Source organism: Chryseobacterium sp. Leaf201 (genome assembly GCF_001421435.1).
GTDB lineage: Bacteria > Bacteroidota > Bacteroidia > Flavobacteriales > Weeksellaceae > Chryseobacterium.
Genome location: NZ_LMKA01000024.1, coordinates 1 through 57,671, shown reverse-complemented (window position 1 = coordinate 57,671; position 57,671 = coordinate 1). Strand labels below are relative to the sequence as shown.

Here is a 57,671-nt window from a genome sequence, read left to right as displayed (position 1 = left end):
AAAAGCCAACTTGGGTTCCTGGATCTTATTCACCTGAATACCATTATCAGCGGAAACGCAGATAAAGATATTATAACGGATAACCAGAAGCTTAAATCTTATAATAAACAGGCTGTCTTACAGATTCTGGACTACCAAAAAAAGCACAAGCTGAATAATGCCCAGCTGGGGAGACATTTTAATCTCAGCCGAAATACCGTAGCTAAATGGAAGAAATTTTTCATCTAATACCCATAAATTTTCATCTGTAGGCTTAACAGATATTTTATGGCTTGTCAATACTTTCGGCACAAGTAAATATTAAGATTAAGTAACTCTTAAGTATTGGATATTTACTTATGCCGATTGTATTAAGAAAAGTATTAAAACGGGCACAACAGCCCGTTTGCATTTTAATTCCTACTCTATATCTTCCATTTTCAGGTATACATCTGTGAACTGAATCAGCGGCCTTTTTTCATCAGCCATATTTGAAAAAAACGTCAGGCTGAAGTTCAGCAGGGCATCTGTTGTGTCCGGAGCCTTTTCATTAAGCCAATTTTTGATACGAGAAATCCAGTCTGAAAGTATGCTGTCTGATGCTTTGTCAGGATTATTGCCAAAACACATTTCTTCCGGTGGTACCAGTATTACCGGCAACCGGATCCTTAAATCATCAGAAGTACCGGGACAATCGTAGGTTACTTCTAATGCATATTTCAGTACAGGCTGTTTATTATTTTGTAAGAGCAGGGCAAATAAACTATTAAGGTGCCTCAGCATGGTGCCTTTAACCGTTTTACCTGAAGCTAAAGAAGCAATATCAACGGCATCATTATTTGAGAATCCGGGATAATAATCCGGGACTGTAACGTTGTCGGTTGTATAGATTATAGCCGGATTTACAGGCCGGCCGGGGATAAGTTCTGCATTCCTTTCCAAAAATATGGACACTGATACCTCCTGCTGAGCCAGAATACTCAGTTCGTTTAATACCACGGTTCTTTTAGCCATCGTTTGTCCGGTATTGGCTGACAGCGGCTCCCCGTCTTTTGTAAAATAACAGCAGAAATCTCCGTCTTTACCATCTTTAACGGTGTAAGGTTCTGTCTGGTACCCGTCAATCAGCATTTCCGGAATCCCGATTGCTTCTCTTGATTCTTCTGAAATACTGATGGTAATGATCAGTACATCTTCGGTACCTTCTACAGCCGCACTGCTTTCTTTCACGGTAAATCGGTGGGAAGAATCTGTGCCGGTGTACATATTTCCGGGCACAAAACAGGCATCAGGTTCCCGGCCTGCGAAGCTGTTGGTGATATTTTCTGTCATATCCGTATAGGCTGTCAAAGCAGTTTTTGCAGCCGCAATGGCCTCATCGCCACTTTGAGCATCAATACGGGAAAGCGCTTCCAATTCCCCGGTCATACCCGGCATTACAGTGATGAATTGGGCAATACTGGTGAAAGCATCAGCTGTTTCTCCACTGAGCATGTTTTTTTCACCTGCATTAAGATTAAAGTCAACAGTAAAAGAAAGGGTATCCTGAGGATAATGAGGCGTTTGGCTGTACGTAAACCCATAGTTCCAGGCCATCAGATCCGGAGGAAATCTGCCTTTTTCAGATTTGATAAGCTGTCCAGATTGCCCTAAAAGCAATGGAGCAGCAGGAACTTCGTTGACGGGCAACGGGACCATAACTGCCTGGTCAGACAGTTTCTTCACAGATAATATGGGATTGTCCTTACTGATAAATTCAAACCTTGAAAAATCATTCAGGTCTTCTGTATCGGGCATTGCAACGGAAGACGCTGCGTAAGAAAGTTCTGCTGGCATTACCGGCACTACCCTGCCATTTTTATCTTTTATCAGGTCCGAAGAAGACATAAAAATATTAAAAGCAGCGTTCTCATCCGTTTTTAATGACAGTCCGCCTGCAGTAAATCCAATATTGGATATTTCAGTTCCTGCATCCGGTATGGCATTCCGGAGTATGTTTCCGTAGAGATAAGCGGGAGCCTGTGTATTGTTCCCGAAAACCTGCGCGCGAAACTGCAATGTTGATTTAACATCATAAGCATTTGAAAGTTTTACAGATAATGCCTGCCTGAAATCTTCCTGTACGTTCTGTAAATCTACTTCCATCTGGTCTTTAAAAACCGGGACCAATAATGTTTTAAATACATCGGCAAGACGTTCTTTCTGGCTGTCCAGTTTTTTCAGGAAACTGGTATTATCTGTATTTTTATCATCCAGTACCTTAATGGCGGAGGAGTAATCCGGGCCGAGCAGGTTGTCAAAATGATCAAAAAATTGCCGGTACCAGACATTTACATCAATACCGCTAAAGCTGATAAAAGAAGGATTGCTGCTGTCAATTCCTTTAACGGCATCAAAAGGATATACCGGTACACCGGTTTTGCTGATCAGACGGCTGGATAGTAATTTCGGAGTAAACGGTATCGGTACCTGCGTGGTATTGATCGAGTAACCGATCCCGGGAACTGAGGCTCCTTCTGTATTGGGCCGTAACACACATACTTCCGGATATCCGGCTTTTTGGGATTTATGCGGGCTTGTGTTTAAGGCAATTTTTAAATTATCCGGTAAAAAAGCCTTCTCAAATTCATTTACAAATGTCGAATAACTGCCATCCTCATCTGAAATGCAGGACACAGGCATAATGGCTGTTTGTGACGTGCTGGCTTCTGACGTTTCGGTATCTTTCAGGCTTTCTTTATCGCAGTTAACCGACAGACTGACCGTAAGCATGAAGACCGTATCTTTCCGGAGGGCAGCCGGATCAACAGAGAAGCTCACTTCCTGGGTAAGCACAGAGGGTACCATTCCGATATCCCCTTTTGAACGTTCCTCTATGAACTTATAAATCCCGTTCAGCCATGTATTTATCACCTGATCGGTCTGTTCTTTGCTCCATGTGAAACCTGTACCGGGAACCAGGCTTGTATTGACGGTTACCTGTATATCTTTCTTTCCGTTAAAGCAGAAAATGTTTTCATACCATTTTTTATCTTCCAATGCTTTCGTCATTAATGAAGAGGTACCTTCAATTTTAGGGTCTGCTGATACCGTTGCAGATCCGGAATAGGTTTCTTTACAATCGGCACGTGCAATATGATTTACTTCCAATACAATCGGAACAGCAGGAATGGCATCTACCGTAATATCCACTGATTTTTTATTCTCATGAAGGGTAATGCCTGTTATATTAACCCCGTCATTGATGGTATAATTAGCGGTATCAACAGCTGACTTATCATCCAGTTCATTGCTGTAGAAAGCAGTGAGTACTTTATTATCCGGGTTGGTTATTTTAATGTTCAGCAGTCCGTTATAAATCAGGCTGTCCATGCTGAAAAGCAGTTTCAGGACAGGGGCAGCATCGGTTTTAACAATCTGCCAGTGAGAGGCTACGCCGGGCCAGCCGTTCACTTCTAGGGGTAAATCTGGATTGTCGGTTTCTGTTTTTGTAAGAGGCATCATGGTTTAATCTGGATATTTTACAGGTTATATTGTTTCGTTTCAGCACTTTCCGGAATAAGGTATATCCGCGGCGATGAAATTAAGCAAAGATATAATATGCTTGCTCAATATAACAATTATGAATTAATTTAATTTCCTCGAAGCCTTTGTTAAAAACTCAATCTCATACCTCTGCTCCCAATTACCTGTTTGTAAATATCTTTCAGCATAAGATCATAATAACCGGCCATCTGTTTATTTTTCAGGTAAAGCTGCTGGAGAACAATCATTAAAAAAAATATATTTTACCTCACGCTTATCTTCAGATTCCCGATTATGAACATTATTCCGTAACTTTACCTAAACACCCATCAATTTACAGCTGCTTATGATTCCAGCCAGAATTTTTATAGACGAATTCGGTAATGCACATCCTGACCTTTCCAAAAAAGGGGCATTTTCACATTTTATATATACCTCTGTTATTATAAAAGATCCCGATACGGAAAAAGCCAGGAAGATCCTTAATGAGATCGGCATTAAATATAAGCTGGGCGACGATATACAGTCGCGGAACATCAAAAATAAAAACTTCAAGAAAAGAAAGGAAATCCTGCTTGAGCTTATTGAAAAGCTGGATTTTGTGGTGGATGTGATGGTGGTGGATAAATCCAAACTTTCCGGGGACGGACTGAAGATCAAAAAGACTTTTTATAAATACTTTCAGTCCCTGTTTGTGGAAAAGTACAATCATATTTACGAAAGCTATGCCATCCATGCCGGTGAGGTGGATGGAGAATTTAAGCAGGAACTGCAGGACTATGTACGGAAGAAAAGCATCAGCCGCGATCTGTTCCACCCGGACCGGAATTTTGAAATGTCTGACAATCCGGATGAAAAGCTGATCAGGATTGCTGATTTTATATCAGGATGCCTGGGAAGAGTGTTCTGTACCAGCCATTTCGACCAGCAGTATATTGAGCTGTTCAACCTCCTGCATGCCAGAACTTCCATTGCCTACTTCCCTTTTCAGAGTTACATCACCAAAGAAATTGAGGACAAACCTGAACTGGATAAGCAGATCATGAAAATGAACTACCAGCTGATTGAGAAGTTCTTTGATTCTACCAAAGTGCAGAAAACCAAGGAAAAGGCGAGGCTCCTGGAATACCTGAGATTCCAGTCTGAACTGAACCCGGACCGGCTGGTTTCAACCGCGGAACTGTTGATTTACCTGAATAATTTCTTTCCCAATATCAGGAATGAGCGGATCCGGATATTAATCCGGGATCTACGGTACGAAGGCCTGTTTATCGTGAGCCATTCCGGGAAGCCGGGCTATAAGCTGGCCACCAAATACTCCGATGTCTCGGAACACTTCAATCATTTTTTAAAGTATGTAGTCCCGATGCTCCAGAAAGTGAAAATCCTGAACGAAACGCTTTCCCAACATTCCTTCAATGACATCAACCCGATTGAAAAAGATCCCAATATGCAGAAACTCAAAGAACTGATTGCCGGGATTTAAGACCGCATCACTTCATATTCCTGATATTTGCCATGCTTATATCAGCAGCAATTAAATAAAAACACATTTAATACACAATGATGAATACACTAAAAACGCTTTTAACCTTTGCTTTCATTTTGCTTTCACTTTCCGGTTTGATGGCCCAAAATACAAAAGGCATTCATTCGATTGTAATTTTCGAATTTGAAGGAAACGGAATTGTGAAAATTGACCGTAACGGAGATACCAGTTTCGGAGAAAAAGTTGATCTTAAAAATTTAAATCAAAAAATCGGACAGTTCCTAATCAATGACGGTTATAAAAAGTCAGAACCCAATAACAATCCTCCGCCTTCAGTTTCAAAACCCGGTGCCGGAAATAAAAATACCTATATAACAGTTATTACTGAAAGTGATTATATCAAGGACAAAGATTTTGCAAACAAGACAACCTTTATGAAGGAATATAAAAATGTCGGTCAGGCATTTAACCAATATGAAATCTTAGATCTCTTCTCAGACGCTGACAGAGAAAAAATCCTGAAAAACCTTCAGGAAAAATAACTTCTGCCCGCATTTTATCAGTATCCATTAATAATAACCCGACTAATAAAATACTGATATTAAGAAACTTAAATAGCAATCACTTAAATTTAAAAAGCATTTCCGAACTAGCTGTACAAACTGTCGGAGCAGCTCATCTTAAAGTTTGTGGATAATATTAAGGCATTACTTGCGTGTTTTTAATCATTCAAACCACTTCATGCGAACTCATTTTAGACTTACAGATTATATCACCATATAATCTGATAAATATCATGCGATGTAGTTTATTTAGAATAAATAAAAATAATATTTTTGCTGCAAATCTATGTAATGAAGAGAACTGTAGTAATGTGTTCGGTTGTTTTAGGTGTAGGTGCTGCCCATGCACAGCAAAAAAATGATTCGATAAAAAAGGAACAGAAAATTGAAGAAGTAGAACTTTTCGGGGAGAAAAATAAGCAGCCGGAAGGTCTTGAAGTTATTACGAGGTTGCCGCTTAAACCCAGAGACCAGATTCAAAGCATCTCTGTGGTTTCCCATAAAGTAATCGAGCAGCTTGGAGGACTTACCGTAACGGATGTTGCCAAAAATATTCCGGGAGTAACCCAGTTGTGGAACAAGAGAAAGTATGTCAATCCGTGGTTACCGCGGTGTTCCCGTCCTTAAAAACGGGGTGATGATGGACTCTGATTTCCGTACCGGATCAATGCTTACAGATATGCAGGGTGTTGAAAGTATTCAGGTGATTAAAGGTTCCGCCGCTGTTACCCAAGGGATTGGAGACGGATTAGGTTCCGCAGGAGGAGTGATTAATGTTGTGACAAAAGTTCCAAAGTTCATCAATCAGACCAATGTCGGTTTCCGATACGGAAGCTGGGATTTTTACAGGCCAACCGTGGATTTCCAGAGGGTTTTAGATAATACAGGAAGAATTGCTGTCCGCCTGAATGCAGCATACCAGGACAGCAACAGTTTCAGAAGATTTGTTAATACAGACCGGATCTACGTAAATCCGTCAGTGGCAATTCGCCCGGATGACAAAACGGAAATCGTGGTGGAAATGGACTATCTGAAAAACAACACCACACCAGACAGAGGGACGGTAAACTTGGCAAATGGAGATACAGAAGCGCTCTATGAAATGCCGGACAGAAAATTTCTCGGCTTTGCAACCGATAATGCTAAAACAGAATCATTTAACTTTTCAACAACAGCAATCCGGAAACTTACGGATAAGCTGAAATTGAGAGCGGCTTTTATCAGCTCTTCCTATTAGTCTGAAAATACAGGGGCGGCTTTGGCTAAGCCAAACAATGCAGGATGGGAAATCAGAAACAGGACACTGGGCAGATCAGACCGTGAAGATTTAAACAAGGTTTTCCAGTTTGATTTTATTGGTGCAGATGTGAATACCGGTTTTATGAAGCATACTTTTCAGGTAGGCTTTGACTGGAAAGAATCCAACGTTACCACCACCTCTTACCAGGCTAAGAATATTGACCGAATTAATGTACTTAATGACATTAACAATTTCTTACCTTCAAATATTAATCCGGACGAATTCAGCCTGGCGGCAACAAATCCGATTGTCAATACCATCACTCCGACTTTCGGATTGATGGCTCAGGATGTTGTAACGTTCAATAAATATTTAAAAGCCCATCTGGGGATCAGATACAGCAGAATCAACGGGGTGACTGCGGATACTGAAGTTGAAGCATGGAACCCGACGTTAGGTCTAATGGTTTCTCCTGTTGAAAACATGAATATTTTCGGATCGTTCACCACAACCACTTCTCTGCGTTCGGCAAATAATCCTTTATTCAATGGCGGAACGGTAGGTGCTTCAAAAACCACCCAGTGGGAAGCAGGGATCAAATCTGACTGGTTAAATGAGAAATTGCGTTTCAATGTAACCCTGTTTGATATCAAAACCGATAATCTTTCTTATTCGGTCCTCAATGATCAGGGTAACGCAACCGGCTTCTTCGGACTGGCCGGTGAACTCAAAAGAAAAGGAGTTGAGGTTGAGCTGATCGGAAGAATCCTGCCCAATCTACAGATTATGACCGGCTGGGCCTATCTGGATGCCCAATATCAGGACAGCCCGGCATTTGTTAACGGGTCTGCCCCAATGAATGCTCCGAAACACACCGCGAACGGATGGCTGAATTATAAATTTAATACAGGTTCTTTAAACGGTCTGGATATAGGAGCCGGAATTTATTACGTAGGAAAACGTCCTGTTGATGAGTATACACAGAAAACAATTGTCACCGGACATGCCAACAGCGTAACTCCGGGTACAAAACCTTTCTTTATGCCTGAATATACTACCGTGGAGGCACAGGTAGGATACGCCTTTAAAAATGGTCTCGGGGTAAGGGTATTCTTCAACAATATCTTTGATGCTGTAGGGTACAGCTCCTATTTCAGGGGAGGTTTTATTGACCAGATCCAACCGAGAAACTTCTCAGCACAAATCAACTATAAATTTTAAATCAATTATCAATTATGAAAAATATTAAAACGGTATTAACGGCATTCGTCCTGGGAGCATTAGTTGTTTCCTGCTCCGGCGAAAACAAAAAAAGAGGTACTGACTATTCAAAATTCAAAACTGAAGTCACCCTGACACCCGAACAGGAAAAAAGTTATGATGAGATTACGGCAAAATACCAGAAGCAGTCTGAACAGAACTTTGAAGCCGCAAAAGCACAGGGCGGGCAGATGGACCGTGTGGCTTTGGGTATCAAAAGTGAGGAGCTGAAGGCAAGACAGGCGGAAGAAATGGCTAAAGTGCTTGATGCCGGACAGATGGAAAAGTTCAATAAGTTTGTTGATGAAAATTCCAGAAAAAGACCAAGATATGACAATCAGCTTTTAAATAAAATCAAAACTGAATTACAGCTTTCAGATGATCAGTTCGCCATGCTGAATGCCGCCAATGATGCTTTTGAAAAATCGTTCAATGATGCGCACGATGTCTATCACGGAAATAATGACCTGGCCAAAGAATACTGGGAGAAATTTGACAACCAGAGAAAAGAAGCTCTGAAAAAAGTTTTTACGCCTGAACAGTACACCAAATTCCTGGCTATTGTAAAAGACCAGCAATTTAAAGGCAGAAAATAAAGTTCATATTTAATTTTTACTATTTAAGCATTAAAGCAGGATTTATTTTGTTTTAATGCTTTTCCGTTTACCGTCATGAAGAACTCCCGTTTAAAGAAAACACTGATCCGGAAAAGAAGAAAAAACGAATCTCTTTTTAAATACGCCATGGGCCTGCTCCATCTCTGGTTAGGGCTGCTTTCTGCTCTGGTGATTATTGTGGTTTGCTTATCGGGTTGCGTGTATGCGTTCAAAAACCAGTTTTCGGATGCACTGAACCGTGACAAAGTATTCGTAACGGAAAAGCCTGCATCCAGAAAAACACCTTCTGAAATCCGGGAAATCCTTCTCAGAGAAAAAAAGGAACTGAAAAGCATCATGATCCCGATGGATAAAGACCGGAGCTATGTGGTTTCCTATACCCGCAATAATGCTGATGCTGCCGGATATTTTAATCCGTATTCCGGTGAGGATTTAGGAATGGCAGATGTGAGCATGAACCGTTTTTTTGAAATCGTCCTTGATATCCACAGGAACCTGATGATGGGGAATGTAGGAAGACAGATCAACGGCGCGGCGGTGCTGATGTTCTGCCTTCTGCTTTTTTCAGGGTTTATCTTATGGATTCCAAAAAAAATCAAATACCTTAAGCAATCCCTGACGGTAAAATTCAGCGGAAAATTTCAGCGTGTTAATTATGACCTGCACAATACGATGGGGTTTTATGCTTTCCTGATGCTGTTTTTTATGGCCGTTACCGGTTTATACGTTACTTATCCGTGGGTGAAAAATGCATTGATCGTCTCTTTGGGCGGAGAACCGATTTCAAATGTTTCAGCGGTCAGTTCAAAAGAAGAAGATAATGCTTTTGACCGTATTTTTAATGATATGCTGAACCGCCAGAAAGAAAAATCAGCCGTTCAGGAAAAAGAAGTATCCCTTCAGGAAATCCTGATTTCGGCTGACAAAATCCTGCCTTATGAAGCCGTTACCACAATTGAGCTGCCCAATAAAGAAAATCCGCGCTTCGTTGTTACCAAAGTGAATACCGACAACTGGCTCGGAGCCATGCTTCCGGATCAGATTACTTTTGATAAAAAAGGCGAATTTAAATCCAAAGAACTGTTCTGGGAAAAACCGCTCGACAAACAGTTCACTTCACTGGCCAAACCGCTGCATACCGGAGAAATCCTGGGCCTTAAGAGCATCATTTTTTATTTTATCATCTGCTTCATCGGATTTTCGCTGCCGGTTACGGGATTTATTTTCTGGTTCAATAAATTCAGGAAAGCTAAATAACTGTTTTAAAACATCCATAAAGATCCTCATTAAAGGGTTTTAACCACGCTCCTATTCTGTTGGGATATTTTCTTCGGATTAATTTCAAATATCCTATTTTTGAATCAATAAATTGACAGATGATTAATTCCATAAGAAGGTTCTATATGCAGGTTTTCCTGAGCATTATATGTATCTTCATTTTCACTGCTTCCTGCGGGCAGTACCTTAAAACTTACCCTATGAAAAATGATATGCTGCCAAAAGAAATACATCTGCCTCCGCAAACCGTGAAGATCATTGACAGCATTTTTGTATTTGAAAACGGTATCCGGCAACTGGAAACCTTACAGGTATTTAACCTGAAAAACGGCATCCTGGTTTCCGGTCATACGGAATATTACGTAAAAGGCATCCTCAATTTTACGGCTGCTGACCGTTTTGATCACAACGGCAATAACATAGAGAGCAAGACTACGTTTCATTTGAAAAATTCAGTCCAGGTATTCTCAAAAAAGCTGGATGACAAAGGCTGTATTATTCAGCTTACTGCTACGGAAGACGGAAAAGAGATCATCATTTATTACAAAAATATATACAGACAGGATAGGCTGACTGAACAGTCCGTCATTACCGGCAGAGTGATAGAAAAAAGAGCCTTTCAGTATGATGCGCACGGAAACCTGACTGAAGAAAAGGTTACAGCTTTCCATCGGGAGGCAAAAAACCTGTACGGATACAATAAAGATCATCAGGTCACCCTGTACCAGCACATCCAGAACGGCGAACTGAACAATAAAGTAATCTATCATTACCATGAAGGGCTGCTCCGCAAAACAGAAACACACGACTGGCTTTCCCCGAATCCGAGTATTGAAAACTACACCTATAATGAAGCGCGTCAGCTGATTATGGTGAGGCAGGGAGCCTCAAACAATAAAATCGAATACAAAGATTTTGATGAGTTCAGCAACTGGCAGATCATGGAAACCTATGGGTACGGAGAACTGACGAGACTGACGAAGAGACAGTTTTTTATCCGCTGATCCCAAAGCAAACAGCCGCACATTCAAAATTGTGCAGGGATTCAAGAACTTGCCGCGCTTTCAATTTAAAAAGAATTTCCAATGGTTCTTTTTCAGAATAACCTATATTGATTCAGCAGCTCTTCCGCTCCTCTCCTATTTATCCGCATTTGTTAGCCACAGGATTGGCATACATTTCCAGGAAGCTCTTCTTCAGATCGGCATCGGAACTGTCAATCCTCATTTCCAGGCGCCGTTCAAAAAGCTGTTTTTCCTCTTCTTTGTAATGTTGGGAATAGGTGTCTGAACCGTTCAGCAGATCAAAGGCAATATAATTGGTCGGCCAAAGCTTGTAATTATCAATAATAGAGCGGTCTATCATTTTTGCAATCGCCTGAAGCTGCTTGTTTTTATTTTCGGTTACTGAGGCAATTTCATCAAACTCGGTCTCCAGAATGTTTCCGGCGTGCAGGTGAATGCGTTTCTTTTGTCCCAATACCCCGCTCAGCATCGTTTTAAAATCTTCATCCTCATCTTTGATGTACACTTCATTTTTAGATTTTGCCATCACCTGCGGCATTTTAAGGGCATCGGTAGGGTCATATTCATACGATATGGATAGCGGAACCACCCTGAGCGATTTAAAAAACTCAGCCAACGGCCGGTTTCCCGCTGCCATGGCCAGCATCTTCAGGACACCCTGCTGGGTAGCATCGTTTCCGTCTTTTGTACGGCCTTCCCTCTGGGCAATCCAGACAGAACGGTTTTCAGACTGCAGTAAGCTGTAAATATATTCGGACATCAGTTTTGAGCTGTTCAGCTGCTCCCGGATGGGTAAACCTCTCTGTACTAAAAAATTACGGTTTAATTTTGCCAGAACATGCAGGAACCTTTTGTGGACCAGGTTATCCCCGATGGCTGAAGACGTCATAATCAGTCCTTTATCCAGCAGCACCAGATTGAGTAAAGAAGTATCCAGAACAATGTCCCTGTGGTTGGAAATGAACAGATAGGAGGTGTTTTTATCCAGGTGATCAAACCCCGAGGTCGTTAAGCCTTCCGAGCTCTGGGTAAGAATCTGCCGTACCGTCTGCGAAATACACTGATGCTGAAAATCGCTGATGGATTGGGCGTTTTTAAACCTGTCCAGCCAAAAATCTTCTTCAGAATCCGGGAAAGTAAACTGCATTAACGCGTGCATCATGGGATGCCTGGCAATACTCTCCAAGGCACCATTCACTTCATGATCATAAAAAGACCTGATCTCATCAAACTCCGACATATTTTTATCTAAAATTAAAGTTGTGCAAAAAAACAAAAATTTATTGAGTTAATGGCCCTGTAAGCTCCCTATTTGCAGAATTATCCAATTTAAATCTAATTTTTGAGTGATAATGTGCAGAGATATTAAAGGATATATGGGTTTTGATTGTTAAAATCATTTTATCGCGTACGGACATGATGGATAAAATAAAATGATGGCTGCAAACGGAAGCCTGTTTTCAAATTATCAGGTTTATAAAAGTAATCAATTGTTTTATAACAAAAAAAGCACCTCTGCCCGGTGCTTTTATTTATTTTTCAATATGGAAAACAGCTTTTTTATCGACTGTTAAAATACCGGTCCTGTTATTTTTTAACCTGAATGAGGCAATATGGTCATCAAACTTAAAAACCAGACTGTCTCTGTTGATTTTTCTCAGGTCCCTGACCTTACTCCTGTCAGAAATAATATCATTTTGCTTAATCATAATACTGTCGGCAGTAAAAATGATCTGGCTCCTTTGTTCTGTTATTTTTTTCTTAATCATACTGTGTAAAGCAATCTCCTTTACACCGGTTTCTTCAATATTATAAGAATCAATGATATTCCAGTTTCCTAAAAATTCATTTTTCTGAAACTCGCTAAATGACAGGCATATTAATATTCCTGAACATAAAAAGATATTTTTCATAGGTATGGTATTTAAATTAGCGGGAACTGTAATTCCCGCTAATGATTATTTACTTTATTCCGGATTGTTCCTGATTACATTTTCATTCAACTGATACAGTAGCGTTTTAATATTGCTGTCAATGGCTACCTCTGTGCCGGAATCTTCATCAGTTAAAGAACCGTCGACTGTATTTCTGATAGTCCCGTCTTTTACTTCCTCTCTTACTACCTTACCCTGGAAATGGTGGTGGTGTCCGCCACCTGTCATATGGACATCGTAATGATTGATTTTGGGACCCGACCAGCTTACTGAAACATCCACCCAGCCATAAATATGCCACTGGGTACCATGGGTATCCGTGATGGTTTCATCAATTTTAATCCTCTTGAAAAGATGACTGTCTTGTGAATTTTCAACTTCAGAAAAAGCAGCTTTAATTTCCGGCACATTTGCACTGAGCAATCCTGTAAAGCCGATCATAGCGGCTAAAAAACATTTTTTCATTATAATTTAATTTTTGAGTATTAATTATTAACTTCTGATTGCAATCAATTACAATAATATAAACATTCTTTAATTCACAATTACGGGATGCCCCATTTCAACATTTTTCCTTTGATTATTATTCAGGACATCTTCTCATTGTTAAATAACAACAGGTATTAAATACTGTAAAATTTTAATTTTCCACAAAGGCTGTTTGTCTTTACGCCGGTACAAATATATAATTACAGTCTCTAAAAACAATAAAAAACAGACGAAATAACAATAAAATATTGTTTTAATAAATAAACGGTAAGAAGAATATGTAAGTATATTGCGGTTGCATACCCGGAAGGATTCAAAATTTCAGCCACCATAATTTAGAATTATCGAATCTGTATTGATAAATATAAAAGTTATCTGATTAATAACTTTCTGTATCGAACTTTAAAATCCTGTTACGCCAAATTTTTATGCAAAGGCAAAGTAAACCAGAAAGTACTGCCCTTGCCCAGCTCGCTGTCTACGCCTATTTCGCCACGGTGCTTTCTGATGATTTCGGCACTGATGTAAAGCCCGAGCCCGAGCCCTGAATACTGCACGCCGGAGTAATCTGCCCGGTAATAGCGGTCGAAAAGGTGCGGAATCTTATCTGCCGGAATACCCGGCCCTGAATCTTTTACGGAAATTTTTGCGCGGTCTCCCAGATCTTCAACAATCAGATAAATCTCACGCTGATCAGGTGCGTATTTAACAGCATTATTTACAAAATTTATTACGACCTGGTCAATCCGTGCCTCATCCGCTTCAATAATCAGGTCTTTAACACCCTGTAAAATCAGTTCATGCTTATCGCGGATCCGGATGTGGGAACAGCAGGCATCCAGCATTTCATACACATTGAACCGGCGGTAATTCAGATGGAGCTGCCCCTCATTGGTGCGGGTGGTATTGAGCAGGTCATCAATTAATCCTGTAATTTTCAGTACGCTGGCATTAGACTGGTCTACCAGCCGCGGAACCATCGGGTGCGACATATTATCGCGGTAGCGGTTCAGCAACTGGAGGGATGCTTTCAAAGCAGTAACCGGAGTTTTCAGCTCGTGGCTGGCAATGCTTAGGAAATCATCCTTGCGCTGTTCTTCCAGTTTCCTTTGGGTAATATCCTGTACGGTTCCAGAAAAATTGGCTTTGCTGAAGACATCTTCGCTGTAAAGCTTTCCGGTTGAACGTACCCAGCGGATGTTGCCGTCCCTGAATCCCTTCAGCGAATATTCCATATCAAAACTGCTGCCCGTTGTAATGGCGGCATCCAGTCCGGAAACAACCTCATCCCTGTATTCCGGCAGAATCTGACCGAATGCTGCCTGCAAAGACATGTCTTCATCAGAATAAAAACCGAATATTTCCTTTAAACGCGCAGATGCATTAAGTGTTCTGGATTCGGCGTCAATAAACCAGGTGCCCAGTTCAGAAGAATCAATGGCCAGCCTGAGTTTTGCCTCCGCTTCTTCAATAATATTCCTTGACCTTACTTTTTCCGTAACATCCAGAACAGTTGCCAGCACAGCGGTGATCTGCCCGGCAAGATCCGTAAGGGGCTGATAAAAATAATCCACATATACAATCCTGTCTTCGCCGGTAAGCTTATTTTTGAATATGACTTTCTGCTCACGTTTCTGAAGAGATGCACCTGTTTCCAGCACCTGTTTCCAAAGGCCGGGGAACACCTGGTTTTTAAGTTCGGGGAATACTTCCAGCATCGGCCTTCCCAATACCTCATCTGTCGTACGCTGCCAGAAAGTAAGCAATGCCTGGTTTGTGGTGGAAATTATCTGATCCGGGCCGGTAAGTACCACTACCGGTGCAGGAAGGTCGCTGAGTATTTTATTTAAACGGTTTTCACTGGTGGTCAGATCAAGGTTGGACATCAGCAGAAGTTCCTGCGATCTGCTCAGTTCTTCATTGATAGCCAGCAGCTCTTCATTTAACGACTGTATTTTATTTCTTGATATCACCTGTTCAGAAACCACGCTTGCGGTAAGCATAATACTGTTGACTGCTCCGGATTCTTCCTTCAGAGGCTGGTACACAAAGTTACAGTAGACTTCTTCCATCTTTCCTTTCTGTTCCAGCATAGCCTTCACTTCGTACCCGTAGAAAGCCTCTCCGCCGGTATACACGTCATCAAGGATCTGCAGGAAATCCTGGCCCACCAGCTCTGGAACGGCTATATGCAGCGGCAGCCCTATTACATGATCAGACTTGCCCCATACTTCAAGTACTTTTTTGTTGGCGGATTCGATAATCAGTTCCCTGCCATGAAAAACAGCTATGGCAATCGGTGCATCAGATAAAAGGAATCGAAGGCGGCTTTCTGAACGGGACAGTTCTTCCGTACGCTGGATGACCCGGGCTTCAAGCTCCTGATTTAGAATGCTGAGGCTTGTTTTGGTAACCTGCAGCTCTTCATTGGCGGCGGCAAGCTCTTCGTTCAGCCGTTGTTCTCTTTCAAGAAGTTCCTGACGTTCCCTCGCTTCTTCCAGCTCTTTCTGGTCAAGCACTTCCTGGGTGACATCCTTCGCGGTATGGTAAATAGCGTATACCTTTCCGTGTTCATCTTTTACCGCAAGATAAGAATAATCAAAATAATACTGCTGCAGCCTTCCGTCTACAAACAGTTCAGCCGGAATTGCCTTTCCCACATTATCCACACCGGTATTCCATACTTCCTTTAACATCGTGACAAAGGGCTGGTTGGAGATTTCAGGCAGGGCTTCAGAAAGCGTAAGCCCGACAACCGATCCGGTTCTGCCCCATGCCCCCATCATGGCAGGATTGGCAAGCTCTATCAAGATCTCTTCCCCGGTATATACTGCAACAGGATGCTCAGCACGGAGACAGAGAATGGTTAAAAGATCCGTTTTTTCCAGTCGGGTTGGGCTGTGCATGTAAATAGATTATGATGTGGTTTATTTAATTGTTAATTCTGGATATGGACCCCGATCCTACTGATGAGATCATCAATATCAAAAGGTTTTGCGATAAAATCATCCGCCAGGCAGCTCTCTTTCATGTTTTGTATCCCGGCATTGGCGGTCATAATAATCACGGGTAGATTTTTAGATAATCCGTTATTTTTAAGGCTGTTGCACACCTCCAATCCGTTGCCGTCCGGCAGCATGACATCAAGCAGGCAAAGATCAGGGTTTATTTCTGCATAACCGGACATGAATCTGGACACGGTGGTGAAACCGTATACATTGTAGTTCTGTTCTAAAATCATATGGATCAGCTCCATAATTTCTTCACTGTCCTCAAGGACACATATATTTTTATTCATTCATTGAGCGTCTGTAGCATTATCTGCTTATTACTTTAACATTCCGTTAAAATTTCTCACACAGGAAAGTTTTACCGGTCCGGATTCAGATATCTTTATTCATATAAAGGTCTGAAATGGCTTTTGTATTCCAAAATTCAGACATCCTGATTTTTCAGTTTCAGGTATACTTTAAATACTGATCCTTTACCTTCTTCACTTTCCACTTCAATCCGGCCTCCGCTTGTTTCTATAATTTCCTTCACCAGATACAATCCTACTCCGTTTCCCTCTTCCCGGTCAGCAACACGGTTGTATTTTTCAAAAATTTTATATTTTAAGTCGGATGGGATTCCTATTCCGTTATCCTCAACACTAATCACCATAAAACCGTTTTCCGCTGTGGATGCGATTTTTATATCGGGCTTCCGGTCATCCGAACGGTATTTAACGGCATTGTTCAACAGGTTGTAAACGATGCTCCGCAGCTTGCGTCTGACAAATAATATTTCGGAAACCTGAATATCATACGTGATTTTTGCTTCTGCTTCCGTAATCTGCGGGGCCAGGGTAAGCCGTGCATCTTCGATAATATTCTGTAAATCGATCAGTTCTTCCGTCGGCTGGTATTTCTGGCCCTGCCATCGGGAGTCAATCAGCTCGTTAACAACTGACTTCATTTTAAGCAAACTTTGTTCCAGATTACCCACAAGCTGCGGAAATCTTCCCATCCCATTTTCAGGGAGCCTTTTCATCATTTCAATGTTCAGTCCGAGGCTGGTCAGCGGTGTTTTAATATCATGGGCGATGGTATCAAGCAGCAGCTCCTGTTCGGCCACTAATTTTTCCTGTTCCGCAAGATCTTCTATCCGGGAAGTGATATCAATAAAAGTAATGATTACACCGTTATTAAGCTGGTCTACACGTGTAATATAAGGCAGGATATTCATCTGGTACCACCGGCGGTCCGTAGTCTGGATTTCTTTTTCCAGGATCTCACCGGTTACTATTACATGCTTTATATTATCTATAAATGTTGGAAACCTGAAATTTTCCGCCACATCGGCAAGCGCTCTCCCAATATCCCCTTCTTTCAGCCTGAACTGCTTCATAGCGGGCGGGGTAAACTTTCGGAGGATCAGTGACCGGTCTACAAAAAGCTGTGGAATAATGGTATTGCGAAAATAATTTTCCAGTTCCTCATTCAGGTCTGTCAAAGTATTGATTTGTCTGTTCTTGCTATGCATACCGGAATGTGATTGTGATAGGGTTAATTTCAACCGGAAGTTACAAAAATGGTTTAATATCATACTGATTAAAAGATTTTTATTAAATCTAATTATTGCCATACTTTTGGAGCAGACAATACTCAATAATATAAGAGTCCCGTAAAGGCTACCCACACCTTTATTTACGGTTTCCCATAAATAAAAAAGCATCCTTTATTTTATTTTTACAGGACATTAAAATAGACGATTGTACCTCATCAATAAAATTTTAACGAATCAGGACTGATGACTTGACCGGCTTTAAATTATTTGTTACTTTGCTGTCTGTTAATCCGCTCTGCGTGAAGCCTCATCCTGCGGAATAGTTTTTCTAAGCAGTTGAGTCTGCTTCAACCGGCAACAGCCGGATTACCTGCACTGGGATTGAAGAATGAATGAGGGGCATTGTCAATCAATAATAAAAAAATGCCCTGCAAAAAGACCGATTTATGAAGATTCTCCATACTGCAGACTGGCACATCGGCCAGCTGTTTCACGAATACGACCGCAATGCCGAACACCGGCAGTTCCTGGATTGGCTGGTGCTTACCATAAAGGCAGAACAGATTGATGTCCTGCTGGTCAGCGGGGATGTTTTCGACATTTCAAACCCTTCGGCAGCATCAGTAAAGATGTTTTATACCTTTCTAAATCGGGCAGCCGGAGCCAGGCCGGGTTTACAGATTGTGATTACTGCCGGCAACCATGATTCAGCATCCCGTCTGGAAGCTCCGAAACCCCTTCTGGAATCTTCCAACATCCATATTATCGGAACAGTAGAAAGAGATGGAGAAGGAAAAATCAATTATGAAAAACTGGTGATTCCTTTATATGATGCTTCCGGAAATATCAAAACCTGGTGCCTGGCCATCCCTTTTTTACGGATGGGCGACTACCCGGTTATTCCCGATTGCGAAAACCCTTATACTGAAGGCATTGCGGCCCTGTATCGTGAAGCATTCGATTATGCAGAACAAAAGAAACAGGAAGGGCAAAACATCATTGCTATGGGACACCTTCACACCCACCATGCCGAAGTAACAGACCTGGATAAGACCGAACGCCTGATTATGGGCGGCGTGGAATGCATTCCGGCTACCGCTTTCCATCCGGATATCAGATATGTAGCATTAGGCCACATCCATAAAGCACAGAGGATCGGCGGCAAAGAACATATTAGGTATTCGGGCAGCCCGTTGCCGATGTCATTTTCAGAGCTCAATTATAAACATCAGGTCATTGTTTTCGAACTGGATTCGGAAATAAACGAACTTAAATCCATAGAAATCCCACTTTTTGTTCCGCTTCAGCGGATATCGCCTTCCCCGCTTCCTCTGCATGAAGTCATTGCTTTGCTGGAACAGCTGCCTGCAGCCCAGAACAATCCGGAAGTTGCTCCATACCTGGAAGTTAAGGTACTGGTTGACGGCCCTAAACCGGCTTTGCGCCACAAAATTGAAACAGCTGTAGAAGGAAAACATGTAAAACTGGCTACAATTCATCAAATATATCCTGCTTCAGCAAAGGAAGTGCCTGAACTCATCACACAGGAACAGCTCAATGAGCTGCAGCCTCCTGATATTTTTGAAAAAGCCTATCAGTCCAGGTACAACAGCGCCGTTCCTGATGATTTGATGGAGCTTTTCAGACAGGTAACACAGGAAATCAGTAACAATAATGCAGAATAGAATACCATGAAGATACTTGCCATACGGATAAAAAACCTGGCCTCTCTGGAAGGCCGCACTGAAATAGACTTTACTGCCGAACCCTTATGTTCAGCCGGAATTTTTGCGATTACCGGAGCCACCGGGGCCGGGAAATCCACCATACTGGATGCTTTGTGCCTTGCTCTGTACGGAAAAACACCACGCTATATTCAGGCCAGGGAAACAGGAATAGAAATACGGGATGTTCAGGGAAGCACACTCAGCCAGGGCGATGTCCGGAGTATTTTACGGGACGGCACCGCTGAAGGATCTGCCGAAGTGGATTTCAGAGGTATCGACGGACAGGATTACCGTGCTGGCTGGAGTGTGAGGCGTGCCCGGAATAAGGCGGAAGGCAGTATGCAGTCTGACACAGTTACCCTTACAAATATTACTTCAGGCACTGTAATTCCGGGTAAGAAACAGGAAACACTGAATGAAATCGCACGGCTGGTCGGGTTGAATTTTGATCAGTTTACCCGTTCCGTTTTGCTGGCACAAGGCGATTTTACGGCTTTTATGAAAGCCAGCAAGGATGAAAAATCTTCATTACTTGAAAAACTGACGGGAACTTCCGTGTATTCTGAGATTTCGAAAAAGATTTATGAAAAATTCAAGTCTGAAGAACAGAAACTCCGTGACCTTCATTTCCGGAAAGAAGGAATTGTTACCCTCACCGAAGAGGAACTGACGGCTTTACTTAATGAACAGAAGGTTCTGGAAACCAGCCTTAAAAGTCTTGAGCAGGACCTGCAGAACCTGGCAGCAGAAATAAGCTGGTACGAACAGCTGGCCCAAATGCAGGCTAAACAGGAGGAAGCCCTGACTGCATTTCAGGAGGCTTCGGATGCAAAAACAAATGGCCTTCCAAGGAAACAGAAGCTGTGGGCAGCCGAACAGGCACAGCAAACCCGGAGCTGGGCAGATGCGCTGAAAAATGCCACGCACCAGCATTCGGAAAAAACAGGAACCCTGAATGGTTTAAATGAAACGGCGGCGGCTCTTCAGGCACAGAAAGAACTGCTGGATGCACAACTTTTGGATTCGGATAAAAGTTTTAAGGCAAAAAACCAGGCATTCCAGGATGCTTTACCGCTGTTGGAACAGGCCAGAAAACTAGATACCTTACTATCCGAAAAAAAAGACCAGCTTGAGAAAACGGGCATTGAGGCAGAACAGGCTTCGGAAAAAAGCAGGAACCATCTGGCATTGCTGAATGAAAAACAGGCTCTGCTCAGTCAGCTTTCAGAAGAAATCAAAACCTTAACCGGTTGGAAGACAGAAAATACGGACCGGAGCACAGTAGCTGAAAATAAGGAGATCATCCTTTCTAAATTACAGGACGCACAGAAATTACTGGAAAACCTGCAGTTATCTACAGATGAACTGGCTGTGCTCAGCGGAAAAATTACGGAAGCAGAAACAAAAAAGGCAGACCTTGAATCGCTTGTCCGTACCAAGAAACAGGAATGGGAGGAGCTGAAAAAAAGCCATGACGGCCAGGCCGCCGCATTGCTGATGATCCCCATTGAAACCCTGGAAGAAGATAAAACGGAGACCGCCAGGAATATTGAGAATACCATCCAGGCAAAAGCTGACTGGGAATTGCTGCATACTTCGCAGGTAGAATGTGAAACCTTAAGCGGGAAACAGCTGAAAGACCGGTCAGATTACCGGACGAAACAGGAAACCGTGGACCAGCTTATCCTTCAGATGGCTACTGAAAAGATCCAGAAGGAAACATCTGCCCGGATGCTGGAACAGGCACGACTCGCATCCACTGAAAATGTTGAAGCTTTACGTTCTGCACTTATAGATGATGAGCCGTGCCCGGTCTGCGGAAGCACGCACCATCCCTATGTTATACAGAACCCGCAACTGGAAAATGTACTATCGGCACTGGAAAGTTCCTCTGCCGAACATGAGCGTATTTATATGGCCACTTTCCGCCGTCATAATGCGTTGGAACAGGAATGTGAAACACTTGCCAAAACTATTCAGGATCAGGATAAAGCCATCATTACTCTTCAGGCTGCACTGGAAAACAGGAAGCAGGCCTGGGAACAGTCTGATATCGTGGAAGAAAGCCGTTCTGTAGCGGATCCTGAAAAGGCAGCCTGGATCGAAAACCGGCTGAATGATCTGAAAGCTAAACAGGCGTCCCTGCAGTCAAAAATTCAGGATTACAAAGACCGGAAACAACAGCTCGAAAAAGATAAAAATATTATCGATCAGCTTAAAGAAACCTCTGACCGCCTTACGGAACAGCTGAAAGATATAATAACAGCCATTGCCCTGTTTCAGGAACAGCAGAACGGCAGAATCAAGGAAAAAGACAAAGCATCTTCCGGGCTTCTGGAGGCTGAGCAGTCACTTTCCTTTCATTTTAATGCACCCGGCTGGATGGAAAGCTGGAAGACTGCGCCTGCCGCATTTACAGAACGTATTGAAAACTTTGCTGAAAGGTGGAAGAAAAACACGGAAAAACTGCAGCAGTGCGAGAAAAACAAAGGCATCCTTGAGGCAACCCTCAGGGAAATGGAAAGCCTGGCGCAGACCCTTGCCGCAGCGGTGACGGAAAAGACGGAAATCTTTATTGCACAGCAGCAGCATTACCTTCAACTTAAACAGCAGAGAGACGGGATTTTTGAAGGGCAGGCTGCGGAAGAGGCAGAAAGGAAGCTGAAAACAGCAGTATCGGATGCACAGGAGCAGCTTGAAGCGCTCAAAACAAAACATCAGCAGCTGATACTGAATCTCACCAAAGCGAATGCGCAGCAGGAGGAACTGAAAGGCACTTTAACCAGATTAAAAGCGGATATGGAAACAGCTTCCGGGAAACTTAAGGACTGGCTGGACAGGTACAATATAAAAAACAATGCAACATTGAACCTACAGGAGCTGGATGAATTACTGACCCTGCCGCATGACTGGCTGGATACCGAACGTTCAGCGATACAGGCCATTGAGGAAGAGGTAACCAAGGCCGGTTCGGTGCTGGCTGAAAGGAAACAGCTTTTAGAGGATCATCAGCAGAAAGGGATTTTCGTACGCCCGCTTGATGAACTTAACGCATTAAAATCAACAGCTGAAACGGAAGCTGAACTTAAGAAACAGAAAAAAGGGGAAATCAGTTTCCGCCTGCAACAGGATGGAATGCACAAAAGCAGGATCGGCGACCTCCTGCAAAGCATTAATGAACAGGCAGCCATTACGGAAAACTGGGGGAAACTGAATGAAATCATCGGATCTGCAGACGGCAAAAAATTCCGGCAGATTGCCCAGGAATATACGCTGGATGTGCTGCTCGGCTACGCCAACGTCCACCTGAAGGTCCTTACCGGGAGGTACAGGATTGAACGCATCCCGGCCAGCCTCGGCCTGCAGGTTGTGGACCAGGATATGGGTGATGAGGTCCGCACGGTGTACTCGCTTTCCGGCGGGGAATCTTTCCTGGTTTCCCTTGCGCTGGCTTTGGGCCTCGCCTCTTTGTCATCCAGCCGGATGAAAGTGGAATCCCTGTTTATCGATGAAGGTTTCGGATCCCTGGATCCCGCTACGCTCAATATTGCGATGGACGCTCTGGAAAGGCTTCACAACCAGGGCCGGAAAGTCGGGGTTATTTCGCACGTCCAGGAAATGACGGAACGGATCCCCGTACAGATTAAAGTAAGCAAACAGCAGAGCGGAAAAAGTGTGGTAGAGGTAACCGGATATTAAATATACACCAGGCCGTAACGAAATCAAAATTAAACACTTAGATACCACCTTAATGTTTATTTACCCGTTTTCTTTTTTAAAACAGCTGATTTTTTATTAACTTACACTATCCGTTAAATGCAAAATCATCATCGAATCTTTAATGGATTATCATGATGGCATCTATTTAGCGGTTATTAATGAAGTGTATCACTTTATACATTTAAAAAGATGAGAACTGAAATTAAAACAATATTGGTAACGGTGGATTTTACTGAGAAATCTGACAATGCAGTTACAATGGCGGTCCACATGGCAGGCAGGCATAACGCACGCATTATCCTGTTCCATAATTTCATCAATTATTATATTATCGACAGAACCGGGAAGCAGGCAGTAGGTACGGAAAAAGTCCGGGAAGGCCTGGATCTGGCAGAGTGTGCACTCCATGAAATCAAGCTTTCCGTACAGAAACGGAACGGTTCGCTGCATGTGGATACCATGATCGGGAGCAACAGCCTCGTCAGCAGCATCAATGAATGCATCGCGTCTGAAAAAGTAGACCTGGTGATTACCGGGACTGCGGGCAGGCAGAGGATAAAAGAGCTTTTTTTAGGATCGGCATCGTATGAAATCCTGACCGGGGCCAACAGCTCGGTTCTTCTGGTTCCGGAAAAATGCCATACCTACGATTTTGGAAAAATACTGGTTCCTGTACGGGTGATTGAAAACCTTCAGGAAAAATTATTGATCTCCCAGAACATTGCCAGAAAAAACAATGCAGAAATCAGCCTTTTGGGAATCTGCGGCGAAGAAGACGTGAATGTAATAAAAGAAGCCTATAATTCGGTCTGGAGCACGCTGGCAAAAGATACGGTGAAATATTCCACCTCTTTTATACTGACCAGTGAAAAGGCGGTTAAGATCTCACAGTTCTCAAAAATAGACCATGCAGACATCATCATCCTTAATTACCATGATGAGAACAACTGGAAATCTTTATTTTCAGAGAACTTTTTTAAGCAGATCATCAACCATACCGATGTTCCCCTGTTCTTTTTAAAAAAGACGACCGAGGTGCAGAAAGTAATTCCGGATGAAAGCCCGGGCTTTGATATTACCCTTCCCTCTCCGGGATAAATACCCTGCAGATAAGACATCATAATAACATCAGATACCGCAAAGCCTTATGCGGTATTTTTTTTCAGGTTACTTTGGAAAACTGATCTGTTGATTTAATAAAATGTCTGCAGGATATTGTCTGTTTATACATCCGAATTGATAAATCATTACAGATTTAAAAAAATCAAGCTTTATATAAACAATAATATGAATATCTTTTATGATCTTGTTCATAAAATAACTGCTTTTTATATAATAGTTTTACAAGACAGTTCAGATTACACCACCCGATTCGCGGCATTCTTTCACTATTCTCGTGCAAAGCAGGCCGGGGATTTTTAACCATTCTGAACTGCAATAATACCCCAAATTATATGCAGAATATTTTATGTTTCAGCCACCTACACTGGAATTTCGTGTATCAGCGACCGCAACATTTGCTCAGTCGTTTCGCCAGACAGTACCATGTCTATTATTTTGAAGAGCCGCGCCATGGATCAGATGCCTATGAAATTGCGCAGCAGGACGGTATCTCAATTGTTTCCCTGTTTGTAGATGACCGGGATGCAGACCGCAACGGAAGATTGAAAAAACTGATTGACCGGTTCATTGCAGAACGGAACATAAAGGAATTCATTTGCTGGTACTATACCCCGATGGCCCTGGAATACACGGCTCATCTGGTACCGCAGGTAACCGTTTATGATTCTATGGATGAGCTTTCGGCTTTCCGTTTTGCACCGCCGCAGCTTCTGCCGCTGGAAAATGAGCTCTTTAAAAAGGCAAATGTAGTCTTTACGGGCGGACACACGCTTTATCAGGCCAAGAAAGACCGCCACCACAACATCCATCCTTTCCCAAGCAGTATTGATAAGGAACATTTTCAGGCTGCCCGGTACAACAGAACCGAGCCTGCAGACCAGAAAGAGATTCCACACCCGAGGTTTGGGTTTTACGGCGTTATCGATGAACGTTTTGATATCGAATTGTTAAGGGAAGTTTCGGAAAGAAAACCGGACTGGCATTTTGTGATCATCGGCCCTGTGGTAAAAATTAATCCGGACGACCTTCCGAGAGCGGAGAACATCCATTACCTGGGCCCGAAGAAATATGAAGAGCTCCCGCAATACATCAGCCACTGGGATATTGCGCTTGTGTTATTTGCCCTGAATGAATCCACAGAGTTCATCAGCCCTACCAAAACCCCTGAATACCTTGCCGCAGGACTTCCGGTGATTTCCACACCGATAAAAGATGTCGTAAAGCCTTATGGCGAAGAAAACATGGTGTATATTGCCAGTGATGCCGATACCTTTATCATGTACGGTGAAGAGGAGCTGGCTAAAAAATCCAAAAAGGAATGGCTGATGAAAGTTGATGAATTTCTGGCCGATGATTCCTGGGACAACACTTTTGAGAAAATGAATGTATTGATTAACAACGTAAAAAAAAGCAACGGTATCTATGTATGATTTCCTGATTGTCGGCTGCGGCTTTGCCGGATCAGTCCTGGCAGAACGACTGGCGAATGCCGGAAAAAAAGTATTAATTGTAGATAAGCGTGACCATATTGCCGGAAATGCTTATGATTATTATAACAAAGAGGGAATCCTGATCCATAAATACGGCCCGCACATTTTCCACACCAATTCTGAAGAGGTATTTTCTTACCTTACCAATTTCACGGAATGGCGCCCTTACGAACATCGTGTACTGGGCAGTGTGGACGGGCAACTGGTACCGATTCCCATTAACCTGACCACCATCAATACATTATACGGGAAAAACCTGACCTCTGATGAAGTGGTGGATTTTCTGGCATCGAAAGCCGAACAGCGGAAGCCCGTACTCACTTCTGAAGACGTGGTGCTGAATGCGGTAGGAAAAGAACTGTATGAAAAATTTTTCCGCGGCTATACCAAAAAACAATGGGATCTTGATCCTTCTGAACTGGATGCCTCAGTTACCGCAAGGGTTCCTACGCGGACCAATAAGGACGACCGGTATTTTACGGATACCTTCCAGGCCATGCCGAAAAACGGCTATACCGACATGTTTAAAAAGATGCTTTCTCACGAAAACATCCACATCATGCTGAATACGAATTACAAGGATATCGTTGATATTATTCCGCATAAAAAGCTGATCTATACAGGGCCTATCGATACGTATTTTGATTACCGCTACGGAAAGCTGCCTTACCGTTCCATCGATTTCCATTTTGAAACTCTGGATACTGAAAATTACCAGCAGACCGGAACCGTTAATTATCCTACCTCCAACCTGTATACGAGAATTACTGAATTTAAGCACCTTACCGGGCAGGTTCACCACAAGACGGCTATTGTTTATGAATATCCGAAGGCAGAGGGTGATCCCTACTACCCGATTCCGCGGAAAGAGAACCAGGAAGTGTACAACCAGTATAAAAAACTGGCGGAAGAAACCCCTGATGTATATTTCACCGGCCGTCTCGGGACCTACAAATATTACAATATGGACCAGGTAGTTGCCCAGTCGCTGGCTTTATTCAAAAAGATGACAAAAGAAGATGACGGAACCCAATACTAAGTACAGGAATTTTGAAAAAAATTTCCGGTCATTCATCATGGCCGGATTTGAATGTGCCGACCACCAGAATGCTTTCGGTGAGCGGGTTGACCTTATTGACCTGACCGGGCACGACCTTTTTATTGATGAAGATTATAAAAGGCTCCGTGATATCGGCATCAGTACGGTGCGGGAAGGCATCCGCTGGAGCCATGTAGAAAAAACACCTTTTCAGTATGACTGGAGCCAGGTGGAAGATATGATTACCTGTGCAAAGGAAAATGACATTGAGGTGATCTGGGACATCTGCCATTTCGGGTTTCCGGATGATCTTACACCTTTACACCCGATGTTTGCCCGAAGGTTTTCACACCTGTGCAGGGCTTTTGTCCAGAAATACAGGAGCATCTGCCCTGACGGTGATCTGGTAGTTACGCCCATTAATGAAGTCAGCTTTTTATCCTGGCTGGGCGGTGACGCAAGGGGAACAAGCCCCTACTGCATACACCAGGGATGGGAAGTGAAATATAAGCTGATGAAAGCCTATATTGAAGGAATTGAAAGCATGAAAGAGATTGATCCCGAAGTACGGATCATGAGTACCGAACCGTTGATCCACATCGTTTCCCCTGACCTGTCAGACACCGCGCTTGTACTGCACGCCAATGAGAAACATCAGGAGCAGTTTCAGGTACTGGATATTCTCAGCGGGAAAATGTGCCCCGAACTGAGAGGAAAACCGGAATACCTTGATATCATAGGGGTTAACTTCTACTGTGACAACCAGTGGACGGTGACCGACCATCAGTATATCCCGTGGGATGAAACACCGGCAAGCCCTTTCTGGAAAAGTCTTCATTCGCTTGTTGATGAGGTATTTATAAGATACGGAAGGCCTATTGTGATTTCGGAAACCAGCATGGCAGGAGAAAAGAGGTATGCATGGCTGAAGATGATCAGCGAAGAATGTGCGTCTATTTTAAAAAGCGGTATTCCGCTGCTGGGCTGCTGTATCTACCCGATCATTGACCGCCCGGACTGGGATTTCCCGCTGAACTGGCACCACAGCGGGGTTTGGGACATCCATAATCCTGAAACCCTGGAAAGAGAGATTCATCACGAAAGCCTTGTGGCAATCCAGGAATTCCAGGAAACACTGGCTGCCTCGGAAGTATATATCCTGGAAGAAATGTAAAAGATTTTAAAGTTCGTATTGAAAATTTTAAAACACTAGGTTATTTAAGATGATGTTAATCCGTCATTAAAAAATCTGCAATAATTATTTTACAAGATAAATTTATCGCGGTTTTAAAATTATTAAACATTTTAAGATTCAAATTTAATATTCCCCTGAACTATTTTCAGGGGAATATTTATTTGATATACCATACGAACTTTCTAATTGCCAAGCTATTAATTCGGGAGCAGATTAATCATTTAATCATAAATTAATTTTTTTACATAAAATTAATATTCATTACACATTAGTTTTTTTTCAGGATAAAATAAATATTAACTCTTGATTCTGAACTGATTAGTAAAAACACATGGTATACTCTTCAATACATTTTTAAAGCATATATAAATTATATCGATCATATCATACTGAATATCAAGACACTAAAATAATTCAAATAATGATGAATAAAATTACAGATATTTGATTTTAATAATCTGTAAACAAAAAAATTTGTTACTTTTGCCTAAGAAATAAAAAATTGTTTTTTATATTTTTATTTTGTTAATTAGATCATCAGACATAAACATTAAAATCGCCTTATGAGAAAAATAATTCTACTCTTCACATGCTTATTCGGAATTTCGGCTTTCTCACAGATTAAAGTGCTGAAAAACGTTACCCTGGTAGAAATCGGTAAAGACAATTCTGTAGGTTTATATAAAAAAGAAGATAAATTTACCATCAATTATCAGGATCTGAATACTGCCAATCTGAATACCTTCCGGTCTTTTTCATTTCAGAACCTTAACAGAGATGTTTCAGGTTTATATGAACTGATCACCAACGGGTTTATTGATACGCCTGAGGGTAATATCGTCCTGGAGCTTCCCAATGACATCGTAGAGCTTCATTTTGACAAGAACTTCGGACAGCCTACCGTTCAGTTCATCCAGTACATCAATAAAAACAGGAAGTACGTAGGGAAATCCCAGGTACTGAACAAAAAGCAGATCGATAAGATCTTCGGAAAGGTAAACGGAAAATCGTCCCTGTATGACAAAACCGCCGGCATGACGCCTGTTAACCCTGTAAACACGGCTTCATCTTCCAATGCAGCAGCGTTAAACAGCAATAACAGCGGCAAAAGCAGCACGACCAGTAGCAAAAACAGAAAGCCCAGAAAATAATCGGTATTTTCGTAATATTAACACAGCTCATTCTCCGGAATGAGCTTTTTATTTTTATTTTTGCAAAAAGTCCATATACATTATGTCTCTTCAGATAAATCAATTAACCAAAAAATTCGGTGAACAGACCGCCCTTAACAAGATCAGCATTTCGATTGACAACAATGAAATCATCGGCCTTCTGGGCCCGAACGGTGCGGGAAAATCAACCCTGATGAAATCTATTGTCGGTGCACTGAAAATTGATGAAGGTGAAATAATTTTTAACGGGAAAAACATTACGGAACATGAAATCGAAACAAAGAAAAAAATCGGTTTCCTGCCTGAAAACAACCCGCTGTATCTGGAAATGTACGTTAAAGAATACCTGCAGTTTGTAGCGAATATCCATAAAATCCCGGAATCCCGGGTGGATGAAGTGATTCAGCTCGTAGGCATTACACCTGAGAAAAGCAAGAAGATCGGACAACTTTCCAAAGGATACAAGCAAAGGATAGGCCTTGCCCAGGCCATTATCCATCAGCCTGATTTACTGATCCTGGATGAACCGACTAACGGCCTTGACCCGAACCAGATCATAGAAATCCGGAACGTGGTTAAAGAAATAGGACAGCAGAAAACCGTGCTGCTTTCCACCCACATCATGCAGGAAGTAGAAGCACTCTGTTCGCGCGTGATCCTGATCCATAAAGGGAATATTCTTCAGGACTGTGCCGTGGATGAGTTTAAAGGAAAATTCGGAAGCCTGGAAGAAGCTTTTGCCCACTATACCCAGACTGAAACTTCTGCAGCAGATTTTTAATGGCTTTAAATTTGATGGGCTTAAGCATCAACAATAAGCAATGATCAACATGATTAAAAAGGTTTTATTCGGGGCGTTGTGCATCGCACAGTTTTCTTTGGTTTATGCCCATAACCATAACGGCAATCCGTCTCATCTTACTTCGGTTAACGGGACTGTACTCTATCAGCATGTTCCGAAATCCGTTATCATCAAAACGAAAAAGTTTAAGATAAAAATAGACCGGCAGCCTAACGGAAAGTATCTTTACCAGTCCTGGCCGGCTAACGGGAAAATCACTTCAAAACCGAGCATGATCATCAGTGACGGGGAAGTAATTACGGACGGTACCGGCGGAAATTATTATTTTGAGTTTAACAACAACGGCTATACGTATCAGGTCGAGAGAAATTACCTCACGGATAATGCGAAAAAAGCGCCCTATACGCTTTACGTAAATGACCAGAACGGAAAAACCATTGTCAACCAGGATGGAAATGTAGTAAAATATTAACAGAAACTCCCGCCTTTAAGTGGGTGTTTTTTTGGGTTGTTTTCAGTTGATGATTATAAAAGATAATCGATAAATTCAGACGGCCTTCTCTGGTGTGGATGGCTGCATCAGCTGGAAACTGCTCTCATTAAAGCTTTCTTTGGCAGCGCGGTATCCGATATCAAAGATTTTTTCCAGCCGGTCTTTCCTTCTTTCAAAAGTTCCGTAGCTTGACAGTTCCTGGGATGAAATAAACCAGTCGCAATAGTTAAACTTAATTTTCTCCACCCGGTATGAAAGCAGGTCATAGGAACGGGATACAATAGCTTTAATGGACTTCAGGTCATCAATCTTAATATTGTGGGGCGGAGATACAAAGACACCAATCATCTTATCACAATCTTCCCTGATGATATCGGCAGGAAAGTTATTCAGGACGCCTCCGTCACAGTACATTTCACCGTTGATGATGTAGGGTGTGGTAATTCCGGGGATGGAACATGAGGCAATAATGGCATCCACCACTTTGAAATCCGGATCAAAGATCTTCTCAGTTCCGGTTACCAGCTCCGTGGCTACAATCCGTACTTCTTTATCAAGGTCGCCCAGTTTCATATCTCCGAAAACGGGATGGAGGTAATTCCTGAAAATAACGGATGAAACCAGTCCCGGCTTATTGAATGCAAAATGTTTCCAGTTGAAAAAATAAATGGAATTAAAGAAATCCAGGATTTCTTCCGGTGTTTTCCCTACAGCGTGGAGGCAGCCCACAATGGAACCTGCGCTGCAGCAGGAAAGGAGGTCTACTTCGATATCCTTTTCCCTGAGAAACTTTAAAACGCCTGCATGGGCAATACCTTTGGTACCGCCTCCGGATAAAACAAGCCCGGTCTTTTCTGAATTCATTACATAAAATTAAGAAAACAGAAATAAAAAAGCAGGATTAATATGCCGAAATGCTGTTCTTTAATTATAATTTAACAGTTCATAAAATTATACAAATAAAAAACCACAGACAAAATCTGTGGTTTTCTTTATGATTAAATTGAAATCTTAATTATCAATATACTTTTCAAAGATTTTAGAAAAATCCTTTTGGGTATATCTGTCGAAACTGGTGGTATTCCATGCGAAAATATATTCGTTGATGGTCTTCAGTTCCTGGCTTTTAGAAACATTTTCCTGCTTGCCGGATGCTACAGTAGCTACCGCTTTCACTAAACTGTCATTGGAGAAAGTCAGTAAAGACTCGTTATGATGCACCACCTGCTGAATTGCTAAAATTGCTTTATAAAGGTCTTTCAGCTGATCAATCTGGCCTTTCGCCACGCTGATCATCAAAGGGACATTTCCGATATTGAATGAAATTTCAACATCCAGGTCAATAGTTCCTGCAGTCTGTAAAACAACATTGGAAAAAGGAAACTGATAATATTCATATCTTCTCAGCACTCTCTTTCTGTCCAGAGCACTTGCTCCGTCAATATGGATCAAAGCCCTGTTGGTAAAACAGTATTCATCCCTTTTGGATTTAATCAGGAAGAAAATTTTCTCATTGTCTTCAGATAAGATATAATCATCCGAGTCTACCTTATCGTAGTCCTGGGAAGGGATAATCTTACCGATGTCGCCTAAACCTAATGCTTCTGCCGCTAATTTCTTAAACATACCTTTATTGAGTTATTAGTTGGTTATGGTATTATTAAATGTGGATCACTTCACCGTAAGCCGCTGCTGCTGCTTCCATAATGGCTTCAGAAACCGTTGGGTGCGGGTGGATGGATTTGATGATCTCATGGCCTGTAGTTTCCAGCTTTCTTGCGACTACCGCTTCCGCCACCATATCCGTAACACCGTCACCGATCATGTGGCAACCTAACCACTCCCCGTATTTTGCATCGAAAATAACTTTGATGAAACCGTCCGTATTTCCGTTGGCTGTAGCTTTTCCGCTGGCAGAAAGAGGGAACTTCCCTACTTTGATTTCGTAACCTTTTTCCTTCGCCTGCTTTTCAGTAAGGCCTACAGAAGCTACTTCAGGGTGGCAGTATGTACATCCCGGGATATTGCCGTAATCAATTTTCTCAACATGCATTCCCTTGATTTTCTCTACGCAGGTAATACCTTCGGCAGAAGCAACGTGTGCCAAAGCCTGAGTCGGGATCAAATCTCCGATCGCATAGTAACCCGGTACTGAAGTTTCGTACCATTCGTTTACCAGCACTCTTCCTTTATCCGTCTGGATGCCCACTTCTTCAAGGCCGATGTTTTCAATATTGGCAGCAATACCTACGGCAGACAATAGGATATCCGCTTCCAGCGTGATGTTTCCTTTGGCTGTTTTTACGGTTGCTTTAACACCTTCCCCGCTGGTATCAACGCTTTCCACAGAAGCATTCGTCATGATTTCGATACCGGTTTTCTTAAGGGATTTCTCCAGGTGCTTGGAGATTTCTTCGTCTTCTACAGGAACGATGTTCGGCATAAATTCAACTACCGTTACTTTTGTTCCCATGGTATTATAAAAATCGGCAAACTCTACCCCGATTGCCCCTGAACCTACTACGATCATAGATTTCGGCTGCTCCGGTAAAGACAGTGCCTGTCTGTATCCGATTACTTTTTTACCGTCCTGCGGCAGGTTCGGCAATTCTCTTGAACGTGCTCCGGTAGCGATAATGATATGGGTACCTGAATATTCAGTAACCTTACCTTCTTTATCCGTTACGGAAACTTTTTTCCCTTTCTGAACTTTGGCTGTTCCCAGGATTACGTCGATTTTGTTCTTTTTCATCAGGAATTCAATTCCCTTGCTCATTTTATTGGCAACCCCACGGCTTCTCTGGATTACGTTCGGAAACTCGAATCCGGCCTCCACTTTATTCAGTCCGTAATCTTCAGCATGGTTGATGTAATGAAATACCTGAGCAGACTTCAACAAAGCTTTCGTCGGAATACATCCCCAGTTCAGGCAGATCCCTCCTAAGTTTTCTTTCTCGATAATAGCAGTTTTAAAACCCAGCTGTGCTGCTCTGATCGCTGTAACATATCCTCCAGGACCACTTCCGATGACAATAATATCGTAGTTCATTAGTATAAAATTTTATGCGAATTTAAGGAAAAATATTGGATTACAATGATTCGGGGAGGTATTGAATAAAGCTTTTCTGCCTGCATTTGTAAAGCTGCCGTTTACACCGGACCAGGTTTTTAACGGCTTTGCCTAAAGATTTATGATTATTAATAACAGCTGCCGGTGACTCTGTTATCTGACTGTACTTTTCTGCTTGATAAACTGTGTATTTAATCAGCCTGATTTACTGTTTGAAAAGGAAATTGATAATAATTATTTCTGATGCTTCTGTTCCGGTTCACTGAGCTTTAAACCAAAAAAGAGAATACTTTCGCATCCTCTTTTCTTATTATTTAAATCTATATATTTATTACTTTTTAGCATACGCTACTCTCCAGACAATTCCGCTTACGTCATCCGCAACCAGCAGTGAACCGTCGGCAATCTGTAAAACCCCTACAGGCCTTCCGTATACATCTCCTTTTTCTTCATTCGCGATAAATCCGGTTAAAAACGGCTGATATGAACCTGATGCTTTTCCGTTGGCAAAAGGCACAAACGCTACCTGATACCCTACGAGTGAAGACCGGTTCCATGAACCGTGCTGCCCGATGAACGCTCCGTTTTTATACTTTTCCGGAAACTGATTTCCTGTGTAAAAAGACAGGCCTAACGACGCAGTATGGGAACCAAGCGGAACATCCGGAACTATTGTTTTGGCAACAAGATCCGGTTTTTCCCCTTTTCTCCTCGGGTCTTCATTTTTCCCGAAATAGGCATACGGCCAGCCGTAAAATGCATTCTGCTTAACACTCGTCAGATAATCGGGAACCAATTCGTCACCCAATTCATCTCTTTCATTAACAACGGTCCATAATTCTCCGGTTGCAGGATTCCAGCTCATCCCAACAGGGTTTCTAAGCCCCGCCGCATAGATTTTCTCGCCGCTACCGTCAGGGTTCACTTCCAGGATATTGGCCCTTCTTACTTCGTATTCCATTCCGTTTTCACCGACATTGCTTCCGGATCCTACAGAAATATAGATTTTCGACTGGTCTTTATTAGCAATTAAATTCCTTGTCCAGTGGTTGTTATAGCCTCCGGCAGGAAGACTCACAATTTTCTTTCCGGGCTTCGTGATTTTCGTTTCGCCTTCCTGATACGGGTAAACCCAGAGCCCGTCTGTGTTGGCAACGTAAAATTTGTCCTTGATAATCAGCATTCCGTACGGCTGGTTCAGATTATCCAGGAAAACAGAAGATGATTCTGCTACCCCGTCTTTATTGGCATCCCTGTAAAGAATAATCCGGTTGGCCGATTTCCCGCCGACTTCGGCATCACTTTTTCCGCTGATGTCATTTTTTATTTTTTCCGTTTTTGTACGCTCGGAATTTGAAAGTACGACAAAGATATCACCGTTTGCAGCCTGGATCATGTTTCGCGGACTTTTAATATTTTCCGCAAAACGGGTCACCGTAAAACCTTCAGGCGCGGTCGGAGCCTTTCCGGCAGGCCATCCAATTACGTTACTGAACTTGTTTTTAGCATTTTTCTCGTCGGGTGCCGGCAACTTCAGGGTATCTGTTTTGGTAGCGACTTCATCCGTTCCCGAGGCGGTTTGATTTTTATTTTCTTTACAGCTGAAGAAAAGCAGTGTGGCTGCCGATAGGATATATTTTTTCATAGATTAAATGATGTGGTATGTTGAAATATTTTGCTTCAGAAGTTGCAAAAACCGTTCCCTAAAAAGAAAACGGCTGCAATATCCGAATGGTAAAATTCTGTTTAAACCTTTATTTAACCTCAATATTCTGCTTTAAAGTTAAATTTTTAGATGAATTCCCCACCATAATCCGGTAGGTTCCTTTTTCGGTTACCCAATTCATTGTTGAATCCAGAAACTGCAGTTCTTTCACCGGAACTTCAATGGTAATTTGCTTTGTTTCTCCCGGCTGCAGATGTACTTTTTTGAAACCTTTCATTTCCAAGACAGGCCTTGACATTGAAGCCAGCAGATCTTTCACATACAGCTGAACCACTTCGCTTCCTGCTTTCAGGCCTGTATTTTTTACTGTGATCTTTGCCGTAATTGTTTCGTTTTCGGTGTAATCTGCTTTATTGAGTTTTAAATCCGAAATTTCAAAAGTGGTATAGCTCAATCCGAAACCGAACGGATATAAAGGTTCACCACTGAGATCATAATAGTCATTTCCTCTTCCTGTCGGGTGATGATTATACGTCAAAGGCAGCTGCCCTTCTTCAACCGGGAATGTAACCGGCAGTTTCCCGGATGGGTTTTCTGCTCCGAAGAGCACTTTGACAACGGCATTTCCGCCTTCTTCACCGGGATACCAGACATCCAGAATGGCTCCGACTTTATCTTTCCATGCGGTAGTTTTTATCGCCGAACCTCCGACCAAAACAATCGTTATCGGTTTATTTAATCTGGACACCTCATGTATAAATTCCTCCTGATTTCCCGGAAGGCTCAGCGAAGAGCGGTCCTGGAATTCCCCTTCATGGATTCCGGCAGTCACGATGATATAATCTGCCTGTCCGGCCAGCTGTAACGCTTCATTAAAATCTTTACGGTAATCATGCAGTCCGTAATTCCAGATTAGTTCGATGTTGGCTTCGCCTCTGTTTTCACGGAACTCAACAGTAATATCGTATTTCTGACCTTTTACAAGATCCATATCTGCTGTTTTTGTAGAATAGCCCAGCTTTTCCCAATTGTCAATCATCAGTTTCCCATTAACATAAAGCCTGAAGCCGTCATTTCCGCGTAATCCAAACTGGTATTTCCCGGAGTTTGGGGCTTCCAGTTTTCCTGTCCAGCGTACACTGTAATTGTCCGGCTGCAGTTTTTCAGGATCCGGGGAATATAAAGTCCACTTGAAATTAATCTGTCCGTCCTGTTTTTCAAATGCCGGATTTCCTTTTAAATCAGAATTGGAAAAGTAATGCCCTTTTAATCCTTGCTGATTTTCTGACGACAGAAATTCTGTGGGAACAGCAACAAATTCCTTCAGGTTCCAGTCGATTCCTTTTGAATAGGTAATCTCGATATTTTTATTTTTAACGAAATTTTTAATGCCGTCCAGGATACTCACTTTTTTGTTTCCCGGCCCGGAATAGCCTCCCAGTCTTGCATCGGCAGCATCGGTCCCAATCACCAGAATTTTTTTCACTTTCTCAGAAACCGGTAATGTCCGGTTGTTGTTTTGAAGCAAAACAAAAGATTCACCGGCCGCTTTTTCAGCCAGCGGCTTGTGGTTGATTTTCTTTAATGCGGCAACATCGGCATCGGAAACATAAGGATTTTCAAATAATCCCAATTCAAATTTCGCCCTTAACACCCGTGTTACCGCATCATCAATCCGTTCTTTTGAAATCCTGCCGTCCAGAAACGGGGGCATAAATAATTTATAATGCTGATACTCGGTCTGGAAAATCACATCCAGCCCTGCATTGACCGCCTGGGCAGAAGCATCGTCATAATCCTTTGCCGTAAAATGCAGCACGTTGGCACCGCCTACCGCACTGGCATCACTGATCACAAATCCTTTAAAATCCCAATCTTTCTTCAGTTTTTCGGTCAGCAGCCAGTGATTTGCCGTTGAGGGCCTTCCGTCCAGCAGATTATATGCAGTCATGACAGATCTGCTCTTCCCTTCTTTAAAAGCTTTTTTAAAAGGAATTAAATGGGTCTCTTCCAGGTACCTTTGGCTCCAGTGAATGGGATATGAATCCCGGCCGCCTTCGCCGACGTTGGCTAAAAAGTGTTTCGGTGTGGTAATGATTCCCTGGTTTTCAAAGGAACTGACAAAACTTACGCCCATCACCGAAGTCAAAAAAGGGTCTTCTCCATAGGTTTCCTCTGTTCTCCCCCACCGGACATCGCTTGCGAGATTGACCACCGGCGTCAGAATCTGACGGATTCCTCTCAGTTTTGATTCCCTGGCAATTGCACCCGAAATTTCTTTAATCAATTCAGGATTGAAAGTTGCCGATAAACCGATTGCCTGTGGAAAAGCGGTGGCTCCTTCGCGCATCAGCCCGTGCAGGGCTTCGTCAAATGGGATGATCGGAATTCCTAATCTGGATTCTTCCACAAAATATTTCTGAATCGCATTGATTTTCTTTGCCAGCCTTTCTGCATCTTCATTAGCATTATAGGTTAAAAGCTGCCCGGCAGCACCGCCGCCCTGATTTCCGGCACTCACCTGCAGTCCGAAGATTCCGTGGGCATACCGGCCTTTGGGAACGTTATCCAGATCTCCGGGGATCATGAAACACTGCCAGAATTTTTCTTCAGGTGTCATGCGTTGAAGCAGGTCCTTAATTCTGGCTTCCACAGGCTGTTTCGGGTCTTTGTATAATGGTTTCTGGGCCGCGATAAAAACGGAAGCCAACAATGAAACTGCTATTAATGTACTTCTTAATTTCATTATTGTGTCAGTTGGATTACGGTTGAATATTTTAACCGGGCTCTTTCTTCAGGCATATTTATTTCAATTGAGTTTCCGGATTTCTTCCATTTAATTTTACCCGGAAGCCCTAATACCTTTACAGAACGAGGGTTAAAATTTTCAGGAACAGTGAACTTTAATGTTGCAGGAGAACGGTAATCTGCCTTATCATCCATATGAAAAACGTTGACCGTTTTCTGATCTTTGCTCTGCGTATAATAAAAATCCCCCTCATGATAGGGTGCTATGCTTCTTGTGGCAAAGACGGCAGACCGGTTTTTCTCCATCCAGCCTGAAATTTCTTTTAACCGTTCATACACTACCGGATCATAATCGCCGTTGGGGCCGGGGGCAATATTCATCAGGTAATTCCCGCCTCTTGAAATGATTTTGATTAAGGTTTCAATGATTTTCTGTGAAGTTTTGTAATGGTCATTCGGGACATAGGAAAAGGAATCGCCCATGGTGATGCAGCTTTCCCACGGAATGGAAAGGGCATGCTCCGGAACGGCCTGTTCTGGTGTGACGTAATTTTCCCATTTTCCGGGAACGGTACGGTCTACCACGATAATGCCGGGCTGGTTTTTCCGGGCCATCATTCCTATTTTATCCATATCAATATCCTGTTCCACCTTAATGGTTCTCTGCCATTCCACTTTCGGGTCAATGGTATGAAAAGGCCGCACCCAGCCTCCGTCTAACCACAGGATATCGATTTTTCCGTAATTGGAAGTAATTTCGTTAAGCTGATTAAAAGTGAATTTTTTAAAATTTCCCCATCGTTCAGGGTATTTTTTCGGATCGTAATTAACGTTGCGGTCTTTCGGCGGAAAATACGGCCACCAGTAATCATCGGAATGCCAGTCGGGTTTTGAAAAGTAGGCCCCGATCTTAAATCCTTCTTTTCTGAAGGTACTGAAGATTTCTTTCGTAACATCCGCTTTCGGATTTCTGGAAAAAGGTGTATTCGGAGACGTGATTTTATAATCAGATTCTTGGGTGTCAAACATCGCGAAACCGTCGTGGTGCTTGGTGGTAAAAACCACATATTTCATTCCGGCTTTCTTTGTTGCGTCTGCCCATTTTTGCGGATCAAACTGTGTCGGATTGAACGTTTTCTGCAGGTTTTCGTAGTTTTCCACATATTCACTGTATGATTTCCCGTGTTCCGGCCTGCGCTGTGTCCAGGATTCGTCTTCCGGGCATAAACTCCAGCTTTCCACAATTCCCCACTGGCTGTAGGTTCCCCAATGCATGAACAGCCCGAATTTCAGGTCCTGCCATTCTTCAAGATTCTGCATCACCAGAGGATCATCTGGCTTTTGATAGCCTTCGGAAACGTTGTGTGCCTGTGAAAACAAAGCGGAGGAAAGGAATAAGGATGAAAGAAATAGGGTCTTCGTTTTTTGCTGGGTTGACATCTATGTTTGTTTGCGCTAATTTAATCATCATTTGATGAAACCGCAAAACTTTAATTTAGGATGTGTGAAGGCATCATTTTTTAATTTCAAATAATTGAGTTTTGAGCGTGCCTGGATCTGTTTAAATCAAATCCTGAAATGCAGATTCAATATTCGGAAACATAAATTCAAAACCGTTACGGATTAATTTTTCAGGATAGACGTTCCTGCTTTTCAGCAGCAGCTCAGTTTCTGTCCTGAGGAATACGGATGCGATTTTCAGTTGCCAGACCGGAGCATTCAGCCCGAACGGCATTTTCATTTGTTTTCTTAATCTGCTCATAAAATGTGCATTGGTCAACGGTTCCGGTGCGGTTACATTCACTGCGCCTGAAATATTTCTGTTATTGATAATGAATTCTACCGCTCTGCAGAAATCATCAATATGAATCCAACTTACTTTCTGGGTTCCCGGTCCCTGCTTCCCGCCCAGCCCCAGTTTTGTGATCATTTTCAGTTTGGGGAAAGCACCGCCGTTATTTCCTAAAACAATGGAAGTCCGCAAGGCTGCTTTTCTCATATTTCCACTGTTGACCCTGAAAAATTCTTTCTCCCAGATTTTACAGATATTCATGGAAAAATCATCACCGATAATTCCGTTTTCTTCCGTATTCAAACGCGTTTCGGAATGGATATAGGCAGTTGCGGAGCTTGCATTCAGCCACAGTCCGGGTTTATTGGCACACTGATCCACAGCCTGCTGAAGTACTTTTGTACTGTCAATCCTTGAAGAATATATTTCCTTTTTATTTTCCTCGTAAGATTAATCAGGACATCCGCATTTTCAAGCAGGTCTTTCCATGCTCCCAATGTTTTGGCATCCCAGTAGATTTCATTTTTACGTTTCGGGTTCCGGGTCAGAATATGGACCTGATGCCCTTTTCCTGTACAATATTTTTCAAGGTTTCTGCCTAAGAATCCGGTTCCGGCGGCGATGATTATTTTCATTTTTTTGAGTTTTGATATTAAAAAATACTGAGTCAGACACTTTATAAAGCTTTCCTTTACAATTCAATATGATGATTACCTTTGCTTTTATCGGGTTTTAATCTCTGCAGTTGCTTTGATTAATTTATTCCGTTCGAGAAGAAAACCAGTCATATAATTTTTAAGGAAGAACCTGTTAAACAGTTTTCCGATGATGCCCAGCGGAGATTCAAATTCAAAAATATCGGTCATGACGGTATTTTCTCCTTCCTGCCTGAAAATATGCTGGTGCCTGAGAGATTTAAAGGTCCCTTTCAACATGATATCCGTGAACTGATCTGGTTTTTCCATATTTATAATTTCCGAAGTATGCGTCTGGTAAAAGCCTAAATGCTTTGCTCTCCAGGTTACTGTTTCCCCCTGTTCTATTAAGCCGGAAGTTCTTCCCGCAATCGCTTTCTCACCTGTTTTAAAAGTTGATTTCTGGTGCAGGTCAATGTCTCTTGCCAGGTCAAAAACTGTTTGTATATCGGCTTTGATGACAGTCTGTAAATGGATTATTGACATTTTCTTATAATTAGTACTCAGTTGCTGTTAAAAACTTATCCATATGATTATTGCCAGAACGGTTATTCTGAAAATCAGCCATGAAACAGTCGGAAGGAAATTCAGTTTCAATATTTTACATCTTCTTATATGTTCCAGAAACATGATGGAAACTACAATCCCGAAATACATCAGGTAAAAAACAGGATTAAAATCCGTAAATAAAGCCGGGATTAAAAGCAGGGTCCCGATCAGCGAAACCGTCATGATATTTCCAAGATAATCCCCTATTTTTTCTTTTAAATAAGTTCTCAAAAATATGGTCTGCCAGCCTATCTGCCCTAAACAGATTATAAATTCCCTGAGAAAATTCTGATTTAAACCTAATCCTGATTTCGCTGTAAACAAACTCAAAACGTAGGATGAAACCACCACCACAAATATAAGGTAAGCCAGTCTGTATTTCAGATTAAAATCCGGGATACACGCTTGCTCTGTATGATCTTTTCCTGACGGAATAATCTGCTTTCTGTTGTAAGAAACAAAAGAATACAGCTTTTTAAAAAACCAGTACAGCGGTTGTACCCTGGCAATTTTCGCCAATATCGGAAAGGAGTTTCCAATGATCAGAAGCAGACTATCCAAACCGTATATTACTTTATTTTTTTCGTGATCAATTAAAGCGATTTCATTTTTTGCCCGGCGGAAATCGATTGTATTTTTATTATTGAGGGTCAGTTCCGTAAAAGCCTGCCTTCCGTTGGCATCAAGCATTCCGGCTTTAATAAAGCCATCCGAATAGACATTGCACATCGGGCATTCGTTGTCGTAGATGAGGGTATGGTTTTTAAGTGTTTTCATGGTTTTGTTTTTTTAAATTAAAATCGGAGACACTTATACTTAAAGAAATAACAATTAGTAACGGTGAAAGAACCAGCCATGATAAGCATAAAAGTTCAGATAAGTTTTTGAATGCAAGATCTCTGTTTGGAAAAAATATCAATATAATCCAGATTAAAAAGCCCGAAATAACATATGTCGAAAGAAACATATAAACTTTTCTTGCATCTGTATTTACATATTCCGGACTTAAATATTTAATAACATTAAATGTATATTGCACTAAAGCAATGAGAAAAAATTCAGCAATACATGCAACACCAAAGAAATCTGTTCCTGAAATTACGGCTGCAATAATAGTTGAGATCAATAATAAAATCAATATCAGCTGAATATTGGATTCATGTTTAACAAACGTTCTCATGGCTGTAATTTAAAAGGTTATTTTCCGATTTTTGCTTCCGAAATATAAAATCAGAAACAGATGAATGATGATATTTTTCATGGCTATCAGTTTAAAGGTTTAAAAAATCCCCGCGGGTTCTTTTATTCTGCATTTTAAAAGTAAAATACATCCAGATTTTAAAGAGCAGTGTTTTCATTTCTGATTTGTTTGTCTTTGTTAACAGCGTGTTTGCGTCCTTTTAAGAAAAGCAACAGGTTAAGAAGCATCATTACGCCCAGATAAATTGAAAATTTCCCGATTTTTTCACTCAGGCTCACGACCAGGTTTTCCATTGTCGTAATCGTGTACAGTTCGATAATACAGAGGGCAAAACCGATGTTCAGGAGGTAAAAGCCAATCTTGAACAGTGAATTTGTGGCCATGGCGATGTCTTCTTTCTGGTGAAAAATATCCATCATGAAGGTTTTGGAATTCCTGAACAGGAACTGTGAAACCAATACGGTAAGCACGATAACTACCGGTAAATAAATCATGTACGCTGAAAAATTGTACGTTGCTGTGGTTAGGATGGCTGCTGTCATAATCGTTTTTTATTTTATGGTTAAATTTTTTCTTAAAAAATAAAGGGTAAAAATGTTGATGTAATGCAGGATACACAGAATCAGAACCATATTTCCGATGCGTACAGCCGTTACGGCCAAAAGCTGCCCTATAGAATTTACCTGCTCCCAGCTAGTCAGGCTGACTGCAATATATCCGAGGTTGATCAGGTAATAACAGCCTAACAGGATCCTGTTGATGGTCTGGCAGAGCTGTGAATCGTGGATCAGATATTCCAGATAATACTTTCCTGCCTGATAACACCTCCTTCCCACATCCACCGTGATGTATGAGCTCACCAAAAGAAAAAGCAGGTATGAAAGGATATTGAACATCTTATAAATATTATATTTTCAGTAATTATTGAAAGTTTACCTGAAATAAAAAAGGAACTGAGTCCTTTTTATCTTATCTGCTTATTTATTTTAATAAGTTGGTGATCTTGCCTACCAGCCAGTGGTCATCGCTTTTAATGGCCAGATCCATGATGTTATTGATTTTCCCGGTTACGGAACTGAATTCATCCATTAATTTAATAAATTCTTTTGCTTCTTCAGAATTCCCGTCTTCAATGTTCTTCAGTTCTTCCAGAAAGGAAATCACCGGTTCAATCTCTCTTTTCCTGCGTTCTTTGGTAATCTGCTTGAATAGAAACCAGACATCTTTTTCGGCGGTGAAATATTCTTTCCGGTCACCTTTTACAAATTCTTTCTTTACAATTCCCCAGTCCATCAGGGCCCTAAGATTCATGTTGGCATTTCCTCTGGAAATTTCCAGCTGCTCCATTACCTCATCGGTAGATAAAGGTTTTCCGGTTGCCAGAAGCAAAGCATGCACCTGCGCCATGGTACGGTTGATTCCCCAATTCGTAGCAAATGTCCCCCACGTCTGAATGTATTTTTCTTTGGCTTCTGAAAGTGTCATTGTATTCAACTTTTAATTTCTTATACAAATGTAATTATATTTTTTGAACTTTCAATAATATTTGAAAGTTTATTTTTATTATTCTTTTTTTCCTGATTAAAATAAAGCAGGCACCGTTTCCAATGCCTGCTGACAACTACTTCTGAACTGACTGATAACTTTGAACTAACCTTATAAATTCAGAACGGTAGCCTTCTTCATCTGTGTTTTTACCCTCTTTTGCGAGACCTTCGATTTTCTGAAGATCTTTTTCTTTAATTAATTTCGACTGTCTCAGCACCAGCCCGAACCATGCCACCGAAGAGGCGAATTTGTAATCCGGACTTGCCTGCGCCAGCTGTTCTGCGGTGTTCTTTACCACTTTTACCATTTCTGAACTGGTATCGCCATCCGGCTTTTTATACCTGAATTTTATGGTGGCCAGCTCATCTCCGAAATTCTGAGTACCTGACGCCGGAGCATATTTTAATTTGGTTTCTTTCGGAGCGAACTCTGAATTTACACCCGCCGGAACAACTTCATACAGGGCCGTTACGGTATGCCCGCTTCCCAGCTCTCCCGCGTCAATCTTATCATCCGTAAAATCTTCATTTCTCAGTTTCCTGTTTTCATACCCGATTAACCGATAAGACTTCACCCATTTCGGGTTAAATTCAATCTGGATTTTTACGTCTTTTGCAATTGCGTACATGCTTCCCGCAAATTCCCTCCCCAGAAACTTATTGGCTTCCTGCAGGTTATCAATATAAGCATAGTTGCCGTTTCCTTTGTCGGCAAGGATTTCCAGGCGGTTGTCTTTGTAATTACCCATTCCGTACCCGAGGCAGGTAAGGAAGATCCCCGTCTTTCTTTTTTCTTCGATCAACGTTTCCAGGTCTTTTTCAGAAGAAACCCCCACATTGAAATCCCCGTCTGTTGCCAGGACCACACGGTTATTCCCGCCTTTGATGAAATTTTCCTTCGCCAGTTTATAAGCCAGTTCAATTCCGGCTCCGCCTGCCGTACTTCCGCCTGCCTGCAGATGGTCCAAAGCATTGATAATGGTCTCTTTTTCTGCTGCGGAAGTCGGGGCCAGCACCATTCCGGCATTTCCGGCATACACCACAATTCCTACTTTATCCTGCGGCCTCAGCTGGTTCAGCAGTACCTTCAGAGAAGATTTCAGCAGCGGAAGCTTATTGCTTTCATCCATAGAACCAGAAACATCGATCAGGAAAATAATATTGGACTGCGGCAGGTCATCCATTGCGATATTTTTACCCTGAAGCCCTATTTTTAAAAGCTTATGCCCGGGATTCCAGGGTGCATCGCTGTATTCTGTATTGATGGAAAAAGGCTGCCTGTTTTCCGGCTGAGGGTAACCGTACGTGAAATAGTTCATCATTTCCTCTACTCTTACAGCATCTTTATCCACAACATTCCCGTAATTGATCATTCTTCTGATATTTGAGTAGGAAGCATTGTCCACATCAATGGAAAAGGTAGACAGCGGCTGGTTTTTCGCCGTTTCAAAAGGGTTTTCTACCAGTGCATTGTATTCTTCGTCGGTGTTGCTGAGTTGCCTGGGCCCTTTTTTCCCTTTTACCGTTGTTATTTTTTTACTGTATACTTTGTTATCGGTAGCCGCTTTAGCCTGCTTTACAGGTTTTACCGGTTTTGATGAAAGACGCGGCTGCTTTTTTTGTGAACCGGTTACAACCACACTTTCAAATGAATATTCAACTTCTGAGGCAGTCAACTTTTTAGGTTTCGGGCAGCCGTTGTATTCCGGCAGTCCGGGAACGGTAGGGCATGCATCGTCTTTATCCAGGATACCGTCGGCATCCGTATCCGGCCACGGGCATCCGTTATTTTCGGCAGGACCGGCTACTGCAGGGCATGCATCGTCTTTATCAATCACTCCGTCTCCATCCGTCTCGGGCCACGGGCATCCGTTGTTTTCAACAGGCCCGGCCATCTCTTTGCATGCATCGTCTTTATCAGGAGTTTCATCACTGTCCATATCCGGCCATGGACAGCCTTTATTTTCAGCAGGTCCGGCAGCTTCCGGACATTTATCGCGGCTGTTCTTTATCCCGTCCCGGTCCCTGTCTTTTTCAATACTTAATGTTTTTGATTCTTTAGGTGAATCTGAAACTGTTTTGGTTTTGCAGCCTGCGAGTGAAGCCAAAGCCAGGAGTGTTGTCCCTATTTTTTTCATATGTATTATTTTAATAATCTTATACAATCCATTATTTTGGTTGTACCTGTTTATATAAGGATGCAGAAATTAAAAAAGGTTTCAGTAATTTCTGATTTTTCATGAACATTTATATTTCAGGGCTCGATTTCAGCCTTGATTCCTTCGTTCCAGTATTTTGCTTCGGGCATATAGTAGAGATAGACATTGCTGCTTTTCCCGGTATATGTTCCTGCAAATTCTGCTTTCAGGTCAAGATTGATTATTTTCGTTTCCCCGGCATGAAAATGTTCCCAATACAGCACGAGATAATTATCAAAAACTTCATAATAAGACACCTGCTTTTTATCCAGCAAGTCTTTTAAGAGCGCATTCTGCAGCGTAAGCCCGGCAGGAATCCCGATTTTTGCGGTGACCATGGGTAACGGATTATTGATTTTATTTTTAACGGTTACCGTCATCCTGTTGGTCTCCCCTGTTTTTGCCGTCTGAGATTTCAGCTTTGTTTCCATCATCAAAGGAATCTCTGAACTTTTCGGAGGCTGCAGGCTGTAATATTGATATTCGAGTGTATAAGGCAGCCCTTTCTGAAAGATCGGAAAGTCAATACTAATTTCATTTTTCCCGGTTTTATAAGCAGATGTTATATTTACATTGGGTGAAATTTCCGCATTATTGATTTTAATATCGGGCTTCTGCGTTCCGTACAGTTTTTCATTTTCAGAAAAGAATTCAGACAGTACTTCCAGTGCCAGGCTGGTAGCCTGCGTGGATCCAAAGCCATAATACCCGTTATATTCAATTAAAGCATTGGTAATATTCCTGATTTCCTGTTCATTAAGCCTGGTATCTTTCTGCAGGGCCATCATGTAAAGTGACAGTGTTTCTGCGTTGGCAGATTTTCCTTTTGAGCCTGTAAATGTAATACCCGGATTTATATTTTTACGTTCAAACTGTTCATTCAAAAGAGAGACAACAGCGGTATAATCACGGGTTTTATTAAGGTTAAAGGCAACATTGGCCATTAAAGCAAGCTGGTACGAATCTTTTGTCGCCATTGCTTTTTTCAGGCTTACGTCATAAGCATCTTCAATTTCTTTCTTAAAACCAAGCTTTGAAAGGGCGTATACAACATACATATCCCTTGACCATGCGTATTCTGAATACGGATTATTGATTTCATAACTTTTCCTTACTTCAAAGAGCCCGTTCCCGTTTTTCTTTGACAGGATAAAAGCCGTCAGATCCCGGATGATTTTCTGATCGACAGGTATGTATTTTTTCAGATCCCGGAATTCAAGCAAGGCAAATGCAGAAAGTGAAACATCTGATTCTCTAGCGCTGAAATACCCGAAACCCCCATCCCGGTTCTTATAGCTCAACATCTTCTGGAAGCCTTTTTTCATATTTTGCACCACTATATCCTTTGTCCCGGCATCAATTTTACCCACTGATTCCAGATAATCCAGGATAAAAACATTCGGGTATACCGTGGAGGAAAGCTGCTCGAAACAGCCGTAAGGCTCACGTTTCAGCCTCTCCAAGTCTTCAAAAAGCTTCAGGGCAGAATTTTCAAATACATAATACGAAGACAAAAAGCTTCCATTGATATATTCCGGGATATCAACCGTCAGATTTTCATTTCTGTTGCCTGTGACTGAATAATAATGCGGGAATCCTTTTTCCCCAACGCTGAACGGAAGGATCACCGTTTCCCTGAAATCAGCTGACCTTACCACAAACTGAATATTTGAATTCACGGTTTCATCTGTCCGGACCTTTACCAATAACCTCCCGGATTCTAACGGCTTCAAGGTGATCAGGCTGTCGGATTCCATCAGGTTTACACGGTTTGGGACTATTACGTTCATCGTCATGGTTTTCGTCTCAGAAGAATTATTTTTAATCACTACAGGAATCACCATCTCATCTGTCCTCGTAAGATACTGGGGGATTTTGGCATCAATCGAAATCATGCTTTGTGCCGCATACGCAGTTTCATTCCGGCCCACCAGTCCGCTGGCTGAAATTCCTTCTGTGAGAACCCTGAAGGTGGTGTTGGCATCAGAGTTATAAAACTCAATTTTTGCTTTCCCGTTTTTATCGGTTTCCACTACCGGATTCCAGTAAATGATTTCCCGGTAATCGAAACGGTATGAGGTATTTGCCGTTTCGTAAACGGGATAGGCAAACTGCCGGGCCTGTGCATATACCGTAAGACTGTCTCCCGGAACGGAACTGACTGCAAAATAGGTTTCCGGCGTAACATCAAATTTAATCGTAGAATTTCCGTGTTTTGCAGAGGTGATCAGAATCACTCCGTTTGCCCCCCTGCTGCCATACAATGAAGTTGCGGCAGCGTCTTTCAGTACGGTTACTGAGTTGACGTCATCAGGATTGATGTTAAGGCTGAAATGCTCTACCGGTACACCGTCTACTATAAATAAGGGGCTCTTATTGGTAGCCGAACGTGCACCTCTGATCATCACATTTCCGTTCATCTGATTTGCCGGGCTGGAAATGTGGAGCCCAGCCACTTTTCCGTTTAGCACCGAAGCATAGCCCGGATTATTGATTTCTGCCGATCTCACTAAGGTTACAGAATTTGAAAGTGCCTCTTTCTTTTTTAATCCCAACGCTCCGGTTACCACAACTTCGCTGATCTCCTGAGATTTTATGGTATCAGCTGCCTTGCGTATGCCTGCAGGTTTTGTGATACCCGGCATTTGGTTTTTTATTTCTTTTGCATTGGTTTTTTCAACAGCTTCTATAATCACCTCATCAACATCTATGTTATTCATTGTTTTCCTGGTTAAAGGATTTATATTGAGTCTATAGGCTAATATCTTTATTTTAACCTTCTGCCTGGGCTGAAAAGATTTTGCGATGATTTTATAATTCCCCGAAAAAGAAGTAAGGTCGGTAAAATAGAATTCCCCGCTTTCACCTGTAACCTGCTTTATGATTTTATTTTTTCCGCTGTAATTTTCTTCCAGAAGGAATACTTCAGCTTTCACAGGCTTACTGTTTTCATCTTCTACCATTCCGTAGACGGGGTTCCGTTTTTCGGGAAGATATTTGTATTTATAAGCCTTAGTTACTTCTGGGATCAGTTCAAAATACCGGTAACCGTTGGTAAGCATCACAAGATCGAGGCTTTTATTTTTTTTTGCCTTGTCTTCTTTGGGGTCAAAATAAAACGGCGGTTTTTCAATTTTACCCCGTAATTCGGAATCCATCAGAAGCCAGGAAACAATGTGGTTCTGTTTATCATCGGCATAGGTCCAGAGTTTGTCATCAACTACGCTTACAGCAAGGTTTGCGGGAACCGGCCTGCCGTTCTGATCTTCTGTTTCAATGTCCAGGATTACTTTTTCCCTGGGTAAATAATGCTGTTTTGAAGGTTTGATCTTAATATTAAGCTGCTGTTCCTGATTGGTAAAAACAATTCGCTCGGCCAGGGGAATATTGTTTTCAAAAACGGTAAACCTGCAGATCCCGGCCGGAAAATCATTTTCAGAAAGCATGAGATCAGTTTCGCCGTTTTTTAAAACGAGCTGATGATGATAAATTTCCTTTCCCCGGAAATCTCCTTTGATCATCACCGTTTTCTCTTCTTTAGCGGCCAGTCTGAACTGAATCTGCCGGTTTTCTTTTCTCAGATTAAAGACAACGCCGTCATCTTTCGGATCCGGCAATGGGTAAGCGTCCGTAATATTCTCGGGTTTCAGGACTTTAGCATAATAGGTTTCTCCTTTTTCAGGTGTTAAATTAAAACTTCCCATACCAAAATTATACGCAGCCACTTCCGTTATTTTTTCATGGTTCTGATTAAAAACAGCCAGGGTTGCATCCACCGGTTTTTCAAATTCGTCCACAATTTTAAAAGCAATATTCTGTTCAATCCCGCTGATCAAAGTTCCGCCTTCGGGCATGAATTTCACATCCAGGTTATTCAGGACAACAGGGATATTCCGTGAAATGGATTCTGTGAAGCCGTCAAAATCCACTTTCACAGTCAGCAGTGCATCAGAAGATTTCAACGGATCCGGAAGCTTGAATTTCAGCCGGTGTTTTCCGTCTTTGTCGGTCAGCAGTTTGCCTCCGGACATCTTTTCACCGTTGTGCATTACAGTAAAATCCGCTTCATAAAAAGGAACCGGCAGATTGGCGAGGCTCCGCATGGAAAAATCTGCCAGTACCTCATCACCGGCTCCGTATCCTTTTTTAGGAAAATCAAGCTTCATCAGAATCCTGGGAGACCCGATTTTCTGGAGGGTAATTTCTTTTTCAAAGATATTTTTCCCGCTTTCATTCTGCATCCAGTCGGTATAGGCTTTCATTTTGTAAATGCCGCCTTTCATCTCCTTATTAAAAGAGAAATATCCTTCGGCGTGCCCATTCTTTATTTCATATTTTGATCTGCTGACTACACTTCCGGATGGATCCGTCATCTCAAAATTAACGACCCGGCTTAATGCTGCAGGAAGGTTATCAAGGGCATTGACTACATAAATTTTAAAATCCATTGTTTCACCGGGCTTATAAAAAACATGGCTGGTCTGGATGTAGGTTTTCTCCTTCCGGAAATCTTCAAACTGATGCTGCGCGTTCAGTACAGTCACTGAAAATAAAAAAATGCACATTAAATATGCTGTAACTTTCCAATTCATCTTTTAAAATTTAAATGAAACCATGCATCCGTACGTTGTGAAAGACGGAAGATTAAAGAAATCAAGGCCTTTCCCGTTTTCCTGATCGTAGAAATTCTGATTGGGATCTGCCCCGTTATTTGCCTGCCAGAGGATGATATTATTTACATAAAAAGTAAGCACCAATGAAGTTCCGGTATGGTTAACCGGCAGGTTTGCTGACAGAGAAATGCTGTTAACCCGCACATAGTCGGCTTTCTGAACATATTCTTCTGCAACACCCAAGTACCCGTACCTTGTCCAACGGTTCTGGGTTATGCTCCTGTCCGGATCATAAAAATCCACAGGAGTCTGATTCATACTTCCATTGGCCTGTACGCCTTCAAAAACATAGTTTTTAACATTCCGACTGTCTGCAGAGTTTTGAGAACGTCCATAATAATCGAGAACAGCCTGGGTCCCGTTCCACAGCCGGCCGCCTTTCTGCCATTCCCAGTTGATATCCAGCGTAAACCTTTTAAAGCTGAAATTATGGGTAAACTTCATGACAAAATCAGGGGTCGGGTCTGCAATTATTTTCATTCCGTCCGCTTTTTCAGGATAGCCGTTTTCATCAATGATGAGCTGCCCGATTTCATTCCGGCGGAAGTAGCTTCCCATTACGGCACCTAAAACCTGGCCTTCCGTTAATGTTTTATACAGATCACTGAAACCTCAAATGGCAAGGTTATTATACCCGTTTTCCACCCGGTCTGCTCTATTTTGATACTTGAAAAACGATATTTTCTGCGTACTCAGAAGATTATAACCGATCCTTAAATTAGTATAGGAAAAATTAAACTCGCATCCGCTGTAGGTGTGATCCGCCATATTTTTTAAGATAAGCTTAGTGTTTTCATATACCGGAAAAACATCATCAAGAATCTTCCGGCGGAAATATTCCCCTTCGAAACTGATTTTGTATCCCAAATTCAATCTGAACCCTATTTTCCATTCTTTGGTGTTGATATTTGAAAGCCTGCGAAAGGACTCTGCTTCATTGACCGGAAAATACTGATAGGCATTTTCCGCTTTCAGTAAGGTTGTTGCGTATGAAGCATAAGAGCGTGTGAGATCAGGTTCGGAACTTAATGCAGTGTAAGCACCGAGAACTTTAAAATCAAACCGCTGCCAGTTAAAAACATCTTTAAAAATCAGGTAGGCATTCGCTTTGGGCAGCCAGTAGCTGTTTTTAAGGGAAGTATTGGAAATGTACAGTGAATTTCCAAGGTCCGCCCCGATCTCAAGATCATTTTCATGCATTTCCAGGCTGTAGTTAAACAGGTAATCCTGAGAGGTTCTCTGATAGCTGTATTGCTTATCCGCTAAACTGTTGTATACCTCGGCGTGATGATCATTTAAGATAAAACTGATCCCAAAAGTGTTTTTAAAACCATAATCCCCCAATGAATAGTTCCCGGAAATATTGGAGCTGTACAGCGCATTGTCCTGCATTCTTTCATTGAGCAGGCCGCTGATGAATCCGTATGTGGACGGCCGGTAACGATCAACATTCAGGAAGCGGTCGCTTTCATAGGACTGGTTAACATTCAGTTTAAGATTCTCATAATTTTTTGCTGCATTCAGGCTGAACTGCCTGCGGTTGCTGTGGTAACTGTATTTATCTTCCTGACTGAGGAGAAATCCCGGGTTGTCTGCAAAGCGGCTGTAGCTTCTCTGCGAACCGTCCGGCCTCAACAGATTTTGCGTATTTGAAAAAGAAACCGGAGTGAGCAGCGCATTCTGGTACACCTTGTTGAAAAGTGCGATCCGGTTGGCATGAGTGGCTTTGTTTTTATCATAGCTAAATGCCAGATTTACAATATAACCACTGAAATCTGAACTGAGTTTGGTCTTGAAAGAACTGATCATATTAAACTCATCGGCAAAATACATCTGGTCTTTCTGCTGGCCCAGGTCTACGGACAGCCGAAACGTCTCTTTATAATCTCTTTTTAAAAAGGCACTGATCTTGAGCTGATTATTAAATCCTGCCGCTGTTCTGAAAACATCATTGTTATAGGCTTTTGCAGGTGAGGGCTCCGTCTGTAAGACCGACTAACCGACCGTTCCCGTCATATTCATAAGGCTGATGATCAAATGCCAGTGTGGAAATATCCGGTCCGAAACTGAACAGCTCACCGGTTTCGGGACCTTTCCATACCAATAATCCGTTTTCAGACCTTCCCTGGACAAATCTGCTTTGGGTACGTGGAATGGCATTTCTGGATTTAATATCAAATGAAGTGGTAAAACTGCCGTTGATGATAAGATGTTCCTGATCAAGCGGCCTGATTTTATACAGCGTGTCATTCTTCTGCCTGATGCTTTTTATTTTCCAAAAGTATCGGTTGTATTTTCCGCTGAGAGCAGTGCGGGTACTTTCGATGCTGTACTGATCATTGTTTTTATTTGAAACCAGACTGTCATAGGCTTTGCTGTACATATTTTTCACCTCCTCATTTTTAACCCGGGACTGAAGAATATCTTTAAGTTCCCTCAGCTGATACGTCTGAATAACTGCCTGATTCTTACCGGCATTCCATACCAGCGTATCAAAAGGCTTTCCGGCAATAATTGCAGAGCCTGTTTCATCGGTCAGTTCATAGACACCGCTGTTTTATTGTATACCTTCAGAAAATTCTGAGGTTTATTTTTACCGTTTAAAAACGGTCCTGAATAATACAGCTGGGAGTTCTGAGCAAGAAAAAAAGTGGCTGTAAACAAAGTAAACAGGATATAGATTTTCTTCATTCTGATGGTGATTAAAATGGAAAAGCAGTCTCCGGAGAAACTGCTTTTCCGGAAAGGTATGGTGAATGGGTATTAGGTTTACAGGTGACGGTTACTTTTTGAGCAGATGATCGTCCAGAAGCTTTTTCAGTTTCTTTTTTTCTTTTCTTGAAATATCCTTGGTTTCTACGACTATCATTCCGTTGGAGGCACGGGCCCCGAAAACCGGAACGGCTTTTTCACCTTTAAAAATCTGTACTGACTGGATTTTTTCCGGATTCAGTTTTTTGAACACTTCGATATCGGCAGGTACGCCGTTAATGATAACCAGAGGATTGGCCCCGGAACCAGCATTACCCCGTATTGAAATATTTACATTTCCTGAGCCCTTCGCTCCGGAAACCGAATTGATCCTGAGCCCGGGAGTGACACCCGAAATGGTATTAAAATCCATTTTACTGCCCACTTTATTTCCAAGAACGGAAGCGGAGGCAACGGCTTTATTCCGGTTTACATATTCTTTATTGTAGGCTAAAATTTCCGGTTCTTTATCTTTTTCATTCAGGTTAAATGTAGAATTCGGGTATAGTACTTCTGCCGTATCTGCAACAGCATTAAAGTCAGATGCCTTCTTTTTAACGGATGAAGCCATGGCGTTTACCATAGAAGCTTTTTCTTTTCTGATTCCCATGGTAATTACTTCTTCCAGATTCTGCCTTGCTACAGTATCCATTGGTTTTTCTTTGGAAGCAGAGACAGCATCTGCCTGAAAAGCCGGAACCGTCATTTCATATACGGGAGAGGATAAAGGGGGTGTGTAAAGCTTCGGAACGTTTTCGTAAGCAATCTTTTCTGAAGGTGCCGGTAAAGTTTCATCCTGTATGTTGCTTTTTACCATGCTGTCCAGTTTCCGGATATGTTCAGGCACAACGGCATCTGTATTTTTTTGGGAGTCTACGATATTCCTAGCAATTACCGGCTGTGCCGCTTTTCTGTCTTCTTTTTTATCACTGAAGTAAAAAATACCTGATCCTATTAATAAAGAGGCTGCCATACCGTAGGGAATCCATATCGGAAATGCTTTTTTCTTATCCTGTTTTTTATCTAATTTTTCTTCAACCGCATTCCAGACTTTGTCAAAACCAGGAAAAGTCGCCGGCTCTTCTGAATTTTTAGAAGCTTCGTTGAACGTTTTATCGATATCGTGATTGTTTTCCATTGTCTTAAAAGTTAGATGTTATGGTGAACCAGAAGTTCCTGAAGTTTTTTTCTCGCTACATTCAGCTGGGATTTTGAAGTCCCTTCACTGATGGACAGCATTGCGGCAATTTCCTTGTGCGGATAGCCTTCGATGGCAAAAAGATTGAAGATGGCCCGGCAGCCTTCCGGCAGAAATCTGAGCAGGCTTAGAATATCTTTTTCAAAGGAAACGGTATCGGCTGCTGAATCAGAAGAAACAGCGTGGTCATCTTCAAGGGAAATGTGCAGCTGTTTTGTGGCCCTTAATTTCTGCAGGCATTCATTGACCGCAATTTTTCTGGCCCATGCTTCAAAAATATCCGGATTCTGAAGCTGGCTGATTTTAGTAAAGATCTTATAAAAAGTATCCGCCAAGGCTTCCTGGATATCCTCATCATTTTTCAGGTACCTTTTACAGACCGCATACAGCTTTCCGGCCATCTTTTCGTAGACTTTCCGCTGTGCGTTGCGGTTGTTCCGCTGGCATTCCAATAAGAGCTCTCGTTCCATAATCAGGCTTTATACTTGTATAGATGCATAAAATTTCAAATAGGTTGGAAAGCTGTTTAATTTTTTTAAAATGAGCCTGTCTGAACTTATTTAAAACATTTAAGATTATATTAATTCCTGACGTTTTAAAGTTTGCTTTGATAGGAAATCAAAGATATTCAAATAGTTAATTACTACTAAATAAACTTTTAAAAGTATTTATTGAACTTGTTTAAACTTTTAGTTTTCTAAGGAACAAAATGAAAAAAAGCAAGATAATGTAGATTAGTTATCTGATTTTCAATATTTCATATCTTATTAATAATATTTAAAACTATCGAGCCATGCATTAGCTTTTTTGTTTTAATCCTTCTTTAAAAGCTCCGATCAAAGTATTTCTTATCAAATATACAGTATGGGGCTGGGCTTTGATATTCCTATAAATTTCTTTTTGTTGCAGTTATCTCACCTGACGTTTTTTATCTTTACTAAGGAGTTCCCGAATTTCAGTTTTTATTCAATCCTACGTTACCGATTTTCTCAGAACTCTTTTTATATAATTAGTTTAAACAAATTAATATTTAGCAATAAGTAATATTTAACTTGTTAAAAGATAATGAATATGGTTATGCTACAGAAGTAGAGTATTTTATTCATTAATTTTATAAACGAGCTGTTATTTTTAACAGCCTGTTTCATTCTAATTTGTAAATTTATCGACAAATTCCGACTCTCCTTTAGCAAATCTGCTGGGTCATTATAATTTCGCTTATGCAAACGTACCCCATTTTACCGATGAAAAAGAATACAAAGATCCTCCTTACAAAAGGGAATACTACACACCTGTTTTGGATGCTTATGATAAGTCTTAGTTTTTTACATTCTTGCAACAAAAAAAAATACAGATGGGAGGCGGGGATTTCCGCTCCCAAGTATTATCCTGTAGCGGGAAATGTAAATTTTGGGAATGCTGGGAATGGGGCTAATATTGCATTTGATAGCGGTTGGGGGAACACATATGGAGCGGTGGTAGGAGAAAAATGGAAAGATACTCCGAAAGAAGTGTACATAGATTATTACAGTGTAGTAGATGGTAAAGGGTTTAAAGGAAAAGTATCACTTCCACAAGAAAAGATAAAGGATTTGTTTAATGAATATAATCTTGATGACGGAGACAATTTAGGACATTTGGTGGTTGGTATGGCACCGGGAGGCTGGATACGGGTTTGGGTCCAAGCTTTAGATCAAAAAGCAAATGAATATATAAATATAGAAGTGGCAAAAAGGCACTTGAAAGGCTATAAAGATGAAAGTGTAGGAGTTGGCTTAAAAACAAAAGATTTTAAAACATGGGGAAATACCTACACCTACTGGCAACACCACGGTATTCCTTATGAAGCATGGGCAAATAATGAAAAAGAGTATGATATGTATTTTGATTTTAATAAACCCAATAAAAGAGAAATAGGATTTAGTTACACTTCGCAAGATGGTACATTTAAGCAAGGGATAGGAATATGGAAAAAATTCATTTGGAAATTACCTGTGGAGTTTGAATTGGGTTGGCGTGATAAATCAAAAGAAACTTTCTATTGTTCCAAATTTATTATGCCAAAAAGTTTTAAAAGTTTTGTAGAAAAAAAAAGATTAAATACAATTATTTTTAAGTTGGAAATTGATGATAATGACCAAGATGCAACGCTTTATTTAGTTACAAACAGCACAAAAGAAAAAATACTAAGATTTAAAAATAAACACCCGACAGTAGAAGAGAAAAAAAATAATGAATATGGTTATGCTACAGAAATAGAGTATTTTATTCCTTAATTTTATAAACGGGCTTTTAAAAATTAACAGCCTGTTTCATTCTAATTTGTACATTTATCAACAAATTCCGACCTTCCTTTAGCAGATCTGCTGGGTCATTATAATTTCGCTTACGCAAACATGCCACATTTTACTGATGAAAAAGAATATAATGATCCGCCTTAAAAAGGGAGATTTATATACATCATGTGGTTGCCTATGATATTTCTTAATTTATTATTATCCTTCTGTCAAAAATATAAATACTGTTGGGAGCCTGAGATTTCTGCTCCAAAGTATTATCCAGTTGGAGATGTAAAAGTGAATTTTTGAAATGCCTGACATAGAGCTCTTATGGATTTTGACAGTGGTTGGGTAAAGAATATGGATTGGTTGTAGGAAAAAGATATAGCAATGCCAAAACTATTCATAAGCAAAATCATTAATATCAAAAAATAAAATAATTATTGACAATGAAGCTGTTTAAACTTATTTAGAAAGAGAGTTCAGAGAAAATTAGCAATTTTGGATTGCAATTTAAAAGACTAATAATCTGGAACTCATTAGCAAATATAAAATAGAGAAATGGATTTTACCCCATTTAAGCACAGGAAAAAGAGG

Annotated in this window: 48 protein-coding genes (1 of these 48 running past the window's edge); 19 read left to right on the top strand and 29 right to left on the bottom strand. The window is 41.6% G+C overall.

Features of this window, described 5'->3' with window-relative positions; translation table 11 throughout:
- A protein-coding gene (locus ASE55_RS03075) for a hypothetical protein (RefSeq protein ID WP_056215417.1) crosses the window boundary here: on the top strand, positions 1–228 show its 3' portion. The gene continues 90 nt to the left of window position 1, outside the view; 228 of the gene's 318 nt are visible here — the last part of the coding sequence; its start codon lies beyond the left edge, outside the window; its stop codon occupies positions 226–228.
- 171 nt (positions 229–399) lie between these two features.
- Here ASE55_RS03075 and ASE55_RS03070 read toward each other — a convergent pair whose 3' ends face one another.
- The gene (locus ASE55_RS03070; protein ID WP_056215414.1) at positions 400–3,483 is read right to left on the bottom strand and encodes a hypothetical protein; all 3,084 of its coding nucleotides are present in this window, start codon (positions 3,481–3,483) and stop codon (positions 400–402) included.
- 367 nt (positions 3,484–3,850) lie between these two features.
- Here ASE55_RS03070 and ASE55_RS03065 point away from each other — a divergent pair, with 367 nt between their 5' ends.
- The 8 genes from ASE55_RS03065 to ASE55_RS03040 all read left to right on the top strand — a co-directional run bounded on the left by ASE55_RS03065 (position 3,851) and on the right by ASE55_RS03040 (position 10,955).
- On the top strand, positions 3,851–4,990 hold the full coding sequence (locus tag ASE55_RS03065; RefSeq protein WP_056215411.1) for a DUF3800 domain-containing protein: 1,140 nt from the start codon (positions 3,851–3,853) through the stop codon (positions 4,988–4,990).
- Between the two features lie 77 nt (positions 4,991–5,067).
- Entirely contained in the window at positions 5,068–5,535 is a 468-nt protein-coding gene (locus ASE55_RS03060) for a hypothetical protein (protein WP_056215408.1), read from the top strand.
- A 312-nt stretch (positions 5,536–5,847) separates the two neighbouring features.
- Positions 5,848–6,183, top strand: coding sequence for a hypothetical protein (locus ASE55_RS20835; protein WP_317041545.1), 336 nt, complete (start codon positions 5,848–5,850; stop codon positions 6,181–6,183).
- Positions 6,146–6,793, top strand: a complete 648-nt coding sequence (locus ASE55_RS20830) for a hypothetical protein (RefSeq protein WP_317041544.1) — start codon at positions 6,146–6,148, stop codon at positions 6,791–6,793. Before ASE55_RS20835 ends, ASE55_RS20830 begins: the two co-directional genes overlap by 38 nt.
- 21 nt (positions 6,794–6,814) lie before the next feature.
- On the top strand, positions 6,815–8,017 hold the full coding sequence (locus tag ASE55_RS20825; RefSeq protein ID WP_317041543.1) for a TonB-dependent siderophore receptor: 1,203 nt from the start codon (positions 6,815–6,817) through the stop codon (positions 8,015–8,017).
- 14 nt (positions 8,018–8,031) lie between these two features.
- Positions 8,032–8,652: a hypothetical protein gene (locus ASE55_RS03050; RefSeq protein ID WP_056215407.1), complete on the top strand. Its 621-nt coding sequence runs from the start codon at positions 8,032–8,034 to the stop codon at positions 8,650–8,652.
- Positions 8,653–8,727: 75 nt separating this feature from the next.
- The gene (locus ASE55_RS03045) at positions 8,728–9,930 is read left to right on the top strand and encodes a PepSY-associated TM helix domain-containing protein (protein WP_056215404.1); all 1,203 of its coding nucleotides are present in this window, start codon (positions 8,728–8,730) and stop codon (positions 9,928–9,930) included.
- A gap of 119 nt (positions 9,931–10,049) precedes the next feature.
- On the top strand, positions 10,050–10,955 hold the full coding sequence (locus tag ASE55_RS03040; protein WP_056215401.1) for a hypothetical protein: 906 nt from the start codon (positions 10,050–10,052) through the stop codon (positions 10,953–10,955).
- A gap of 139 nt (positions 10,956–11,094) precedes the next feature.
- On the opposite strand, the gene ASE55_RS03035 is transcribed toward ASE55_RS03040, so the two are convergent.
- The 6 genes from ASE55_RS03035 to ASE55_RS03010 form a co-directional block, all read right to left on the bottom strand.
- Entirely contained in the window at positions 11,095–12,216 is a 1,122-nt protein-coding gene (locus ASE55_RS03035; RefSeq protein WP_056215396.1) for a hypothetical protein, read from the bottom strand.
- A 292-nt stretch (positions 12,217–12,508) separates the two neighbouring features.
- On the bottom strand, positions 12,509–12,889 hold the full coding sequence (locus ASE55_RS03030) for a hypothetical protein (protein WP_056215393.1): 381 nt from the start codon (positions 12,887–12,889) through the stop codon (positions 12,509–12,511).
- A 54-nt stretch (positions 12,890–12,943) separates the two neighbouring features.
- Positions 12,944–13,375: a hypothetical protein gene (locus ASE55_RS03025; RefSeq protein WP_056215390.1), complete on the bottom strand. Its 432-nt coding sequence runs from the start codon at positions 13,373–13,375 to the stop codon at positions 12,944–12,946.
- A gap of 437 nt (positions 13,376–13,812) precedes the next feature.
- Complete coding sequence (locus ASE55_RS03020; protein ID WP_056215387.1) at positions 13,813–16,305, bottom strand: PAS domain-containing sensor histidine kinase; 2,493 nt, start codon at positions 16,303–16,305, stop codon at positions 13,813–13,815.
- A 32-nt stretch (positions 16,306–16,337) separates the two neighbouring features.
- Complete coding sequence (locus tag ASE55_RS03015) at positions 16,338–16,697, bottom strand: response regulator transcription factor (protein WP_056215382.1); 360 nt, start codon at positions 16,695–16,697, stop codon at positions 16,338–16,340.
- A 137-nt stretch (positions 16,698–16,834) separates the two neighbouring features.
- Entirely contained in the window at positions 16,835–17,923 is a 1,089-nt protein-coding gene (locus tag ASE55_RS03010) for an ATP-binding protein (protein WP_056215379.1), read from the bottom strand.
- A 470-nt stretch (positions 17,924–18,393) separates the two neighbouring features.
- Here ASE55_RS03010 and ASE55_RS03005 point away from each other — a divergent pair, with 470 nt between their 5' ends.
- The 9 genes from ASE55_RS03005 (at position 18,394) to ASE55_RS02965 (ending at position 30,686) form a co-directional block, all read left to right on the top strand.
- Positions 18,394–19,632: an exonuclease SbcCD subunit D C-terminal domain-containing protein gene (locus ASE55_RS03005; RefSeq protein WP_056215376.1), complete on the top strand. Its 1,239-nt coding sequence runs from the start codon at positions 18,394–18,396 to the stop codon at positions 19,630–19,632.
- Between the two features lie 6 nt (positions 19,633–19,638).
- The gene (locus ASE55_RS03000; protein WP_056215373.1) at positions 19,639–23,373 is read left to right on the top strand and encodes an AAA family ATPase; all 3,735 of its coding nucleotides are present in this window, start codon (positions 19,639–19,641) and stop codon (positions 23,371–23,373) included.
- Positions 23,374–23,583: 210 nt separating this feature from the next.
- The gene (locus ASE55_RS02995; RefSeq protein WP_056215370.1) at positions 23,584–24,492 is read left to right on the top strand and encodes a universal stress protein; all 909 of its coding nucleotides are present in this window, start codon (positions 23,584–23,586) and stop codon (positions 24,490–24,492) included.
- A 356-nt stretch (positions 24,493–24,848) separates the two neighbouring features.
- Positions 24,849–25,946, top strand: a complete 1,098-nt coding sequence (locus ASE55_RS02990; RefSeq protein ID WP_056215368.1) for a glycosyltransferase family 1 protein — start codon at positions 24,849–24,851, stop codon at positions 25,944–25,946.
- Positions 25,939–27,045, top strand: coding sequence for a UDP-galactopyranose mutase (gene glf, locus ASE55_RS02985; protein WP_056215365.1), 1,107 nt, complete (start codon positions 25,939–25,941; stop codon positions 27,043–27,045). Before ASE55_RS02990 ends, glf begins: the two co-directional genes overlap by 8 nt.
- Positions 27,026–28,219 (top strand): hypothetical protein, encoded by a 1,194-nt coding sequence (locus tag ASE55_RS02980; protein ID WP_056215361.1) that lies wholly within the window; start codon positions 27,026–27,028, stop codon positions 28,217–28,219. The genes glf and ASE55_RS02980 overlap by 20 nt, the downstream gene beginning before the upstream one ends.
- A 584-nt stretch (positions 28,220–28,803) precedes the next feature.
- Complete coding sequence (locus ASE55_RS02975) at positions 28,804–29,391, top strand: hypothetical protein (protein WP_056215359.1); 588 nt, start codon at positions 28,804–28,806, stop codon at positions 29,389–29,391.
- Positions 29,392–29,473: 82 nt separating this feature from the next.
- Entirely contained in the window at positions 29,474–30,193 is a 720-nt protein-coding gene (locus ASE55_RS02970; RefSeq protein ID WP_056215356.1) for an ABC transporter ATP-binding protein, read from the top strand.
- A gap of 40 nt (positions 30,194–30,233) precedes the next feature.
- Complete coding sequence (locus ASE55_RS02965; RefSeq protein ID WP_056215353.1) at positions 30,234–30,686, top strand: hypothetical protein; 453 nt, start codon at positions 30,234–30,236, stop codon at positions 30,684–30,686.
- A 75-nt stretch (positions 30,687–30,761) separates the two neighbouring features.
- Here ASE55_RS02965 and ASE55_RS02960 read toward each other — a convergent pair whose 3' ends face one another.
- The 22 genes from ASE55_RS02960 to ASE55_RS02865 all read right to left on the bottom strand — a co-directional run bounded on the left by ASE55_RS02960 (position 30,762) and on the right by ASE55_RS02865 (position 55,265).
- Entirely contained in the window at positions 30,762–31,571 is an 810-nt protein-coding gene (locus ASE55_RS02960; protein ID WP_056215351.1) for a patatin-like phospholipase family protein, read from the bottom strand.
- 147 nt (positions 31,572–31,718) lie between these two features.
- Complete coding sequence (locus ASE55_RS02955) at positions 31,719–32,333, bottom strand: PH domain-containing protein (protein ID WP_056215348.1); 615 nt, start codon at positions 32,331–32,333, stop codon at positions 31,719–31,721.
- Positions 32,334–32,367: 34 nt separating this feature from the next.
- Complete coding sequence (gene lpdA, locus ASE55_RS02950) at positions 32,368–33,756, bottom strand: dihydrolipoyl dehydrogenase (protein WP_056215345.1); 1,389 nt, start codon at positions 33,754–33,756, stop codon at positions 32,368–32,370.
- Positions 33,757–34,108: 352 nt separating this feature from the next.
- A complete protein-coding gene (locus ASE55_RS02945; RefSeq protein WP_056215343.1) occupies positions 34,109–35,422 on the bottom strand; it encodes a PQQ-dependent sugar dehydrogenase in 1,314 nt (437 codons plus the stop codon).
- Positions 35,423–35,531: 109 nt separating this feature from the next.
- Entirely contained in the window at positions 35,532–38,189 is a 2,658-nt protein-coding gene (locus ASE55_RS02940; protein ID WP_056215341.1) for a beta-glucosidase, read from the bottom strand.
- On the bottom strand, positions 38,189–39,631 hold the full coding sequence (locus tag ASE55_RS02935; protein ID WP_056215336.1) for an alpha-L-fucosidase: 1,443 nt from the start codon (positions 39,629–39,631) through the stop codon (positions 38,189–38,191). The genes ASE55_RS02940 and ASE55_RS02935 overlap by 1 nt, the downstream gene beginning before the upstream one ends.
- Before the next feature lie 121 nt (positions 39,632–39,752).
- Complete coding sequence (locus ASE55_RS02930) at positions 39,753–40,394, bottom strand: epimerase (protein ID WP_317041546.1); 642 nt, start codon at positions 40,392–40,394, stop codon at positions 39,753–39,755.
- Positions 40,328–40,618, bottom strand: coding sequence for an NAD-dependent epimerase/dehydratase family protein (locus tag ASE55_RS20820; RefSeq protein WP_317041542.1), 291 nt, complete (start codon positions 40,616–40,618; stop codon positions 40,328–40,330). The genes ASE55_RS02930 and ASE55_RS20820 overlap by 67 nt, the downstream gene beginning before the upstream one ends.
- Positions 40,619–40,705: 87 nt before the next feature.
- Positions 40,706–41,164, bottom strand: a complete 459-nt coding sequence (locus ASE55_RS02925) for an SRPBCC family protein (protein ID WP_056215335.1) — start codon at positions 41,162–41,164, stop codon at positions 40,706–40,708.
- Between the two features lie 27 nt (positions 41,165–41,191).
- Complete coding sequence (locus tag ASE55_RS02920) at positions 41,192–42,004, bottom strand: DCC1-like thiol-disulfide oxidoreductase family protein (protein ID WP_056215332.1); 813 nt, start codon at positions 42,002–42,004, stop codon at positions 41,192–41,194.
- Positions 41,991–42,407 carry a hypothetical protein gene (locus ASE55_RS02915; protein ID WP_056215329.1) on the bottom strand — a complete coding sequence of 139 codons (417 nt, stop codon included), beginning with the start codon at positions 42,405–42,407 and terminating at the stop codon, positions 41,991–41,993. Before ASE55_RS02915 ends, ASE55_RS02920 begins: the two co-directional genes overlap by 14 nt.
- 158 nt (positions 42,408–42,565) lie before the next feature.
- Positions 42,566–42,970 (bottom strand): hypothetical protein, encoded by a 405-nt coding sequence (locus tag ASE55_RS02910; RefSeq protein ID WP_056215326.1) that lies wholly within the window; start codon positions 42,968–42,970, stop codon positions 42,566–42,568.
- Between the two features lie 9 nt (positions 42,971–42,979).
- Positions 42,980–43,324, bottom strand: a complete 345-nt coding sequence (locus ASE55_RS02905) for a hypothetical protein (RefSeq protein ID WP_056215324.1) — start codon at positions 43,322–43,324, stop codon at positions 42,980–42,982.
- Positions 43,325–43,409: 85 nt separating this feature from the next.
- Positions 43,410–43,913, bottom strand: coding sequence for a GbsR/MarR family transcriptional regulator (locus ASE55_RS02900; RefSeq protein ID WP_056215322.1), 504 nt, complete (start codon positions 43,911–43,913; stop codon positions 43,410–43,412).
- A 136-nt stretch (positions 43,914–44,049) separates the two neighbouring features.
- A complete protein-coding gene (locus ASE55_RS02895; protein ID WP_056215318.1) occupies positions 44,050–46,113 on the bottom strand; it encodes a vWA domain-containing protein in 2,064 nt (687 codons plus the stop codon).
- Positions 46,114–46,229: 116 nt separating this feature from the next.
- Positions 46,230–50,765: a TonB-dependent receptor plug domain-containing protein gene (locus ASE55_RS02890; RefSeq protein ID WP_056215315.1), complete on the bottom strand. Its 4,536-nt coding sequence runs from the start codon at positions 50,763–50,765 to the stop codon at positions 46,230–46,232.
- 3 nt (positions 50,766–50,768) lie between these two features.
- Positions 50,769–51,404, bottom strand: coding sequence for a hypothetical protein (locus tag ASE55_RS02885; protein WP_056215312.1), 636 nt, complete (start codon positions 51,402–51,404; stop codon positions 50,769–50,771).
- 54 nt (positions 51,405–51,458) lie between these two features.
- Positions 51,459–52,679 (bottom strand): hypothetical protein, encoded by a 1,221-nt coding sequence (locus ASE55_RS02880; RefSeq protein ID WP_128414486.1) that lies wholly within the window; start codon positions 52,677–52,679, stop codon positions 51,459–51,461.
- A gap of 121 nt (positions 52,680–52,800) precedes the next feature.
- Positions 52,801–53,238, bottom strand: coding sequence for a hypothetical protein (locus tag ASE55_RS02875; protein ID WP_128414485.1), 438 nt, complete (start codon positions 53,236–53,238; stop codon positions 52,801–52,803).
- A 143-nt stretch (positions 53,239–53,381) separates the two neighbouring features.
- Positions 53,382–53,537: a hypothetical protein gene (locus ASE55_RS20230; RefSeq protein ID WP_157844620.1), complete on the bottom strand. Its 156-nt coding sequence runs from the start codon at positions 53,535–53,537 to the stop codon at positions 53,382–53,384.
- A gap of 91 nt (positions 53,538–53,628) precedes the next feature.
- Positions 53,629–54,735, bottom strand: coding sequence for a TonB-dependent receptor plug domain-containing protein (locus ASE55_RS02870; RefSeq protein WP_056215302.1), 1,107 nt, complete (start codon positions 54,733–54,735; stop codon positions 53,629–53,631).
- An 11-nt stretch (positions 54,736–54,746) separates the two neighbouring features.
- Positions 54,747–55,265, bottom strand: a complete 519-nt coding sequence (locus ASE55_RS02865) for an RNA polymerase sigma factor (RefSeq protein WP_056215300.1) — start codon at positions 55,263–55,265, stop codon at positions 54,747–54,749.
- Positions 55,266–56,039: 774 nt separating this feature from the next.
- Here ASE55_RS02865 and ASE55_RS02860 point away from each other — a divergent pair.
- Positions 56,040–57,071 (top strand): DUF2931 family protein, encoded by a 1,032-nt coding sequence (locus ASE55_RS02860; protein WP_157844619.1) that lies wholly within the window; start codon positions 56,040–56,042, stop codon positions 57,069–57,071.
- Positions 57,072–57,671: the final 600 nt, after the last annotated feature.

What these genes read in the sequence shown, in the direction of transcription:
- ASE55_RS03005 (WP_056215376.1), top strand. Translation starts at nt 18,394, where the DNA reads ATGAAGATTCTCCATACTGCAGACTGGCACATCGGCCAGCTGTTTCAC.
- glf (WP_056215365.1), top strand. Translation starts at nt 25,939, where the DNA reads ATGTATGATTTCCTGATTGTCGGCTGCGGCTTTGCCGGATCAGTCCTG.
- ASE55_RS02880 (WP_128414486.1), bottom strand. Translation starts at nt 52,679, where the DNA reads ATGTATTTTGCCGATGAGTTTAATATGATCAGTTCTTTCAAGACCAAA.
- lpdA (WP_056215345.1), bottom strand. Translation starts at nt 33,756, where the DNA reads ATGAACTACGATATTATTGTCATCGGAAGTGGTCCTGGAGGATATGTT.
- ASE55_RS03020 (WP_056215387.1), bottom strand. Translation starts at nt 16,305, where the DNA reads ATGCACAGCCCAACCCGACTGGAAAAAACGGATCTTTTAACCATTCTC.
- ASE55_RS03060 (WP_056215408.1), top strand. Translation starts at nt 5,068, where the DNA reads ATGATGAATACACTAAAAACGCTTTTAACCTTTGCTTTCATTTTGCTT.
- ASE55_RS02970 (WP_056215356.1), top strand. Translation starts at nt 29,474, where the DNA reads ATGTCTCTTCAGATAAATCAATTAACCAAAAAATTCGGTGAACAGACC.
- ASE55_RS02860 (WP_157844619.1), top strand. Translation starts at nt 56,040, where the DNA reads ATGAAAAAGAATACAAAGATCCTCCTTACAAAAGGGAATACTACACAC.
- ASE55_RS03045 (WP_056215404.1), top strand. Translation starts at nt 8,728, where the DNA reads ATGAAGAACTCCCGTTTAAAGAAAACACTGATCCGGAAAAGAAGAAAA.
- ASE55_RS03015 (WP_056215382.1), bottom strand. Translation starts at nt 16,697, where the DNA reads ATGAATAAAAATATATGTGTCCTTGAGGACAGTGAAGAAATTATGGAG.
- ASE55_RS02900 (WP_056215322.1), bottom strand. Translation starts at nt 43,913, where the DNA reads ATGACACTTTCAGAAGCCAAAGAAAAATACATTCAGACGTGGGGGACA.
- ASE55_RS03025 (WP_056215390.1), bottom strand. Translation starts at nt 13,375, where the DNA reads ATGAAAAAATGTTTTTTAGCCGCTATGATCGGCTTTACAGGATTGCTC.
- ASE55_RS02925 (WP_056215335.1), bottom strand. Translation starts at nt 41,164, where the DNA reads ATGTCAATAATCCATTTACAGACTGTCATCAAAGCCGATATACAAACA.
- ASE55_RS03065 (WP_056215411.1), top strand. Translation starts at nt 3,851, where the DNA reads ATGATTCCAGCCAGAATTTTTATAGACGAATTCGGTAATGCACATCCT.
- ASE55_RS02955 (WP_056215348.1), bottom strand. Translation starts at nt 32,333, where the DNA reads ATGTTTAAGAAATTAGCGGCAGAAGCATTAGGTTTAGGCGACATCGGT.
- ASE55_RS02870 (WP_056215302.1), bottom strand. Translation starts at nt 54,735, where the DNA reads ATGGAAAACAATCACGATATCGATAAAACGTTCAACGAAGCTTCTAAA.
- ASE55_RS02995 (WP_056215370.1), top strand. Translation starts at nt 23,584, where the DNA reads ATGAGAACTGAAATTAAAACAATATTGGTAACGGTGGATTTTACTGAG.
- ASE55_RS02965 (WP_056215353.1), top strand. Translation starts at nt 30,234, where the DNA reads ATGATCAACATGATTAAAAAGGTTTTATTCGGGGCGTTGTGCATCGCA.
- ASE55_RS02885 (WP_056215312.1), bottom strand. Translation starts at nt 51,404, where the DNA reads ATGGGAAGCTACTTCCGCCGGAATGAAATCGGGCAGCTCATCATTGAT.
- ASE55_RS02980 (WP_056215361.1), top strand. Translation starts at nt 27,026, where the DNA reads ATGACGGAACCCAATACTAAGTACAGGAATTTTGAAAAAAATTTCCGG.
- ASE55_RS20820 (WP_317041542.1), bottom strand. Translation starts at nt 40,618, where the DNA reads ATGAAAATAATCATCGCCGCCGGAACCGGATTCTTAGGCAGAAACCTT.
- ASE55_RS02910 (WP_056215326.1), bottom strand. Translation starts at nt 42,970, where the DNA reads ATGACAGCAGCCATCCTAACCACAGCAACGTACAATTTTTCAGCGTAC.
- ASE55_RS02920 (WP_056215332.1), bottom strand. Translation starts at nt 42,004, where the DNA reads ATGAAAACACTTAAAAACCATACCCTCATCTACGACAACGAATGCCCG.
- ASE55_RS20835 (WP_317041545.1), top strand. Translation starts at nt 5,848, where the DNA reads ATGAAGAGAACTGTAGTAATGTGTTCGGTTGTTTTAGGTGTAGGTGCT.
- ASE55_RS02890 (WP_056215315.1), bottom strand. Translation starts at nt 50,765, where the DNA reads ATGAATTGGAAAGTTACAGCATATTTAATGTGCATTTTTTTATTTTCA.
- ASE55_RS03035 (WP_056215396.1), bottom strand. Translation starts at nt 12,216, where the DNA reads ATGTCGGAGTTTGATGAGATCAGGTCTTTTTATGATCATGAAGTGAAT.
- ASE55_RS20230 (WP_157844620.1), bottom strand. Translation starts at nt 53,537, where the DNA reads ATGAAGAAAATCTATATCCTGTTTACTTTGTTTACAGCCACTTTTTTT.
- ASE55_RS02960 (WP_056215351.1), bottom strand. Translation starts at nt 31,571, where the DNA reads ATGAATTCAGAAAAGACCGGGCTTGTTTTATCCGGAGGCGGTACCAAA.
- ASE55_RS03040 (WP_056215401.1), top strand. Translation starts at nt 10,050, where the DNA reads ATGATTAATTCCATAAGAAGGTTCTATATGCAGGTTTTCCTGAGCATT.
- ASE55_RS20830 (WP_317041544.1), top strand. Translation starts at nt 6,146, where the DNA reads ATGTCAATCCGTGGTTACCGCGGTGTTCCCGTCCTTAAAAACGGGGTG.
- ASE55_RS03050 (WP_056215407.1), top strand. Translation starts at nt 8,032, where the DNA reads ATGAAAAATATTAAAACGGTATTAACGGCATTCGTCCTGGGAGCATTA.
- ASE55_RS02935 (WP_056215336.1), bottom strand. Translation starts at nt 39,631, where the DNA reads ATGTCAACCCAGCAAAAAACGAAGACCCTATTTCTTTCATCCTTATTC.
- ASE55_RS03000 (WP_056215373.1), top strand. Translation starts at nt 19,639, where the DNA reads ATGAAGATACTTGCCATACGGATAAAAAACCTGGCCTCTCTGGAAGGC.
- ASE55_RS03070 (WP_056215414.1), bottom strand. Translation starts at nt 3,483, where the DNA reads ATGATGCCTCTTACAAAAACAGAAACCGACAATCCAGATTTACCCCTA.
- ASE55_RS02895 (WP_056215318.1), bottom strand. Translation starts at nt 46,113, where the DNA reads ATGAAAAAAATAGGGACAACACTCCTGGCTTTGGCTTCACTCGCAGGC.
- ASE55_RS02945 (WP_056215343.1), bottom strand. Translation starts at nt 35,422, where the DNA reads ATGAAAAAATATATCCTATCGGCAGCCACACTGCTTTTCTTCAGCTGT.
- ASE55_RS02975 (WP_056215359.1), top strand. Translation starts at nt 28,804, where the DNA reads ATGAGAAAAATAATTCTACTCTTCACATGCTTATTCGGAATTTCGGCT.
- ASE55_RS02865 (WP_056215300.1), bottom strand. Translation starts at nt 55,265, where the DNA reads ATGGAACGAGAGCTCTTATTGGAATGCCAGCGGAACAACCGCAACGCA.
- ASE55_RS02940 (WP_056215341.1), bottom strand. Translation starts at nt 38,189, where the DNA reads ATGAAATTAAGAAGTACATTAATAGCAGTTTCATTGTTGGCTTCCGTT.
- ASE55_RS02905 (WP_056215324.1), bottom strand. Translation starts at nt 43,324, where the DNA reads ATGTTCAATATCCTTTCATACCTGCTTTTTCTTTTGGTGAGCTCATAC.
- ASE55_RS02915 (WP_056215329.1), bottom strand. Translation starts at nt 42,407, where the DNA reads ATGAGAACGTTTGTTAAACATGAATCCAATATTCAGCTGATATTGATT.
- ASE55_RS02990 (WP_056215368.1), top strand. Translation starts at nt 24,849, where the DNA reads ATGCAGAATATTTTATGTTTCAGCCACCTACACTGGAATTTCGTGTAT.
- ASE55_RS03030 (WP_056215393.1), bottom strand. Translation starts at nt 12,889, where the DNA reads ATGAAAAATATCTTTTTATGTTCAGGAATATTAATATGCCTGTCATTT.
- ASE55_RS03010 (WP_056215379.1), bottom strand. Translation starts at nt 17,923, where the DNA reads ATGCATAGCAAGAACAGACAAATCAATACTTTGACAGACCTGAATGAG.